56 protein-coding genes and 1 tRNA gene (2 of these 57 only partly in view) are annotated in these 56179 nt (G+C 65.5%); 34 read left to right on the plus strand and 23 right to left on the minus strand.

What is annotated here, in order from left to right:
- Window positions 1-37 (plus strand) — tRNA-Ser (locus PFY01_RS08115); it begins 55 nt to the left of the window's first position.
- Window positions 38-135: 98 nt separating this feature from the next.
- Here PFY01_RS08115 and PFY01_RS08120 read toward each other — a convergent pair.
- Window positions 136-861, minus strand: coding sequence for a fatty acid desaturase (locus PFY01_RS08120; RefSeq protein WP_271040916.1), 726 nt, complete (start codon window positions 859-861; stop codon window positions 136-138).
- Window positions 862-941: 80 nt separating this feature from the next.
- Between PFY01_RS08120 and crtY the strand changes: the two genes are divergently transcribed.
- From crtY to PFY01_RS08135, 3 genes are read left to right on the plus strand one after another with little or no spacing between them, the layout of a single operon-like run.
- Complete coding sequence (gene crtY / locus PFY01_RS08125) at window positions 942-2108, plus strand: lycopene beta-cyclase CrtY (protein WP_271040917.1); 1167 nt, start codon at window positions 942-944, stop codon at window positions 2106-2108.
- Window positions 2108-3589, plus strand: a complete 1482-nt coding sequence (locus tag PFY01_RS08130; RefSeq protein WP_271040918.1) for a phytoene desaturase — start codon at window positions 2108-2110, stop codon at window positions 3587-3589. The genes crtY and PFY01_RS08130 overlap by 1 nt, the downstream gene beginning before the upstream one ends.
- Window positions 3586-4518 (plus strand): phytoene/squalene synthase family protein, encoded by a 933-nt coding sequence (locus PFY01_RS08135; protein ID WP_271040919.1) that lies wholly within the window; start codon window positions 3586-3588, stop codon window positions 4516-4518. Before PFY01_RS08130 ends, PFY01_RS08135 begins: the two co-directional genes overlap by 4 nt.
- 3 nt (window positions 4519-4521) lie before the next feature.
- Here PFY01_RS08135 and PFY01_RS08140 read toward each other — a convergent pair whose 3' ends face one another.
- From PFY01_RS08140 to PFY01_RS08150, 3 genes are read right to left on the minus strand one after another with little or no spacing between them, the layout of a single operon-like run.
- Entirely contained in the window at window positions 4522-5589 is a 1068-nt protein-coding gene (locus tag PFY01_RS08140) for an ABC transporter permease (protein WP_271040920.1), read from the minus strand.
- Window positions 5586-6503, minus strand: coding sequence for an ABC transporter ATP-binding protein (locus PFY01_RS08145; RefSeq protein ID WP_271040921.1), 918 nt, complete (start codon window positions 6501-6503; stop codon window positions 5586-5588). Before PFY01_RS08145 ends, PFY01_RS08140 begins: the two co-directional genes overlap by 4 nt.
- Entirely contained in the window at window positions 6493-7389 is an 897-nt protein-coding gene (locus PFY01_RS08150; RefSeq protein WP_271040922.1) for a polyprenyl synthetase family protein, read from the minus strand. Before PFY01_RS08150 ends, PFY01_RS08145 begins: the two co-directional genes overlap by 11 nt.
- A 109-nt stretch (window positions 7390-7498) precedes the next feature.
- Here PFY01_RS08150 and fni point away from each other — a divergent pair, with 109 nt between their 5' ends.
- Window positions 7499-8542, plus strand: coding sequence for a type 2 isopentenyl-diphosphate Delta-isomerase (gene fni, locus PFY01_RS08155; protein ID WP_271040923.1), 1044 nt, complete (start codon window positions 7499-7501; stop codon window positions 8540-8542).
- Here the strand turns inward: fni and PFY01_RS08160 are convergent.
- Window positions 8509-8994 carry a sterol desaturase family protein gene (locus PFY01_RS08160; RefSeq protein ID WP_271040924.1) on the minus strand — a complete coding sequence of 162 codons (486 nt, stop codon included), beginning with the start codon at window positions 8992-8994 and terminating at the stop codon, window positions 8509-8511. The two genes, fni and PFY01_RS08160, sit on opposite strands and share 34 nt — an antisense overlap.
- A 77-nt stretch (window positions 8995-9071) precedes the next feature.
- On the opposite strand from PFY01_RS08160, the gene PFY01_RS08165 reads away from it, so the two are divergent.
- A complete protein-coding gene (locus PFY01_RS08165) occupies window positions 9072-9803 on the plus strand; it encodes a sterol desaturase family protein (protein WP_271040925.1) in 732 nt (243 codons plus the stop codon).
- A 35-nt stretch (window positions 9804-9838) separates the two neighbouring features.
- Here PFY01_RS08165 and PFY01_RS08170 read toward each other — a convergent pair whose 3' ends face one another.
- Both PFY01_RS08170 and PFY01_RS08175 read right to left on the minus strand, forming a co-directional pair.
- On the minus strand, window positions 9839-11170 hold the full coding sequence (locus PFY01_RS08170) for a sigma-54-dependent transcriptional regulator (protein WP_271040926.1): 1332 nt from the start codon (window positions 11168-11170) through the stop codon (window positions 9839-9841).
- Window positions 11170-12816, minus strand: coding sequence for an ATP-binding protein (locus PFY01_RS08175; RefSeq protein WP_420197010.1), 1647 nt, complete (start codon window positions 12814-12816; stop codon window positions 11170-11172). The genes PFY01_RS08170 and PFY01_RS08175 overlap by 1 nt, the downstream gene beginning before the upstream one ends.
- Window positions 12817-13241: 425 nt before the next feature.
- On the opposite strand from PFY01_RS08175, the gene PFY01_RS08180 reads away from it, so the two are divergent.
- The 3 genes from PFY01_RS08180 (at window position 13242) to PFY01_RS08190 (ending at window position 19095) form a co-directional block, all read left to right on the plus strand.
- Window positions 13242-14594, plus strand: coding sequence for a dicarboxylate/amino acid:cation symporter (locus PFY01_RS08180; RefSeq protein WP_370451865.1), 1353 nt, complete (start codon window positions 13242-13244; stop codon window positions 14592-14594).
- A gap of 62 nt (window positions 14595-14656) precedes the next feature.
- Window positions 14657-17728 carry a TonB-dependent receptor domain-containing protein gene (locus tag PFY01_RS08185; protein ID WP_271040929.1) on the plus strand — a complete coding sequence of 1024 codons (3072 nt, stop codon included), beginning with the start codon at window positions 14657-14659 and terminating at the stop codon, window positions 17726-17728.
- Between the two features lie 14 nt (window positions 17729-17742).
- Complete coding sequence (locus PFY01_RS08190; protein ID WP_271040930.1) at window positions 17743-19095, plus strand: hypothetical protein; 1353 nt, start codon at window positions 17743-17745, stop codon at window positions 19093-19095.
- Between the two features lie 92 nt (window positions 19096-19187).
- On the opposite strand, the gene PFY01_RS08195 is transcribed toward PFY01_RS08190, so the two are convergent.
- Complete coding sequence (locus PFY01_RS08195) at window positions 19188-20540, minus strand: MFS transporter (protein WP_271040931.1); 1353 nt, start codon at window positions 20538-20540, stop codon at window positions 19188-19190.
- A gap of 210 nt (window positions 20541-20750) precedes the next feature.
- On the opposite strand from PFY01_RS08195, the gene cyoA reads away from it, so the two are divergent.
- The 7 genes from cyoA to PFY01_RS08230 all read left to right on the plus strand — a co-directional run bounded on the left by cyoA (window position 20751) and on the right by PFY01_RS08230 (window position 27635).
- A complete protein-coding gene (gene cyoA, locus PFY01_RS08200; protein ID WP_066626715.1) occupies window positions 20751-21980 on the plus strand; it encodes a ubiquinol oxidase subunit II in 1230 nt (409 codons plus the stop codon).
- Between the two features lie 13 nt (window positions 21981-21993).
- Window positions 21994-23997 (plus strand): cytochrome o ubiquinol oxidase subunit I, encoded by a 2004-nt coding sequence (gene cyoB / locus PFY01_RS08205; RefSeq protein ID WP_271040932.1) that lies wholly within the window; start codon window positions 21994-21996, stop codon window positions 23995-23997.
- Between the two features lie 2 nt (window positions 23998-23999).
- Window positions 24000-24623 (plus strand): cytochrome o ubiquinol oxidase subunit III, encoded by a 624-nt coding sequence (gene cyoC, locus PFY01_RS08210; RefSeq protein ID WP_271040933.1) that lies wholly within the window; start codon window positions 24000-24002, stop codon window positions 24621-24623.
- Window positions 24620-25015 carry a cytochrome o ubiquinol oxidase subunit IV gene (gene cyoD / locus PFY01_RS08215; RefSeq protein ID WP_082465001.1) on the plus strand — a complete coding sequence of 132 codons (396 nt, stop codon included), beginning with the start codon at window positions 24620-24622 and terminating at the stop codon, window positions 25013-25015. Before cyoC ends, cyoD begins: the two co-directional genes overlap by 4 nt.
- A gap of 67 nt (window positions 25016-25082) precedes the next feature.
- Window positions 25083-25781, plus strand: a complete 699-nt coding sequence (locus tag PFY01_RS08220) for an SURF1 family protein (RefSeq protein WP_271040934.1) — start codon at window positions 25083-25085, stop codon at window positions 25779-25781.
- Window positions 25778-27109, plus strand: a complete 1332-nt coding sequence (locus PFY01_RS08225) for an ATP-binding protein (RefSeq protein WP_271040935.1) — start codon at window positions 25778-25780, stop codon at window positions 27107-27109. Before PFY01_RS08220 ends, PFY01_RS08225 begins: the two co-directional genes overlap by 4 nt.
- On the plus strand, window positions 27099-27635 hold the full coding sequence (locus tag PFY01_RS08230) for a response regulator transcription factor (RefSeq protein WP_174084988.1): 537 nt from the start codon (window positions 27099-27101) through the stop codon (window positions 27633-27635). Before PFY01_RS08225 ends, PFY01_RS08230 begins: the two co-directional genes overlap by 11 nt.
- On the opposite strand, the gene PFY01_RS08235 is transcribed toward PFY01_RS08230, so the two are convergent.
- Window positions 27632-28069, minus strand: a complete 438-nt coding sequence (locus PFY01_RS08235) for an HIT family protein (protein ID WP_039247356.1) — start codon at window positions 28067-28069, stop codon at window positions 27632-27634. The genes PFY01_RS08230 and PFY01_RS08235 overlap by 4 nt on opposite strands.
- Window positions 28070-28177: 108 nt before the next feature.
- On the opposite strand from PFY01_RS08235, the gene PFY01_RS08240 reads away from it, so the two are divergent.
- Window positions 28178-28537, plus strand: a complete 360-nt coding sequence (locus PFY01_RS08240; protein ID WP_174084989.1) for a phage holin family protein — start codon at window positions 28178-28180, stop codon at window positions 28535-28537.
- Between the two features lie 618 nt (window positions 28538-29155).
- Here PFY01_RS08240 and cobS read toward each other — a convergent pair.
- Window positions 29156-30160, minus strand: a complete 1005-nt coding sequence (gene cobS / locus PFY01_RS08245) for a cobaltochelatase subunit CobS (protein WP_271040936.1) — start codon at window positions 30158-30160, stop codon at window positions 29156-29158.
- Window positions 30161-30219: 59 nt separating this feature from the next.
- Window positions 30220-30648, minus strand: a complete 429-nt coding sequence (locus PFY01_RS08250) for an organic hydroperoxide resistance protein (protein WP_271040937.1) — start codon at window positions 30646-30648, stop codon at window positions 30220-30222.
- Between the two features lie 135 nt (window positions 30649-30783).
- On the opposite strand from PFY01_RS08250, the gene PFY01_RS08255 reads away from it, so the two are divergent.
- Both PFY01_RS08255 and prfB read left to right on the plus strand, forming a co-directional pair.
- Window positions 30784-33198 carry a penicillin-binding protein 1A gene (locus tag PFY01_RS08255; protein WP_333780210.1) on the plus strand — a complete coding sequence of 805 codons (2415 nt, stop codon included), beginning with the start codon at window positions 30784-30786 and terminating at the stop codon, window positions 33196-33198.
- 119 nt (window positions 33199-33317) lie between these two features.
- A protein-coding gene (gene prfB / locus PFY01_RS08260; protein WP_099052186.1) for a peptide chain release factor 2 occupies window positions 33318-34440 on the plus strand; the annotation gives its coding sequence in 2 pieces (ribosomal slippage) (window positions 33318-33386 and window positions 33388-34440; 1122 coding nt in all).
- A gap of 75 nt (window positions 34441-34515) precedes the next feature.
- Here the strand turns inward: prfB and PFY01_RS08265 are convergent.
- The 5 genes from PFY01_RS08265 to PFY01_RS08285 form a co-directional block, all read right to left on the minus strand.
- The gene (locus PFY01_RS08265) at window positions 34516-35061 is read right to left on the minus strand and encodes a bactofilin family protein (RefSeq protein WP_271040938.1); all 546 of its coding nucleotides are present in this window, start codon (window positions 35059-35061) and stop codon (window positions 34516-34518) included.
- A 114-nt stretch (window positions 35062-35175) separates the two neighbouring features.
- Window positions 35176-35637: a peroxiredoxin gene (locus tag PFY01_RS08270; RefSeq protein ID WP_271040939.1), complete on the minus strand. Its 462-nt coding sequence runs from the start codon at window positions 35635-35637 to the stop codon at window positions 35176-35178.
- Window positions 35627-35992 (minus strand): GIY-YIG nuclease family protein, encoded by a 366-nt coding sequence (locus PFY01_RS08275; protein WP_271040940.1) that lies wholly within the window; start codon window positions 35990-35992, stop codon window positions 35627-35629. The genes PFY01_RS08270 and PFY01_RS08275 overlap by 11 nt, the downstream gene beginning before the upstream one ends.
- 72 nt (window positions 35993-36064) lie before the next feature.
- On the minus strand, window positions 36065-37318 hold the full coding sequence (gene tyrS, locus PFY01_RS08280) for a tyrosine--tRNA ligase (protein WP_271040941.1): 1254 nt from the start codon (window positions 37316-37318) through the stop codon (window positions 36065-36067).
- 327 nt (window positions 37319-37645) lie between these two features.
- The gene (locus tag PFY01_RS08285) at window positions 37646-37861 is read right to left on the minus strand and encodes a DUF4287 domain-containing protein (RefSeq protein WP_271040942.1); all 216 of its coding nucleotides are present in this window, start codon (window positions 37859-37861) and stop codon (window positions 37646-37648) included.
- A gap of 101 nt (window positions 37862-37962) precedes the next feature.
- Here PFY01_RS08285 and PFY01_RS08290 point away from each other — a divergent pair, with 101 nt between their 5' ends.
- From PFY01_RS08290 to ahpF, 5 genes are all read left to right on the plus strand, one after another.
- Window positions 37963-38472 carry a DOMON-like domain-containing protein gene (locus PFY01_RS08290; RefSeq protein ID WP_271040943.1) on the plus strand — a complete coding sequence of 170 codons (510 nt, stop codon included), beginning with the start codon at window positions 37963-37965 and terminating at the stop codon, window positions 38470-38472.
- Window positions 38469-39671: a DUF1343 domain-containing protein gene (locus PFY01_RS08295; RefSeq protein ID WP_271040944.1), complete on the plus strand. Its 1203-nt coding sequence runs from the start codon at window positions 38469-38471 to the stop codon at window positions 39669-39671. Before PFY01_RS08290 ends, PFY01_RS08295 begins: the two co-directional genes overlap by 4 nt.
- 62 nt (window positions 39672-39733) lie before the next feature.
- On the plus strand, window positions 39734-40423 hold the full coding sequence (locus PFY01_RS08300) for a DUF6624 domain-containing protein (protein ID WP_271040945.1): 690 nt from the start codon (window positions 39734-39736) through the stop codon (window positions 40421-40423).
- Between the two features lie 98 nt (window positions 40424-40521).
- Window positions 40522-41085, plus strand: a complete 564-nt coding sequence (gene ahpC / locus PFY01_RS08305) for an alkyl hydroperoxide reductase subunit C (protein WP_017504020.1) — start codon at window positions 40522-40524, stop codon at window positions 41083-41085.
- Between the two features lie 142 nt (window positions 41086-41227).
- The gene (gene ahpF, locus PFY01_RS08310) at window positions 41228-42817 is read left to right on the plus strand and encodes an alkyl hydroperoxide reductase subunit F (RefSeq protein ID WP_271040946.1); all 1590 of its coding nucleotides are present in this window, start codon (window positions 41228-41230) and stop codon (window positions 42815-42817) included.
- A 4-nt stretch (window positions 42818-42821) separates the two neighbouring features.
- Here ahpF and PFY01_RS08315 read toward each other — a convergent pair whose 3' ends face one another.
- The 3 genes from PFY01_RS08315 to PFY01_RS08325 form a co-directional block, all read right to left on the minus strand.
- A complete protein-coding gene (locus tag PFY01_RS08315; RefSeq protein ID WP_271040947.1) occupies window positions 42822-43097 on the minus strand; it encodes a YdeI/OmpD-associated family protein in 276 nt (91 codons plus the stop codon).
- 20 nt (window positions 43098-43117) lie between these two features.
- Window positions 43118-43930, minus strand: coding sequence for a transporter (locus tag PFY01_RS08320; protein WP_271040948.1), 813 nt, complete (start codon window positions 43928-43930; stop codon window positions 43118-43120).
- A gap of 85 nt (window positions 43931-44015) precedes the next feature.
- Window positions 44016-44666, minus strand: coding sequence for an alpha/beta hydrolase (locus PFY01_RS08325; RefSeq protein ID WP_017504016.1), 651 nt, complete (start codon window positions 44664-44666; stop codon window positions 44016-44018).
- 158 nt (window positions 44667-44824) lie between these two features.
- On the opposite strand from PFY01_RS08325, the gene PFY01_RS08330 reads away from it, so the two are divergent.
- The 10 genes from PFY01_RS08330 to PFY01_RS08375 are packed head-to-tail and all read left to right on the plus strand — an operon-like array spanning window position 44825 to window position 52299.
- Window positions 44825-45304 (plus strand): Rrf2 family transcriptional regulator, encoded by a 480-nt coding sequence (locus PFY01_RS08330; RefSeq protein WP_055753471.1) that lies wholly within the window; start codon window positions 44825-44827, stop codon window positions 45302-45304.
- Window positions 45301-46440 carry a cysteine desulfurase family protein gene (locus tag PFY01_RS08335; RefSeq protein WP_271040949.1) on the plus strand — a complete coding sequence of 380 codons (1140 nt, stop codon included), beginning with the start codon at window positions 45301-45303 and terminating at the stop codon, window positions 46438-46440. The genes PFY01_RS08330 and PFY01_RS08335 overlap by 4 nt, the downstream gene beginning before the upstream one ends.
- Complete coding sequence (sufB, locus tag PFY01_RS08340) at window positions 46440-47906, plus strand: Fe-S cluster assembly protein SufB (protein ID WP_271040950.1); 1467 nt, start codon at window positions 46440-46442, stop codon at window positions 47904-47906. Before PFY01_RS08335 ends, sufB begins: the two co-directional genes overlap by 1 nt.
- On the plus strand, window positions 47903-48136 hold the full coding sequence (locus tag PFY01_RS08345) for a hypothetical protein (RefSeq protein WP_153922749.1): 234 nt from the start codon (window positions 47903-47905) through the stop codon (window positions 48134-48136). The genes sufB and PFY01_RS08345 overlap by 4 nt, the downstream gene beginning before the upstream one ends.
- Before the next feature lie 5 nt (window positions 48137-48141).
- Window positions 48142-48891 carry a Fe-S cluster assembly ATPase SufC gene (gene sufC / locus PFY01_RS08350; protein ID WP_271040951.1) on the plus strand — a complete coding sequence of 250 codons (750 nt, stop codon included), beginning with the start codon at window positions 48142-48144 and terminating at the stop codon, window positions 48889-48891.
- The gene (gene sufD, locus PFY01_RS08355; protein WP_271040952.1) at window positions 48888-49910 is read left to right on the plus strand and encodes a Fe-S cluster assembly protein SufD; all 1023 of its coding nucleotides are present in this window, start codon (window positions 48888-48890) and stop codon (window positions 49908-49910) included. Before sufC ends, sufD begins: the two co-directional genes overlap by 4 nt.
- The gene (locus tag PFY01_RS08360; protein ID WP_271040953.1) at window positions 49889-51127 is read left to right on the plus strand and encodes an aminotransferase class V-fold PLP-dependent enzyme; all 1239 of its coding nucleotides are present in this window, start codon (window positions 49889-49891) and stop codon (window positions 51125-51127) included. Before sufD ends, PFY01_RS08360 begins: the two co-directional genes overlap by 22 nt.
- 4 nt (window positions 51128-51131) lie before the next feature.
- A complete protein-coding gene (locus tag PFY01_RS08365) occupies window positions 51132-51521 on the plus strand; it encodes an SUF system Fe-S cluster assembly protein (RefSeq protein ID WP_017504008.1) in 390 nt (129 codons plus the stop codon).
- Between the two features lie 13 nt (window positions 51522-51534).
- Window positions 51535-51924, plus strand: coding sequence for a HesB/IscA family protein (locus PFY01_RS08370; RefSeq protein WP_055753478.1), 390 nt, complete (start codon window positions 51535-51537; stop codon window positions 51922-51924).
- A 15-nt stretch (window positions 51925-51939) separates the two neighbouring features.
- Window positions 51940-52299 (plus strand): TfoX/Sxy family protein, encoded by a 360-nt coding sequence (locus tag PFY01_RS08375; RefSeq protein ID WP_271040954.1) that lies wholly within the window; start codon window positions 51940-51942, stop codon window positions 52297-52299.
- Here PFY01_RS08375 and PFY01_RS08380 read toward each other — a convergent pair.
- The 4 genes from PFY01_RS08380 to PFY01_RS08395 form a co-directional block, all read right to left on the minus strand.
- Window positions 52292-53044, minus strand: coding sequence for a lysophospholipid acyltransferase family protein (locus PFY01_RS08380; protein ID WP_271040955.1), 753 nt, complete (start codon window positions 53042-53044; stop codon window positions 52292-52294). The two genes, PFY01_RS08375 and PFY01_RS08380, sit on opposite strands and share 8 nt — an antisense overlap.
- Before the next feature lie 37 nt (window positions 53045-53081).
- Window positions 53082-54131 carry a GGDEF domain-containing protein gene (locus tag PFY01_RS08385; protein WP_271040956.1) on the minus strand — a complete coding sequence of 350 codons (1050 nt, stop codon included), beginning with the start codon at window positions 54129-54131 and terminating at the stop codon, window positions 53082-53084.
- 110 nt (window positions 54132-54241) lie between these two features.
- Entirely contained in the window at window positions 54242-55807 is a 1566-nt protein-coding gene (locus PFY01_RS08390) for a DEAD/DEAH box helicase (protein WP_271040957.1), read from the minus strand.
- Between the two features lie 245 nt (window positions 55808-56052).
- Window positions 56053-56179, minus strand: the 3' end of a protein-coding gene (locus PFY01_RS08395) for a hypothetical protein (RefSeq protein WP_271040958.1). Its footprint extends 473 nt past the window's final position; the window shows 127 of its 600 coding nt (coding positions 474-600); its start codon lies beyond the right edge, outside the window; the stop codon is at window positions 56053-56055.

Here is a 56179-nt window from a genome sequence, read left to right on the forward strand (position 1 = left end):
AGGGGTACCGAGGGTTCGAATCCCTCCGTCTCCGCCATTCCTCTCAGAATATGGGCCGATCAGCAGACGCTCACGGTGCGGCGGGGCAGAGGCTTCGTGCGTTACGTCGCCGTTGAAAACGACCGCTGTGCACGCCTAGCTGAACAAACTCCACCAGGGTTTCCAGGGGGTCAGGTGGTGTTCGTGGTGGCGGCCGAAGTGGAAGCAGGTCAGCAACGACATGACCGGGCCGAAGGGGCTTGTGCGGGCGTTGTGGTGGTCGGGGAAGGCGTCGTCGGTATGCCTGTGAGGCAGCCAGGTGCCGAAGGTGAACAACTGTAGCGCCGAGAGCAGGGCGGGCGCGGCCCAAAAGACCAGAAGATTGGGCATGCGGGCGCCGAGGATCAGGACTGCGACGGCCACGAGCACCGTCAGGACGGCCAACTCGCGCCAGCCGAAATAGGTGCGGAAAAAACCGTAGAACCAGGGCAGGAAGGCGCGGGGGGCGTCGGCGTGAAAGTCGGGATCGTCCGCCGTGCCGGGCGCCGAGTGATGGGCGTGATGCGCCGTCTTCAACGGCGCAAACCGAAAACCGGCGTAGAGGGCCAGCGCCAAGCTGCCGATCGCCGTGTTCAGCCGTGGGCGTCCCGGGGCCAGCGAGCCGTGCATGGCGTCGTGGGCGACGATGAACAGGCCGACGGATAGCCAGGTCTGGACGGCGACGATCAGCGGAACGGTCAGGACGCTCCACATCGTCCAGCGATGAAAATAGACGCCGTAGATATGCAGGCTCAGCCAGGCCGCCGCGATCAGGCCAGCCAGCGTCAGGCCGATCAGGGCCTGGTTCGGGACGACCCGTGACATTGGCGTGACGGCGGACATGGCGCGACACTTAGCGCATCGCGGCCCGGTAAGCATCCTGTTCGCTTGCCGCATGCGTCGTCGCGTGCCACCTGTCTGGAATGCAGGTCGACGCCTCTGACACTTCCGCGCCGGACCTTTTGCTGGTCGGCGGCGGCCTGGCCAATGGCCTGCTGGCGCTGCGGCTGTCGCGCGTCCGTCCTGATCTGGACGTGCGAATCGTCGAGGCGGCGCAGACCCTGGGCGGGGTCCACACCTGGTCCTTCTTCGACAGCGACCTGACGCAGGCGCAGCGCGACTGGATCGCGCCCTTGGTGGTGCATCGCTGGCCGGGATACGGCGTCCGTTTTCCCCAGTTCGAACGCGCGCTGTCGACCCCCTATTGCAGCGTTACGGCCGAACGGTTCGCGGCGGTGGTCGAGGCGGCTTTGCCCGGAAAGGTCATGCTGGGTGCGCCGGTCGCCTCGGTGTCGCCGACCGAAGCGGTGCTGGCTGATGGACGGCGTCTGAGCGCCAAGGCGGTGATCGATGGGCGCGGGCCGACCGCGACGCCGGATCTGGCGCTGGGTTTCCAGAAGTTCGTCGGGCTAGAGGTGCGGCTGGCGGCGCCGCACGGTCTGACCACGCCCATCGTCATGGACGCCTGCGTCGATCAGGCCGGTGGCTATCGGTTTCTCTACACCCTGCCGTTCGATAATCGCACGCTGCTGATCGAGGATACGCGCTACACCGACGGCGATGCGCTGGATCGCGCGGCGTTCCGGCAGGGCGTGCTGCATTACGCCCACGCGCAGGGCTGGGAGATCGAGACGATCTTGCGCGAAGAGGACGGCGTCCTGCCCGTGGCGCTTGATGGGGACATCGGCGCGCATTTGTCGCGAATGGGGCCGACAGCGCTCAGCGGTCTGCGCGCCGGGTTGTTTCACCCGACCACCGGCTATTCGCTGCCTGACGCGGTGCGCCTGGCCGACCGGCTGGTGCGGGATTTCGAGCTGGCGACGGTCGCCGAAGACATCCGCCGCCATGCGCATGACGTATGGGCCGGACGAGGCTTCTATCGGTTGCTGAACCGGATGCTATTCCGTGCGGCCCGGCCCGATGAACGATACAAGGTGCTGGAGCGGTTCTATCGTCTGCCCCAGCCTTTGGTCGAACGCTTCTACGCCGCTGGATCCACACTCGCCGACAAGGCGCGGATCCTGAGCGGAAAACCCCCGGTGCCGATCGGCGCCGCACTGACCTGTATGGTCGAAAGAGGACGTGCGTGATGCGGGCTGCTGTAATCGGATCGGGCTTCGGAGGCTTGTCGCTGGCCATACGGCTGCAGTCGGCGGGCATTCAGACCACGGTGTTCGAGGCCCGCGATCTGGAGGGCGGCCGGGCCTATGTGTTCAAGGACAAGGGCTATACCTTCGACGCCGGTCCCACCGTCATCACCGACCCGTCGGCGCTGGAGGAACTGTTCAAGGCCAGCGGGCGCAAGCTGTCGGACTATGTCGAACTGCTGCCGGTCGCGCCCTTCTATCGGCTGTGCTGGGAAGACGGCGACGTCTTCGACTACGTCAACGATCAGGATGAGCTGGACCGCCAGATCGTGGCGCGCAATCCGGCCGACAAGGAAGGCTATCGCAAGTTCCTGGCCTATTCGCAGGACCTGCTGAAGGAAGGCTATCTGAAGCTGGGGGCTGTGCCATTCCTGGACTTCGCCAGCATGGTCAAGGCCGCGCCGGAGCTGATGCGGCTTCAGGCCTGGCGGTCGGTCTATGACAAGGTCGCCAGCTATATTCAGGACGAGCACCTGCGTCAGGCGTTCAGCTTCCACTCCCTGCTGGTCGGCGGCAATCCGTTCGCGACCTCGTCAATCTATGCGCTGATCCATGCGCTGGAGCGGCGCTGGGGCGTGTGGTTCCCGCGCGGTGGCACTGGCGCCCTGATCCAGGCCATGGTGCGTCTGCTCAAGGATCTGGGCGGGGAAGTTCGGCTGAACAGCCCGGTCGAGCGCATCACCATGGCGAACGGTCGTGCGACCGGCGTGGTGGTGAACGGCGAGACGTTGGCCTTCGACATGGTCGCCTCTAACGCCGACGTGGTTCACACCTATCAGCGCCTGTTGGGTCAGGAGCCGCGCGGTCAAAAGGAGGGCGCCAAGCTGGCGTCGCGGCGTCACTCCATGTCGCTGTTCGTCATCTATTTCGGCCTGAAACGCGTCCACCCGGAGGTGCGCCACCACACGGTGCTGTTCGGGCCGCGCTATCGCGAGCTGATCGCCGAAATCTTCAAGGGGCCGGACCTGCCCGACGATTTCTCGCTGTATCTGCATGCGCCGACGCGGACCGATCCGTCACTGGCCCCGGAAGGCTGCGATGCCTTCTATGTGCTGGCGCCCGTGCCTCACTTGGCCTCAGCGGACATCGACTGGGAGGTCGAGGGGCCGCGCTATCGTGACCGGATCCTGGCCTATCTGGAAGAACGCTACATCCCCGGCCTGACGGCCGATCTGGACACCTGCCGCATCTTCACGCCAGTCGATTTCCGCGACCAGCTAAACGCCCACCAGGGGTCGGCCTTCTCGCTGGAGCCGATCCTGACCCAGAGCGCCTGGTTCCGGGTGCATAACCGCGACGACCAGATCCCCAATCTGTATTTCGTGGGCGCCGGCACCCACCCCGGCGCGGGCGTGCCGGGCGTGGTCGGATCGGCCAAGGCCACCGCCGCCCTGATGATCGAGGACGCGAGGCAGCCGGCATGACCGACGCCGTCCTGGATCACAGCCGCCAGTCGATGGAGCAGGGGTCCAAGAGCTTCGCCGCCGCCGCGCGCCTGTTTCCGGCAGCGATCAGGGACGACGCCTGGATGCTGTATTCCTGGTGCCGGCACTGCGACGACGAGATCGACGGCCAGGTGCTGGGCCACGGCGCGGTCGGCATCGATCCGGTGCTGGCCGGCGAGAAGCTGGACGAACTGCGCCTTCGCACCGCCGCCGCCCTGGCCGGCGAGCCGCAGACGGACCCGGTCTTCACCGCCTTCCAGCGCGTCGCCATGCGTCATGGCATTCCAGCCGAAGAGGCGATGGACCTGTTGCAGGGGTTCGAGATGGACGTGGTCGGCCGGCGTTACGATACGCTGGAGGACACGCTGGACTATGCCTATCACGTCGCCGGCGTCGTCGGGGTGATGATGGCGCGGATCATGGGCGTGGACGATGCGCCGACCCTGCGACGCGCTCAGGACCTGGGGCTGGCGTTCCAGCTGACGAACATCGCTCGCGACGTGGTCGAGGACGCGAAGGGCGGGCGGGTCTATCTGCCCGGCGCCTGGCTGGACGAGGCGGGCGTGCCGCGCGATCAGGTCGATCAGCCCCAGCACCGCGCCGCTGTGGCCCGAACCGCGCAGCGTCTGGTGGCGGCGGCCGAGCCCTTTTACGCCTCGGCGCGGTGGGGTTTGCGCGATCTGAACCCGCGTTCGGCCTGGGCCATCGCCACGGCGCGCGGCGTCTATCGTTCGATCGGCCGCCATGTGTCGCGCGCCGGCGTGAGCGCCTGGGACGGACGGACGTCGGTCGACAAGGCGGGCAAGCTGATGCTGTTGGGCCGGGGCGGTCTGATCGCCCTGTGGTGCAAGACGCTGGATGCCTGGCGCGAGCCGCCGCCGCGCCCGGCGTTGTGGACGCACGTCTGACGATCAGCGAGCCGCGCGCCGCTGCTCCAACATCAGGGCGATCGCAAGGCCGCTTGCGCCCAGACTGGCCATGACCGCCCAGGCAGCGATGACGGTCGAGGTGAACTCGCCCCGCCAGATCACGGCCTGATAGGCCTCGATGGCCCAGGCGTGGGGCGTGATCCAGCCGAGATCGCGGAAGGCTTCGGGCATCAGAAAGCGCGGCGCCATCGATCCGCCCAGAGCGGCCAGAAGCAGCACGACGAAGGTCGTCAGCGGCTGGGCCTGCTCACGCGATCGACACGCCGACGTAAGAGCCAGGGCCAGGCCGGCGGCGCAGAAACCGACCGACAAGGCGGTGACCACAGCCGCCGCCATCTGCCAGGGCTCCAGGGCGGGCAGTTTGATCCAGGCCGCGACAAAGACCGCCGCCGACTGCATCACGCCGACCGCCGTCAGCCAGGCAGCCCGCCCGACAAGGATGGGCCCCAGGCCGCCGCACGCCAGCGCCAGGCGTGATTGGAGGCCGGATCGCCGCTCGTCCAACCCGCCCATGGCCCCGTGCATGGCGGCGAAGAAAACGAACATGACGCTGACCGCGCCCGCATAATAGGTCGCCTGCACATCACCCTGGGGCCCGATCTGCAGGGTCTGAACGCGCGGCGCGGGTCGTGCGACCTGCCCCGACAGGGCGGCGGCCATCGGTTCCAGCCGCGCTTGAAGCGCCGACGCCGCCACGTCCCGGCCGGCGGCGGAAACGATCACCAGTTTTGGCGGTCCCTGCGTCGAGGGACGAATCAGTATGCCGGCGTCAGCGCGACCGTCGATGACGGCGCGGTCGAAAGCCTCGAGATCTTCGACGATGCGAAGACGATCGCCCATGTCCTTTGACACCGCCTCGCGGATCGCTGCCGTCGCGGGCGTGCGCGACGCGTCGTGCAGCACGACGGTGGTGTCGATGTCGCCGCGCGCGCCCGCGCCGAAGATCGCTGCGAACAGCAGATAGACCAGGGGTGGCAACAGCAGGGTCAGAATCACGCCGGCGCGGTCGCGCCAAAACCCTTTCGCCCAGGCGCCCGCCACCGCCATCATGACGGCGTCTGCGACAGCTGTGCGACCAGGTCGTCCAAGCCGGGGCGTCGCACGGCGACCTCGCCATCCTCGCCATCGACCACGGCGGCAAGCATCTGGGCGATGGCCAACGCGTCATCGCAGAGCCGCCGCCACTCCAGCCCGTCCTCGGACGCGGTCAGCCCCGCCTGGGCGAACCATTGGGCGGCGGGGTCCGACGCGGGTCGGGTCAGGCGAATGCTGAGCAGCCGGGCTGAGCCGAAGGCGCGATGAAGCAGCGCGTTCGGCGCGCCTTCGGCCAGAACTCGCCCCTGCGCCAGGACACCGATCCGGTCGGCCGTATCGGCGACGAAGATGGCGTCATGGCTGATCAGCAGACAGCCGGCGCCCGCCTTTGCGGTTTCGCGCAGGGCTACGGACAGGACGCCGCGGGTCGACGCATCCACGCCTTCCGTCGGTTCGTCGGCGATCAGCAGCCGCGGTTGTCCGACCAGGGCGGCGCTGAGGTTGGCGCGCCGCTTCCAGCCGCCGGACAGGGTGCGCACCGGCTGGTCCGCGCGCGGGCCGCAGCCGGTCAGGTCGAGCGCGCGGTTCACGGCGGCGCCGCGATCACGCTTGGGCACGCCGCATAGCCGCGCCGTCACATCGACGTTCTCGCGCGGCGACAGGGCCGGAAACAGGGCGCTGTCCTGCGGCGCCAGCCCGATGCGTCCGCGTGGCCCGCCGCCTTCGCCCAGGACGACACGCCCGCGCCGAGCGGGCAGCAGACCCGAAGCGACGCGCGCCACCGTGGACTTGCCCGCGCCATTCGCCCCAAGCAGGGCATAGACTTCGCCCGCAGCAATGCTGAGGCTGAAGTCACGCAGCACGGGTCGGCCGTCGTAGCCCGCATCGATCCCGCTCAGCGACAGGGCCGGCGCGACGTCAGACCCCAAGTTCAGCCTGCTGGAATAGGTCCAGAACGTAGAGGGCCAAGGGGCTGTCATGGCCGACCGCCTCGACCGCCTTGGCCAAGGATTGCCGCACCGCCGCACGGGTCCGGCATTCGCCCCACAGATCGACGAAGGTGGTGGTGTCGTCGTCCTGACCCACATCCTTGCCGACCGCATCGACAGTCGAACAGACATCCAGCAGATCGTCGCAGAGCTGGAAGGCGAAGCCGATCGCCTCGCCGAAAATCGACAGCCGCGCCAGATCCTGCGCATCGCCGCCACCGAGCAGACCGCCGCCGCGCACGGTGGCGACAAACAGGGCGCCGGTTTTCAGATCGTTGATCTGGCGCAAGGCGGTTTCGTCGCGATCCCTCGCGTCGTCGCGCAGGTCGCGCATCTGACCCTCGGACAGACCATCAAAGCCGATCGCCTGCGTCAAAAGGTCCAGGGCCGCCAGACGCATTTCCGCCGGCGCAGGCGTCTGCAGCACCAGACGCGTCGCCTGGTTCAGCAGGGCCACGGCCGCCAGCACGGCAGTATCCTCCCCATGGCGACGGTGCAGGGTCGGCTGGCCCCGACGCAGCGAGGCGTCGTCCATGCACGGCAGATCGTCCAGAACCAGCGACGAGGCATGGACCATTTCCAGCGCGCAGGCGTAATCCAGGGCGTCTTCCGCCTCGCCGCCGACATGCGCCGCCGCCAGCATGGCCAGCACCGGCCGGACGCGTTTTCCCTGTCCCAGCAAGGCCTCGCGGGCCGCCGTGGACAGCAGGCCGTCGTGCGCCGGTGCGACCTCGGACAGACGCGCCTGAACCTGCAGGCGCAGATCGTCGGGGTCGCAGGATGCGCCCGCCAGAGGCGGTTGGCGCCGGATGCCGACGATGGCCATACAGATCTCCCATTGTCGTCGACGTCGCGTTGCGACCACGCGCCGAACCCTTATGATGCCATACGGCATCACGACCGCGTCGGATGCAACCCGCCAGGAGCCGTTTGCGATGTCCACTGACGCCGATGCCTTGATCCGGCGCAAGGACGAACACATCGACCACGTGCGGGCCGGGCGAGGCGTCAGCCAGACGACATCGGGTCTGGACGCCGTTCGTTTCGTTCACGACGCCCTGCCGGATCTCGATCACGACGCCATCGATCTAACGACGCGCTTTCTGGGGCGGCGGGTCGCCTTGCCGTTCCTGATCAGTTCGATGACCGGCGGGCCGTCGCGGGCCGAGGCGATCAATGCGCGGCTGGCTGAGGCGGCCCAGTCCCTGGGCGTGGTTCTGGCGGTCGGCTCGCAGCGTGTGGCGTTGGAGACCGACGGCGGTTTGGGTCTGGGGCTGGACCTGCGACGCCGGGCTCCGGATGCGATGATCCTGGCCAACCTGGGCGCCGTGCAGTTCGCCTTGGGTTATGGCGTCGATGAGGCGCGGCGGGCCATGGAGATGATCGGCGCCGACGCCCTGATCCTGCATCTCAATCCGTTGCAAGAAGGCGTTCAGCCCGAGGGCGATCGCGACTGGCGCGGCGTGGCGCGAGGCATCGAACGGGTCGCGGCGGCCTTCCCGGGGCGTCTGATCGTCAAGGAGACGGGCGCCGGCCTGTCGGGCGCGGTCGCGCGCCGTCTGGCGGACATGGGCGTCGCTGCGCTGGACGTCGCCGGAGCAGGCGGCACCAACTGGGGCCTGATCGAGGGCGCACGAGTGACGGGGGGGCGGGCGGAAGCGCTGGCTGCGCCCTTCGCCGGCTGGGGCGTGCCGACGGCGCGCAGCCTGGCAGACTGCGCCCAGGCCGCGCCGGACCTGGATCTGATCGGGTCGGGCGGCATCCGTGACGGACTGGATGCAGCGCGTGCGATCCGGCTGGGCGCCTGTCTGGTCGGTCAGGCGGCGGGCGTGCTCGAGGCGGCGCTGACCTCGACCGAGGCCGTGGTGGATCATCTGGATCTGATGGCGGCTCAGCTGAGACTGGCCTGTTTCTGCACCGGGTCGGCGGACCTTACCGCCCTGGCTCAGGCGCCGTTGCTGGAAGCGCCGCGTTTCTGAGACAGTTCGGCCTTCAGCGCGCGCGCCGAACGCACCCACAGGAAGCCGAACGATACGCAGCCCTCGCGTGTCCGCACCGCGTGATGCAGCCGGTGGGCCTGAATGCGCCGCGTCCAGAACCCCGAGCGCCCAACGATTCCCGTCGGAAAACGGCGATGCACCAGTCCGTCGTGGAAGAAGAAATAGATCAGTCCATAGGCCGTGACACCCAGGCCGATCGGCAGCGCCCAAGGCCACAGATGCAGGCCCAAGGCGACGAGGATGATGGCCGGGGCGGCGAACACCACGGCGAACAGGTCGTTCTTTTCCAGCACGTCGTCGTGCGGTTCATGATGGCTGCGGTGCCAGGTCCACAGCAGGCCGTGCATGACATAGCGATGCATCGCCCAGGCGAAGACCTCCATCCCCAGGAAGGTGGCGAGGAACAGCAGGATCATCGTCGGCCAGGGCATGACCCCATCATAGGCGCTTTACGGACCGCGCGTCACGACTTGACCCGGCTCGACGTTTCGCCGTCTGTGCGCCCATGTTGAAGGACCTGTTCGTCACCACCCTCGCGCTCAGCCTGATTATCGGCGTGCGCTATCTGCTGGTCGGCGTTGTGACCCATGGCTTGCTGTGGGGCGGGGCGGGACGGGGGCGTCAGTTGAACCACAGGCCGCCGGCGCCGAGACGCATCCGCGCCGAAGTCATCGCGTCCTTGATCGCGTGCCCGATCTACGCCTTGCCGGCCGCACTCGTCATAGAGCTCTGGAAGCGCGGCGGGACGGCGATCTACGACGATATCCATGCCTGGTCGCTGTGGTGGCTGCCCGCCAGCTTCATCGTCTACATGCTGGCCCACGACGCCTTTTACTATTGGGTCCACCGCGGACTGCACCATCCGCGCATCTTCCCCTGGGCCCATGCCGAGCATCATCGGTCGCGCGATCCCAGCGCCTTCGCCTCCTTCGCCTTCGATCCGGCCGAAGCGATCGCCACAGCCTGGTTCCTGCCGGCCCTGACCCTGTTTATCCCCATTCATTGGGGCGTAGCGCTGGCGCTGCTCACCCTAATGACCGCAACCGCCGTACTGAATCACGCAGGCCGAGAAATCTGGCCCGCGTCCTGGCTGAAAAGCGCCCCGCTACGCTGGATAATCACCGCCACCCACCACGACGCGCACCACAAACGCTTCAACGGCAACTACGGCCTGTATTTCCAGATGTGGGACCGATGGGCAGGTAGCGAGCTTTCTTCCGCTCGGAGGAGAAAGGCCTAGACGCCACCGCTTTGAACCAGGATTGTCGGGCGTTCTCAGCGGAAGTCAGCGGGCTTCAGGCCATGCCGCTGCAGCTTGTCGTACAGCGTCTTTCTCGGAACCTGCATTTCGGCCAGCACTGCGGATATGTCCCCACGATGGGACTGTAGCGCGTCGCGCAACAGTTCGGCTTCGAATCTGTTGACGCGGTCGGGAAGGCTCAAGCCTTCGTCGGGCGGGCGGGTCGTGTCGTCGAGCGACAAGGCGACGCGTTCGGCGAAATGCGCCAGTTCGCGGATGTTGCCGGGCCAGTCGGCCTCGACCAACAGGCGTCTTACGCTGTCGCTTATTGTGGGCGTATCAACGCCGTGGCGGTCCGCAGCGCGACGCAGGAAGTGGGCGAACAGCAGGGGAATGTCTTCTCGCCGTTCGCGCAGAGGCGGTACGCGGAGCCGCACGACGTTCAGACGGTAATAGAGGTCTTCGCGAAAAGCGCTCGCGCGGGCGGCCTCGCCCAGATCGATCTTTGACGAGGCCAGCACACGCAGATCTAAGGCGCGGGGCTCATTGGCTCCGATCGGATGGACCTCGCGTTCTTCCAGGACACGCAGAATCTTGACCTGGACGGCCAGAGGCATGCTCTCGACCTCGTCCAGAAACAGTGAGCCGTTGTGCGCCCGTTCAACGTGCCCGACCCGGCGGCGCAAGGCTCCGGCGAAGGCGCCGAGTTCATGACCAAACAATTCGCTCTCGATCAGCCCGTCGGGCAGGGCGCCGCAGTTGACGGCGACGAACGGCGCCAAGCGACGTCGACCACCGTTGTGAAGGGCGCGCGCAACGGCCTCCTTTCCTGTCCCGGTTTCACCTTCGATCAGCACGTCCATCCGGGCGTCGGCGATCTGAGCGATGGTGGCGCGGAGGGCGGTGATAGCGCGAGATGATCCCGCCAGGGGAAGTTCCTGTCCGCTTTCCGAGGCCATCGCCAGCAAGCGACGGTTTTCCAGGACCAGACCGCGTTTTTCCAGAGCGCGGTTCAAGCTGTCTTGAAGGCGCTCAAACGAAAAGGGCTTGGCGACGAAGTCGTAGGCGCCGTCCTTCATCGCTGCGACGGCGTCGGTGATGTCGCCATGGCCAGTGATCATGATGATCGGCAGGGCGGCGTCCAACGCTTGCAGGCGGCTGAGCAACTGGCGGCCATCAAGGCCGGGCATCCGCAGGTCGGTGATGACAACGCCCGGGAAATCGGCGTCAATCGCTCTCAATGCAGGTTCGGACCCCGGAAAAGGGCGGACGTCGTAACCTTCCAAGGTCAGGCGCTCGACCAAGGCATGGCGGAAATCGGCGTCGTCCTCGATCAGAGCGACGGCAGTGGGGCGAGCGAATTCCATCACGCGATCCTCAGCGTGGCGACAAAGGTCGCTCCGACGTCCTCGTCGACCAAGTCAAGCTCGCCGCCGAAACCGGCGATCAGATCTCGACAGATGACCAGACCCAAGCCGAGGCCATTTGCGCGTGTGGTGACAAAGGGCGTGAACAGTTGGGCGCGCACAGCGGGAGGGACGCCAGGACCATTGTCGGAAATGCTCAATCGAACACGGTTCTTATCGCGCGAGACTTTCAGCGTTAGTCGCGGCCGATCGCAGCCTTCCAGCGCTTCTGAGGCGTTCTTGACCAAGTTGACGATCACCTGTTCCAGACGAAAGCGGTCGGCGCGCACTGTGACGTCTGCGTCGCCTTCGCGGATCATTTCGACGCCGCCCTCGTCCAATCGGCCGCGCGTCAGCAGCAAGGCGCCGTAGATCGCGTCTTCCAGGCGGACGATGCCGATTTTGGGATCTGACTTTCTGGAAAAGACCCTTAGACCCTCGGTGATGGCGCCGATGCGCTGTGTCAGGTCGCTGATCCGCGCCAACGCGCCGCGCGCCTTGGCGGGGTCGTCGCGGTCAAGCAGAACGCCGGCGGTCTCTGCCTGTGTCTGGATAGCGGCGACGGGTTGATTGATCTCGTGCGCCACGCTGGCGACGATCTGCCCCAGGGCGGCGAGTTTGCTGGCTTGAACCAGTTCGTCACGCAGCAGTTCGCGTGCGGTCTCGGCTTGGCGGCGTTCCTCGATCTGGCGATTAAGGGCGGCATTGGCGTTACGAAGCTCGTGGGTGCGTTCGTCAATCAGCCTTTCCAATTCCATCCGCGCCTCTTCCTCGGCACGCGCGCGGACAAGGGCCTGTTGGCGACGACGCAGGAGCACGACGATCACGCCTGCCAGCAGGGTGACGATCAGGGCTGCAAGCGCCCGTGCGGTTGCGACGGCCGTTCCAATGGATCCGCGATCCGGCGACAGCAGGTGCAGGGTCCAGCCGGGCGTTTCCGTTGGGATCGCCGCATGCATCCAGCGTTGCTCACGGCCATCGACTGGAGCCTGGATCAGACCCGGTCGATCATTGGTGGGCGTTACGAAGGGGAGGGGACGCAAAGCCTCGGGTTGAAGCGTCTGATCGGTCAATGTCAGCCGCCGTCGACGTTCGTCCAGCGCTTCTGTGGTGCGGAAACGCCATGCGGACACGCTGGTGATCAGCACGACGCCGCCGGGATCGACAACATAGGCCGGCTCACCCGACGCGCGCCATTCGGCCTCGAGAGCGGCGAACTCGACCTTGACCACGACGACGCCCACGGCGGAGCCGCTCGACCCGTCAACGCGCCGCGCCAGATAGAGTCCGGGTCGGCCGGACACGGTGCCCAAGGCGAAGAATTCCGCCTGGCCCTGGTGCATGGCGTTGATGAAATAAGGGCGAAACCCGTAGTCGGCGCCGACGAAACTGGTCGGCAGGCGCCAGTTGCTGGCGGCGCGGGTCCGGCCGTTGGCGTCGATGATATAGATGGCGGCGGCCCGTGTCTGACGCGCCAAAGTCTCCAGTTTAAGGCTGACAGGATCGCCCTTGGCAGTCTGCGGGGCGCTCAGCAGGGCGGCGATGTCGGGATCGCTCGCCAACGCCAGGGGCAGGGAGCGGTGCTTCTCCAGTTCGCTGCGTAGCACGGCCGCATGCAGGGCGGCGGCCGCCTCTGTCTGCCGAGCCAGTTCAATACTAGCGTCACGCCGAGCGACCTCGCCCGCCCCGAAAGCCGCCAGGACGGCAGTCGCGAACCAAGCTCCCGCCGTTATCAGCCAACGGGAGCGCCAAGGTTTTCGAGCCGAGCCTATGACAGGTGAATGCTGCACCTTCCTAGTGTGCGGATAATCGCACGTAAGGGCCAGTCGCCTGGGTGAAAAACCGCACAGATATCTCGATAAACGCTCCCGCTTTCATAGAAAGTGCTTGGTTATCATAAAGATGGAGACGTTCGATCAAGCGCTTTCGCGATGATGGTTCTCGTTGGAAGCTCTATCCAACGGAGCGTGGCGAAGATCGCGCCCATCGAGGAGACTGCGGGATCACCCCCGCACATCAGGAGCCCTTCGTGATCTCAATACCGTCAGAGGCCGCGCCGGTCGTTCGCCGGCCGTTCTATCGTCACCTGTATTTCCAGGTGCTGATCGCTATCGCGCTCGGCGCTCTGATCGGTCACTTCTGGCCGACATTCGGCGAAAGCCTGAAGCCGCTGGGCGACGGATTCATCAAACTGGTGAAGATGGTCATCGCGCCAGTGATCTTCCTGACCATTGTGACCGGCATCGCGGGCATGCGTGATCTTGGAAGCGTCGGTCGCGTCGCCGCCAAGGCCTTCGCATACTTCCTGGTCTTCTCGACTCTGGCTCTGATCGTGGGCCTGATCATCGCCAATCTGGTGCGTCCGGGCCATGGTCTGAACATCGACCCGGCGACGTTGAACGCCGGCGCCGTCGAGCAGTATGCGGCGGCCGCGCACGAGAGCACGATCGTCGGCTTCCTGATGGGCGTCATTCCCGACACGCTGGTCAGCGCCTTCTCGACCGGCAACATCCTGCAGGTTCTGTTCGTGTCGATCCTGTTTGGCCTCGCCCTGGCGTTGGTGGGAGAGCGGGCCCAGCCTGTGGTCGATCTGTTTGAGACGCTCAGCCTTGCCGTGTTCAAGCTGGTCGCCATCGTGATGAAGGCCGCGCCCATCGGCGCCTTCGGAGCCTTCGCCTTTACGATCGGCGCCTACGGCATCGCATCGATCGCCAATCTGGCCGCCTTGATCGTGACCTTCTACGTCACCGCGATCATCTTCGTCGTGGGCGTGCTGGGGCTGGTGGGCGTCGCCAACGGCTTCAACATTCTCAAGCTGATCCGTTACCTCAAAGAAGAGCTTCTACTGGTGCTGGGCACTTCCAGTTCAGAAGCGGCCTTGCCCAGCCTGATCTCCAAGATGGAACGCGCGGGCGCCGCCAAGTCGGTCGTCGGCCTGGTCGTGCCGACCGGCTATTCGTTCAATCTGGACGGCACCAACATCTATATGACGATGGCTGCTCTGTTCATTGCTCAGGCGCTGAACATCGAACTCACCATCTGGCAGCAGATCACGCTTCTGCTGGTCGCCATGCTCAGCTCAAAAGGCGCAGCGGGCATCACGGGCGCGGGCTTCATCACCCTGGCGGCGACCCTGTCGGTCGTGCCGGATGTGCCAGTCGCAGGCATGGCGCTGATCCTGGGCATCGATCGCTTCATGAGCGAATGCCGGGCCCTGACCAACTTCATCGGCAACGCCGTGGCCACCATCGTCGTGGCCCGCTGGGAGAACGCGCTGGATCGCGACGCCCTGAAGGCCGCGCTCGACGGACATCCCTTGCCGGTGGCGGCGCTGCCTGACCCTGCGGCGGGGCCTGGAGACGATCTGGTTCTCGCCAAGGACTGACGGCGAGGACGACTTTTGAATGACGGGACCGACGACATAACGACGGCCCGGGAGGAGGAAACATGAAGATGCAATCCAAGTTCGCACTAATGGCGGGCGCGGCCTCGGCTGTACTGCTGATCTCGGCGGGAGCGGCTCTGGCTCAGGACGCCGCGCCTCAGTCCACGCCAGCGCAGGAGGCTGAGGCGGCGCAGGTCGAGGACATCGTCGTCGTCGGCTCCCAGATTCGCGGCGCCTCCACCACGGCGGCTCTGCCAGTGACCGTCGTCACGCAGGAAGAAATCATCGCGACCGGCGCCGTCAGCGGTGATGATCTGCTGCGGTCCATTCCCCAGATGGGCGATGTGCTGTTCTCCAGCGCCAACAATCCTCAAACCTCGAACGCAGCGCGAGGCGACGTCAACTCGGTCAATCTGCGCTCGCTGGGCGTGGGCAATACCCTGGTGCTCTTGAACGGACGTCGGATCGTTCAGCACCCCACCAGCCAAGGGACGTCAGACACCGGCACGGTGCCTGTGCTCAGCTACAATTCCAACGCCATTCCGGTCTCTGGATTGGAGCGGTTGGAAGTTCTGCTGGACGGCGCCGCCGCCATCTATGGCGCGGATGCGGTCGCGGGCGTGGTGAACACTGTGCTTCAGCAGGATTTCGATGGCTTGGAGATGAAGGCCCAGTACGGCGGCGCGGAGGGCACGCATCGCCGAGAATTCACCTTCGGTATGTTCGCAGGCAAGGATTTCGAGCGGGGCAATCTGTCGGGCTTCCTCGACTACACCAACCGCACCGCCCAGCAGGCCAGCGACGAACCCTATACCGCCTCTGACGACCGCCGCAGCCTGTTCGCCAACGTGCCGGGCTATGAGAATTCGACCGACACCGATGGGCGCTCTTCCTATACAGCCTGGGCCAACTTCCAGACACCATTCCAGGTCCGTCGGGGCACGACTGCTCTGACGACCGGCGCCGGCGCCTTCCACAATCAACCTTCCAGCTTCGGCTGCACCGCGCCGGTTGGGGGTGATGTTTGCCTGGCCAGCGGCAATATCAGCTACAGCGGCGCCGGCCGCGAGTTGCGCTATGACGGGGCGCGGGGCACGACCCAATCGCCGGATATCGAACGGTTGAACCTGTTCGTGTCGGGGCACTACGATCTCGACAACGGCGTCACGGCATTTGGCGAACTCGGCTATTACACGGCGTCGACCCAGAACATTCAGCCGCCGACCATCCTGCTGAACCCGCTGTGGATTCCAGCCAGCAACTACTGGAATCCGTTCGGTCCCGTCACCTTTGCCGACGGCACGCGCAATCCCAATCGTCTCGCTGGCCTGACAAACGTCCCCACAGCCGGGACGGCCGTTAAGCTGGTTCGGTATCGCTTCAACGATCTGGGCGCCCAGGTGGTGGATGTCGACAACTGGCAGTCCCGATTCCTGGGCGGCCTGCGGGGCGAATGGCGCGGCTTCGATTGGGAAACCGCGCTGCTGTATTCGGAAGCCGAGGCCACCGACAGCTCGAACGCCGTCAATCTGACCGCGCTTCAGGCCAATCTCGCCCTGTCGACGCCCGACGCCTACAATCCGTTCAGCGGCGGGTGTGTGAACGACACCAGCTTTGGCGACTGCACGCCCAGTTCTCAGGGCGCGATCGACGCCATCACGACCGACCTGACGCGGGTGTCCAAGACCACGCTGGCGCTGTGGGACTTCAAGGTCAGCCGTCCCGATGTCTTCACCCTGCCGGGCGGACCTGTCGGTGTGGCCCTGGGCGTCGAGGCGCGCCGTGAGACCCAGCGTGACGACCGCGACGCTGATCTGGACGGCACCAACGTCTTCCGCGACAGCGTGTCGGGCGAGATCAGCCAGTCCAACATCGCTGCGGTCAGTTCAAACCCCGATACCTACGGCAAGCGCGAGGTCTATTCGGCCTATGTCGAGTTTGCGGTGCCTGTCGTTTCGCCGGAGATGAACATCCCGCTTGTTCGCAGTCTCGATTTCCAACTGGCCGGTCGATACGAGCACTATTCCGACTTCGGCGATGTGGCTAAGCCCAAGATCGCCATGGCCTGGGATTTGGTCGAAGGCGTACGCGTCCGAGGCTCCTATTCCGAGGGTTTCCGCGCCCCGAACCTGGAACAGACCAACGCGGCGCAGTACGGGCGTCTGTCCACCAATAACGATTACATCCGCTGCGAGGCCGATTTGCGCCTGGGTCGGATCACCAACTTCAACCAATGTTCGCAACCCGCCAGCGCCTCGCTGCTGGTGTCGGGCAATCCCGAGCTTCAGCCCGAGGAAAGCACCAACCAGTCCATCGGCCTGGTGTTGCAGCCCTGGTTCATTCCCGAGCAGTTCGGCCGCTTCACCTTCACGCTGGACCGCTGGAAGATCGAGCAAGAGAAGATCGTCGGTCTGCTGGGCGCGCAGTCGAACGTCGTGCTGGACTACCTGAACATCCTGAACGGCACGCGGAACGACAACGTCAACCGGGCGGCGGTGACGGCCGACGACATCGCCTTCTTCCAGGGGAGCGGAATCACTCCCGTCGGACAGATCGTCTCGGTCAAAGACCAGTTCATCAACCTGCTGCCGCAGACGGTGGAGGGTCTCGACATCGGTCTTCAGTGGCGACTGCGCGGCACGCCCTGGGGCAACTTCCGCGCCAGCGTGAATGCGGCGCATCTGACGAAGTTTGACCGTTCTCCCGGCCCCTTGGTCGAGTCGCTGTTCGCGGCGCGTGAAGCCGGTCAGATCAACGCGAATACACCGCTGCCGATCTCTCAGACCCTGCTGGCTCGCAACGGCCGGCCGGAATGGCGGGTGACGGGTTCGTTCACCTGGTCGCAAGGGCCATGGCAGGTGGGCGCATTCACCCAATACAACAGCGCCGTCACCGAAACCGGCTTCCTCAGCGCCCAAGGCGATCCCTGGCAGGTCGATAGCCAGATCACTGGCAATCTGTATGGTCAGTATGAGTTCGGCGACAACGCCGGCTTTGCGTCCGGCACAACGGTTCGACTGGGTGCGCGCAACGTCACTGACGAGCAGCCGCCGTTGACTTCGTCGGGCTATCTGGGTGCGCTCTACAATCCCTACGGCCGCTACTGGTACGCCAACATCTCCAAGACGTTCTAAGAGAGAGAGGCGCGATGACCGATCGTATCGTTCGAACTCTGGCGGCGGTGGTCGCAGCCTGGGCCGGCATCGCGTCAATGACGCAGGCGCAAGAAACGGAGACGGCCGTCGCGGCGGCTATCGATCCTGCGCCCGCGCCAGCCGATTGCCCGGACTTCGTGCCGGAGCAGACGCGGTGCTGGTCGGGCAGGGCGGTTAAAGGCGGCTACTATTGGATCGCCGTGCCTCAGGACTGGAATGGCGCCCTGATCGTTCACGCGCATGGCGGGCCGCGCCTTAGCGCACCAGAACCGAACGATCCGCTGGAGGATATGGAGCGGTTCTCCATGACGGTGAAGGAAGGCTTCGCCTGGGCGGGCTCGACCTATCGCCGTGGCGGCTATGGCGTACGGATGGCGGCGGAAGACACGGACGATCTGCGCCAGATTTTCTGGAACGCCTTCGGCAAGCCACGTCGAACTCTGGTGCATGGCCAGTCCTGGGGCGGAAACGTCGCGGCCAAGACGGCTGAGCTCTACGCGCGCGATGCCGAGGGACAGGTGGTTTGGGACGGTGTGGTCCTGACCAACGGCGTAATCGGCGGCGGGACCCGCACCTACCGCTTTCGCGCCGATCTGAGAGCGGTGTATCAGTTCTACTGCAACAACCATCCGCTTCCGAACGAGCCCCGGTATCCGCTTTGGCAGGGGCTGCCGCTAGAAAGCGATCTGAACCGGGCGCAGTTGGCGGAGCGGGTCAAAACCTGCACGGGCGTGGGCCTGCCGCTTGCTGAGAGGTCGGCTGAGCAGAAGCGCAATTTGGCGGATATCCTGGCCGTGACGGGCGTGAACGAGGAACAGTTGGTTCCGCATTTGGCCTGGGCGACCTTCCTGTTCAGCGACATGGTTTTGCGTCGTCTTGATGGGCTGAACCCCTTCGATAACAGCCATACGGTCTATCAGGGTTCGCAAGACGACGAGGCGTTGAACGCTGGCGTTCAGCGTTTCGCGGCTGATCCGATGGGTGTGGCGCGCTTGGCCTACGACGCCGATCTCAGCGGTCTGATCGTGGCGCCCACGCTGACGATCCACGCCAAGAACGATGCGACGGCCTTTGTCTCCAACGACGCTCTTTACAGGGAGACGGTCGCCGCGGCGGGACGATCGGACCTATTGGTCCAGACGTTCACAGACGAGTCCGAACATAGCCGCCTGTCGCCGCCAGAGTACGTCGGTCTTTTCCAGGCGATGATGCGCTGGCTGGACAAGGGCGTGAAGCCGACGCCCGCTGACGTTGCCACGCTGTGTCAGGTGGCGGCTTCACGCTACGAGAACGGCTGTCATTTCGACACCACCTTCAAGCCGTCGACGGACAGCCGCCCCAACTGAAGCTGCCGCTGCATTTCACAACGATCTGCTCCAAACGCAACACGGCCCGCAGGCGACTGCGGGCCGTGTCTGTTTGTGCGTGAGCTGAAAGATCAAACCGTCTTGGCGCGGTCCTTGTCGGAGGAGCTGCGGGCCAGTTCACGGTTCAGCCACAGGGCCAAGAGGGTGCAGATGGCGCCCGACAGCAGATAGGCGCCGGCGGCGATCAGGCCGAACTGGCTGGAGATCCACAGGGCCGCCAGGGGTGCAAAGCCCGCGCCGAACAGCCAGGCCAGGTCCGAGGTCAGGGCCGAGGAGGTATAGCGGTTCGTCAGGCTGAAGCTGGAAGCCACGGGGCCAGAGGCCTGGCCGAACGACAGGCCGAGCAAGATGAAGCCGGAGATCATGAAGGTCAGCTCGCCGACCGGGCCGCCGTTCAGCAGTTGCGGCGCAAAGCCCGAGAAGGCGGCGATGCCGGCGGCGGTGATCGCCAGCAAGGTGCGGCGGCCGTAGCGGTCGGCCAGTATGCCCGAGGCCAGGATGGCCAGCAGGCCGAAGACGGCGCCCACCATCTCGATCAGCAGGAAGCGGACCGGCGTTTCCTTGGTGAACAGGAACACCCACGACAGCGGGAAGACGGTCACCATGTGGAACATGGCGAAGCTGGCCAGCGGCGCGAAGGCGCCGATGGCGATCTTCGGGCCTTCGTCGCGCAGGGCCTGGCTGATCGGCGTGGGCTGCAGTTCGCGCGTCTCGAACAGCTTCTGGAAGGCCGGCGTCACTACGATGCGCAGGCGCGCGAACAGGGCCACCACGTTGATGGCGAAGGCGACGAAGAACGGATAGCGCCAGCCCCAATCCAGGAAGTCAGGGGCCGACAGCGTGTTCAGGAAGAAGGCGAACAGGGCCGAGGCCACCAGCAGGCCGATGGGCGCGCCGAGTTGCGGGATCATGGCGTACCAGCCGCGCTTCTTCTCGGGCGCGTTCAGCGCGAGCAGCGAGGCCAGACCGTCCCAGGTGCCGCCCAGGGCGACGCCTTGGCCGATACGGGTGAGGGCCAGCAGCACCGGCGCCCACATGCCGATGCTCTCATATCCCGGGATGAAGGCCACCGACACGGTCGAGGTCCCCAGCAGCAGCAGGGCGGTCGTCAGCTTGGCGCCGCGCCCGAACTTGCGGTCGATGGCGATGAACAGGACGGTCCCCAGCGGCCGAGCCAGGAAAGCCAGGGCGAAGACGGCGAAGGAGAGCAGGGTGCCGCCCACCGCGCCCGCATAGGGGAAGATCAACTGCGGGAAAACGACCACCGAAGCGATGGCGTAAACAAAGAAGTCGAAAAACTCGGAAGTTCGGCCGATAATGACGCCGATGGCGATCTCGCCGGCGTCAACCTTGCCATGGCCCGTGTGAAGGGCGGCGGCGTCGCGTTCCAGCGACTCTGACGAAGGGGTCGTCGAGGCGGACATGGGCTTGGTCGCTCCGTGTGAGACTGAATTATCGGCCGTACGGCAGGTCGCCGCATTATGACCGGGCGCCCTTTGCGATGAAAGCGGCCTCGTGAGGATAGGACATATTGCCCAATGTCGTTCCTGATTGAAGCTGAGTATCCCGCCGCCTACGAACGCCAACCGTCGCGGCGCCTCCCCCTCGCCCGACGCTTTTCGATTGGATCCGCCTTGCGCCGTCTGCGCCTTCTTTTGCTCGCGCCCATCGTGGCCCTGCTGTCGGCCTGCAACCTGGTCGTCCTCAACCCTGCCGGCGACGTCGCGTCCCAGCAGGGCGATCTGCTGATGATCTCGACCCTGCTGATGCTGATCATCATCGTGCCGGTGATGGGTCTGATCGTCTTCTTCGCCTGGAAGTATCGGGCGTCGAACAAGGAGGCCGAGGCCGACTACCGTCCCGACTGGGACCACTCCACGTCGTTGGAGCTGGTCATCTGGGCCGCGCCGCTGATGATCATCATCTGCCTGGGGGCCCTGACCTGGGCCGGCACCCACCTGCTGGACCCCTATCGTCCAATCGACCGGATCAAGCCGGGCCAGGCCGTCGAGGAAAGCGTCGAGCCGTTGCAGGTCAATGTCGTCGCGCTCGACTGGAAGTGGATGTTCATTTACCCGCAGTACGGCGTCGCCACCGTCAATGAGCTGGCCGCGCCGGTTGACCGTCCGATCCGTTTCCACATCACCTCGTCCTCGGTGATGAACAGCTTCTACATCCCCGCCCTGGCCGGTCAGATCTACGCCATGCCGGGCATGGAGACGAAGCTTCACGCCGTCATCAACCGTCCGGGCGAATATGAAGGGTTCTCGGCCAACTATTCCGGCGACGGCTTCTCGCACATGCGCTTCGCCTTCCACGGTCTGGATCAGTCCGGGTTCGACCAATGGATCGCCGGCGTTCGCCAGGGCGGCCAGACGCTGGACCGCGATCGCTATCTGGAGCTGGAAAAGCCCAGCGAGAAGGTGCCGGTCATGCGCTTCGGCGCCGTGGATGGCGCGCTGTGGGACGCGATCCTCAATATGTGCGTCGAGCCGGGTAAGATGTGCATGGGCGAGATGATGGCCATCGACAAGCAGGGCGGCCTGTCCATGGCGTCCGTGCGCAACACCATGCCGCTGGTCTATGACAAATACGCCGGTCGCGGAAAATCGCCCGCCTACTTCGGCTCCAACGACAGCTACGTCATGACGATCTGCACCCCGCTGCAGGCCGAGGCGGCCGCCGCCGACCGCATGCGCCGCGCCGAGCTGGATACGGTCGCCGGACCGACCAGCCTGGAGCGCCTGACCGGGCAGGGGTTGTCGCCCGGTCAGACTCCGATGGCCTCGCTGACGACGCTGGCCCGCAATCCCTTCGCCACGGGGCCGGTTCCGACCGACGTCCGTTCCGCCCCCAACGCCTGAGCGAACACAGTCGATGAACGCTGATCAACTCATTCCGCTAATCTTCGGGCGCCTCACGCTTGAGGCTCTGCCGTTGCACGAGCCGATCCTGGTCGTGACCATGTCGGTCGTGCTGCTGGGCGGTCTCGCCCTGTTTGGCGCCCTGACCTATTTCAAGCTGTGGGGCTATCTCTGGAAGGAATGGTTCACCACCGTGGACCACAAGAAGATCGGGATCATGTACATGATCCTGGGTCTGATCATGTTCGTGCGCGGCTTCGCCGACGCCATAATGATGCGCCTGCAACAGGCGATGGCGTTCGGCGGGTCCGAGGGTTACCTGAACGCGCACCACTATGACCAGATCTTCACCGCCCACGGCGTGATCATGATCTTCTTCGTGGCCATGCCGCTGGTGACGGGCATCATGAACTATGTCGTGCCGCTGCAGATCGGCGCGCGCGACGTGTCCTTCCCCTTCCTGAACAACTTCAGCTTCTGGATGACCACGGCCGGCGCCATTATCGTCATGGCCTCGCTGTTCGTGGGCGAGTTCGCGCGCACCGGCTGGCTGGCCTATCCGCCGCTGTCGGGCATTGGTTACAGCCCCGGCGTCGGCGTCGACTACTATATATGGGCGTTGCAGATCGCGGGGGTCGGGACCACGCTGTCCGGCATCAACCTGATCGCGACGATCGTGAAGATGCGCGCGCCCGGCATGGGTATGATGAAGATGCCGGTCTTCACCTGGACCTCGCTGTGCACCAACGTGCTGATCGTGGCGTCCTTCCCGGTTCTGACCGCCGTCCTGGCCCTGCTGACGCTGGACCGTTACGTCGGCACCAACTTCTTCACGAACGACTTCGGCGGCAACCCGATGATGTACGTGAACCTGATCTGGATCTGGGGTCACCCCGAGGTCTACATCCTGATCCTGCCGCTGTTCGGCGTCTTCTCGGAGATCGCCTCGACCTTCTCGGGCAAGAAGCTGTTCGGCTACACCTCCATGGTCTACGCCACGGTCGTCATCACGATCCTGTCCTACTTGGTCTGGCTGCACCACTTCTTCACCATGGGCTCTGGCGCCTCGGTGAACAGCTTCTTCGGCATCACGACGATGATCATCTCGATCCCGACGGGCGCGAAGATCTTCAACTGGCTGTTCACGATGTACCGTGGGCGCATCCGGTTCGAGCTGCCGATGATGTGGTTGGTCGCCTTCATGCTGACCTTCGTGATCGGCGGGATGACGGGCGTGCTGCTGGCGGTGCCGCCGGCCGACTTCGTGCTGCACAACTCTCTCTTCCTGGTGGCCCACTTCCACAACGTCATCATCGGCGGCGTGCTGTTCGGCCTGTTCGCGGCGATCAACTTCTGGTGGCCCAAGGCCTTCGGCTTCAAGCTGGACAAGAAGTGGGGTCTGATCAGCTTCTGGTGCTGGGTGCCCGGCTTCTGGCTGGCCTTCCTGCCGCTGTATGTGCTGGGCCTGATGGGCGTGACGCGCCGGATGCGGGTGTTCGACGATCCGTCGCTGCAAATCTGGTTCGTCATCGCCGCCATCGGCGCCGGCGTCATCGCCTTGGGCATCGCGGCCATGTTCATCCAGTTCGCCGTGTCGATCATCAACCGCGACAAGCTGCGCGACACCACGGGCGACCCATGGGGCGGCCGCACGCTGGAGTGGGCGACCTCGTCGCCGCCGCCGGCCTACAACTTCGCCGCCACGCCGTACGTCCATGACGCCGACGCCTGGTGGGACATGAAGAAGCAGGGCTATCAGCGTCCGCTGAACGGCTACAAGGCGATCCACATGCCCTCGAACTCGGGGGCGGGGATCATCATCTCGGGCCTGTGCCTGGTGATGGGTCTGGCTTTGATCTGGTACATCTGGTGGCTGGCCGCCATCAGCTTCATCGGGGTGTTGGCCGTCTCGATCGGCCATACCTTCAACTACAAGCGCGACTATTACATCCCCGAGGATGAGGTCCGCGCGACAGAAGAGGCGCGCACCCGCGCCCTGGCCGGAACGGAGGCCTGATCATGAGCGCGACTGCGACCGAGATCGACCGGACCGTCTTCCACCTGGAAGAGGAGCCGCACCACGAGGAAGGCTCCAGCACCATGCTGGGCTTCTGGCTCTATCTGATGAGCGACTGCCTCATCTTTGCGATGCTGTTCGCCGTGTTCGGCGTGCTCGGCGGCAACTACGCCGCCGGGCCGGGGCCCAAGGAGCTGTTCGACCTGGAGCTGGTGGCAATCAACACCACCATGCTGCTGTTCTCGTCGATCACCTATGGCTTCGCCATGCTGGCGATGGATCGAAACAACCAGCGTCAGACGCTCGTTTGGCTGGCGATCACCGGCCTGTTCGGCCTGGCGTTCCTGGGGATCGAACTCTACGAGTTCGCGCACCTGATCCATGAGGGCGCGACGCCGCAACGCAGCGCCTTCCTGTCGGCCTTCTTCACCCTGGTGGGCACCCACGGCCTGCACGTCACCTTCGGCATCATCTGGCTGGTGACGCTGATGGTTCAGGTCAGCATGAAGGGCCTGATCCCCGCCAACAAACGCCGCCTGATGTGCCTGTCGATGTTCTGGCACTTCCTGGACGTCATCTGGATCGGCGTCTTCACCTTCGTCTATCTGCTGGGCATGCTGCGATGAGCGCCGACATGAACGACCATTCGCCGGAGTCTCACGAGACCGACCACCTGGGCCACGAGGGGCACAATCACGGCTCCTTCAAGAGCTACATGATCGGCTTCGTGCTGTCAGTGATCCTGACGGCCATCCCGTTCGCCCTGGTCATGACCGGCGTCCTGCCGACCCAGGCGACGGCCCTGATCGTCATGGGCTTCGCCGTGGTGCAGATCGTGGTCCACATGATCTACTTCCTGCACATGAACTCCAAGTCCGAGGGCGGCTGGATCATGCTGGCGCTGATTTTCACCATCATCGTGGTGGTCATCGCCTTGTCGGGTTCGCTGTGGGTCATGTACCACCTGAACACCAATATGATGCCCATGACGCACGACATGGCGCAGATGGGCGGCTGAGGTCGAGATCACGGACCCGTCCTCAGCCCCGGCCGCCGGCAAGGCCAGACGCTCGCGATCCTTCCGCATGGCGGTCGTGGTTGCGGGCCTGGCCTTGTTCGTCGGCTTTCTGGCGCTGGGCGGGTGGCAGGTTCAGCGACTGGCCTGGAAGACCAATCTGATCGCCCAGGTAGATGCGCGCGTTCACGCGGCCGCCGTTCCATCGCCTGGCCCGACCCAATGGGCCGGTGTGACGCGCGACAAGGATCAGTACCGCCGCGTTACGGTTCGCGGTCGATTTCTGCACGACAAGGAAACCCTGGTTCAGGCGGTGACCGACGCCGGCGGCGGCTTCTGGGTCATGACGCCTTTGGTTGCTGACCGGGGCTTTACCGTCCTGATCAATCGCGGCTTCGTGCCCGCTGGCCGACGCGATCCGGCCGTCCGCGCCGATGGTCAGGTCGAGGGGCCGCAGAGCGTGACGGGACTGCTCCGGATCACCGAGCCCAAGGGCGGCTTCCTGCGCGCCAATGATCCCGCCGGTGATCGCTGGCGGTCCCGCGACGTCGCGGCGATCGCTGCGCGGCGGGGCCTGACGACCGTCGCGCCCTATTTCATTGATGCGGACGCCAGTCCGAACCCGGGCGGATGGCCGCGCGGAGGACTGACGGTGATCCGGTTCGCCAACAGCCATCTCGTCTATGCCTTGACCTGGTTCGGCATGGCGCTGCTGACCTTGGTCGGTCTGTGGCTGTTCCTGCGCGACGGCAGGCGCAACAGGTCGTGACGACGACAACTGTACAAAGGCTGCTGGGCCTGGGGCTCAGAGGCGGGGTCGCGACCCACGGCGGCGCCAACCGACGCAACATGCTGCTGCTGATCCAGCTGCGCTGGCTGGCGGTCGCCGGGCAGGTGGCGACGATCCTGCTTGTCCAGTACGTGATGCGGATCCCGCTGCCGGTGCTGTGGTTGCTGGCGGCGCCGGCGGGTCTGGTGCTGGTCAATCTGGTCAGCGCGCCGTTGACCGTGCGCCGGCAGGAGGTCGAGGACCAGGCGCTGATGATCGCCCTGTTGGCGGATGTGGCGGCCCTGACCTGGCTGCTGTTCCTGACCGGAGGCGCGGCCAATCCATTCGTGGCGCTGTATCTTCTACAAGTCGTTCTTGGGGCCGTGCTGCTGGCGCCGGTCTACGCTTGGGCGCTGATCGCCATCACCAGCCTGTGTTTCGCCGGGCTGGGCCTGCATTCCCGCCCGCTGAACCTGCCGCCGGCGCGCGAGGACTCGCTGCTCAGCCTCTATCTTCAGGGCAGTCTGATCTGTTTCGTGCTGATGGCCGTGCTGCTGGTGCTGTTCGTCACCCGGATCAGCCAGAACCTGCGCGAGCGCGACGCCTCCATGGCCGCCCTGCGCCAGCAGACGGCCGAGCATGATCATATTGTCCGCATGGGCCTGCTGGCGTCGGGCGCAGCGCATGAGCTGGGAACGCCGCTGGCTTCGCTGTCGGTGATCCTCAGCGACTGGAAGCGTATGCCGGCCCTGACCCACGATGCCGATCTGGCACAGGACATGACGGTGATGCGGGCCGAGGTCGAACGCTGCAAGGCCATCGTCACCGGCATCCTGATGTCGGCCGGCGAGGCGAGGGGACAGGCGCCCGAGCGCACGACCTTGCGCGTCTTCGTCGCCGATGTGGTGGCCAGCTGGAGCGGCGACGGTGTGGCGGTGCAGATCCGCGACGAGCTGGCCCAGAACCCGTCGATCATCGCCGACCCGGCCCTGCGTCAAGTGCTGGGCGTGCTGTTCGACAATGCGGTCGAGGCCGGGGCGAGCCGCATCACCGTGACCACGACGCGCACGGACGAGGATTTCGGCATCGCGGTCCGCGACGACGGACCAGGCTTTCCGCCGGCGATCCTTCAGGCCTGGGGCAAGCCCTACAACTCCACCAAGCCCAGGCCCGGCGCGGGTCTCGGCCTCTTTCTGCTCATGAATGTGATCCGGTCGCTGGGCGGTCGGGTAGAAGCCTCCAATCCCCCGGCGGGCGGCGCAGAAGTGCGTCTGACCTTACCGCTTTCGGCCTTGGCTCCGACGGACGAGATCGCGCATGACCGATGACGCCAGATTGCTGCTGATCGTCGAGGACGACGAGTCGTTCTCGACCACCCTGCGACGCTCGTTCGAACGGCGTGGCTATACGGTCGTCAGCGCCGCAAGTCCCGACCAGATGACCGAGGTGCTGAGGACGCATCGCCCCGGCTATGCGGTCGTCGATCTGAAGCTGGGCGGCCATTCCGGCCTGACCTGCGTCGAGGCTCTTCACGCCTTCGACCCCGAGATGAACATCGTCGTCCTGACCGGCTTCGCCAGCATCGCCACGGCGGTGGAGGCGATCAAACTGGGCGCCCGGCACTATCTGGCCAAGCCCGCCAGCACCGATGACATCGAAACCGCGTTCGGCCGGGCGGACGGCGACGCCGAGACGCCGCTGGGTACACGCCCCACTTCGATCAAGACGCTGGAGTGGGAGCGGATTCACGAGACGCTGGTGGAGACCGACTTCAACATCTCCGAGGCGGCGCGGCGGTTGGGCATGCACCGCCGCACCCTGGCGAGGAAGCTGGAGAAGCGCCGCGTCACCTAGTCCAGTTCGGCCGCGATCCTGTCGGCCAGCGCCCGTAAGGTCGCCGTATCCGCCATCGGCGCATGGCCGTGACCCTTCATCTCGCGATCTGCCCAGCGCGGCACGATGTGGAAATGCAGATGGAAGACCGTCTGTCCGCCCGCCTCGCCGTTGAACTGCAGGATCGACAGGCCTTCAGGCTTCAGCGCTTTCTCGACCGCCTTGGCCGTGCGTTGCAGGGCGGCGGTCACGCGGGCCAGAACCTCCGGCTCGATCTCCAGCAGATTACGCGCCTGGGACTGTTTGGCGATGATCAGGACGTGGCCTTCCGATTGGGGAAACACGTCCATGAAGGCCAGGACGTGGTCGTCCTCCCACACCTTCACCGACGGAATGTCGCCGCGCAGGATCTTGGCGAAGATGTTGTTGGTGTCATAGGCGCCGTGCAGGCTCATGGGCGGTCTCCGTGCGGTTCGGACCTTCGATAGCAGCGCCGTCCGCGAAGGGGGAGCCTTCGTCCACCTCGTGCATTATGGTCACGCTTGAACGTAACGAGGGCCGTCATGATCCGTTTCATCATCCAGGCGCTGGTCACCATGGCGGGCCTTTGGCTGTCCGCCCAGATCGTGCCGGGCGTCGATTTCACCAGCACCGGATCGCTGATCGCGGCCGCCATCATTCTGGGCCTGGTCAACGCCTTTGTGCGGCCGATCCTGGTCGTGCTGACCTTCCCGATCACCGTGGTAACCCTGGGACTGTTCCTGCTGGTGGTGAACGCCGCAATGATCGGGCTGACCTCCATCTTCCTGGACGGCTTCCGCGTCGACGGTCTGTGGGCCGGCATCGGCGCCGCCATCGTGACCGGCGTCGTCAGCTGGATCGCCGGCGCCTTCATCGGCGGCGGCGAAGAAGCGCGGGGCTAACTTCTTCAAAAGCTTGACGAGGTGATGCGAACCCAAGAAGGCTCAACAGCTCAGTTTGGCCGGTCTGCGCTCGCTTCCCGACGCCTGCGGAAAAGCATATCTGTCGTCGCTCGGGCCCTTTGTTCGATAAGTCGCTGACGGTCGGGATCGGGGTGGGGCTCCTGCGTGGTCGCCCAGCGTGCTCCGGCCGGCGCCGCCAAATCACGGCATACGCTCAGCGCAAGGCCCCGCTGGTAGGCGTTTGCATTACGCTTTCGGCGATCGGCTTCCCCAGTGACACTGGCCGTTTCGACGGGCGTGAACGTATTTGACTTCCATTGCGCCGGCGGGACCGGCACGGGGCGACCGTTTTCGATGATCCGAATGGAGCTGGGCTCTTCCCAGATCGTGTAGGCCGCGAATGGCTCGATCGTGTCCGCGTACCGCACAAGACCACAAATAACCCGTCCGCCGTTTCGAACGTCACGAGCAGTGTGCTCGAGGATGACTGCGGAAGGTCGCTTTTCGAAGACTGTCTGAAGGATGGCCTCGTCCGATGGTCGGGGCGGACGAGCGGTCTCCGTAGCCGAAGCCTGGCCAGCCATGATCACGATAGACATCGCCGCCAGAAACATAGGCTTATCCCACCTTCACCCGCGTCGCCGCCTCGGGCAGATCCTCGCCGAAGGCGCGCTGGTAGAACTCAGCGATGGTCGGGCGTTCCAGCTCGTCGCACTTGTTCAGGAAGGTCAGGCGGAAGCTGAGGCCCAGGTCATCGTTGAAGATCTGGGCGTTCTGGGCCCAGGTGATGACGGTGCGGGGCGACATGACGGTCGAGATGTCGCCGTTCATGAAGGCGTTGCGGGTCATGTCGGCGACGCGGACCATGGCGGCGATGCGGCGGCGGCCCTCGGCGTCCTTCCACTCGGGAACCTTGGCGGCGACGATCTCGGCTTCCACGTCGTGATCGAGATAGTTCAGCGTGGTGACGATGTTCCAGCGATCCAGCTGGGCCTGATTGATCTGCTGCGCGCCGTGATACAGGCCCGTGGTGTCGCCCAGGCCGATGGTGTTGGTCGTGGCGAACAGGCGGAAATAGCGGTGCGGGCGGATGACGCGGTTCTGGTCCAGCAGGGTCAGGCGACCCTGGGCCTCCAGCACGCGCTGGATCACGAACATCACGTCGGGCCGGCCGGCGTCGTATTCGTCGAAGACCAGGGCGATGGGGCGTTGCAGCGACCAGGGCAGGATGCCCTCGCGGAACTCGGTGATCTGCTTGCTGTCCTTCAGGACGATGGCGTCCTTGCCGATCAGGTCGATCCGGCTGACGTGGCTGTCCAGGTTCACGCGAACCAGCGGCCAGTTCAGGCGGGCGGCGACCTGTTCGATGTGGGTAGATTTGCCGGTGCCGTGATAGCCCTGAATCATCACGCGGCGGTCGAAGGCGAAGCCGGCGCAGATGGCGATCGTCGTCTGGGGATCGAAGCGATAGGCCTCGTCGATCTCGGGCACATGGCTGTCGCGCTCGTCGAAGGCGGGCACGGTCATGTCGCTGTCCACGCCGAAGGCTTCGCGCAGGGTCACGCGGCGATGCGGTTCGAGCGTCAGCAGGGGATCGGGGGAGGCGTCGAGCGGGGAGGTCATGGACCTCATCTAGAGGCGCCGCGCGCGCGGCTCAACACGCGCGCGGCCCTCGGCGTCGGTTATTTCGCGCTCAGGCGAACATCGACGTTGTTGCGAGTGGCGTTGGAGTAGGGGCAGACCTGGTGCGCCTTCTCGATCAGGTCGTCGATGACGGCCTGCTCTAGGCCGTGGTCGGTCACGGTCAGGTCGACATCCAGGTTGAAGCCTTCACCCTTGGTGTTCTTGCCGAAACCGACGCCGGCGGTGACCTTGGTGTCGGGGCCCACGGGCGTGCCGGCCTTGCCGCTGACCAGACGCAGGGCGCCGAGGTAGCAGGCGGCGTATCCGGTGGCGAAGAGCTGCTCGGGGTTGGTGCCGTCGCCGCCCTTGCCGCCCATCTCGGTCGGCGTCGACAGTTTGACGTCGATCTTGCCGTCGTCGGTGGCCGAACGACCGTCTTCGCGGCCTCCGCCCGATGCCGTCGATTGGGCGCGATACAGAACTTCCATGGCAGGCTCCTTGGGTTGGGATGCTTGAGATGGGAGCTTAACGGCGGACGGGAAGGGGGCGTTGCATCGCGGCTCTAGCCATCGACCGGCGACGCGGGCTAAAGCACCTGCTGGGGCGCGTCGTCGGAGTACGCAGTGAAGATTGCCGAACGCTGGTTCGTGTGGGCGGGCATGGTTCTGCTGGGCGGCATCGCCCTGGCGGGGTTGGTCGTCGCCGTCTATGCGGCGTGGCTGTTCCACGACCTGCCCGATGCGTCGGAGCTAGCGGATTATCGCCCGCCGACCGCGACGCGCGTCTATGCCGGTGACGGCACCCTGATCGGCGAGTTTTCGGACGAGCGCCGGATCTATGTCTCCTACGACCAGATTCCCCAGCCGGTGATCCACGCCTTCCTGGCGGCTGAAGATCGCAACTTCTTCCAGCATGGCGGCATCGACGTGGGCGGCATCGGCCGCGCGTCGCTGAAGAACGTCTTCAATCTGGCGTCGGGACGCCGGCTGGAAGGCGGTTCGACCATCACCCAGCAGGTGGCCAAGAACGTCCTGCTGACCAACGAATCCAGCCTGAACCGCAAGCTGAAGGAAGCCATCCTGGCCAATCGCCTGGAGGCGACCCTATCCAAGGAGCAGATCCTCGAGCTGTATCTGAACGAGATATTCCTGGGCTATCGCTCGTTCGGCATAGCGTCGGCGGCCTACAACTATTTCGGCAAATCGCTGGCGCAGCTGACGCCCGACGAAGCCGCCTTCCTGGCGTCCCTGCCCAAGGGGCCGAACAACTATCACCCCAAGCGTCACCCCGGCGCGGCCAAGGGCCGTCGTGACTGGGTGCTGGGCGAGATGGAGCAGAGCGGCTGGCTGACGCCTGAACAGCTGGTCGAGGCACGCGCCAAGCCTCTGATCACGCGCGATGCGCCGCAACGGTCGGATTACAAGGACGCCGACTTCTTCGTCGAAGAAGCGCGCCGCCAGGCCGCCGCCAACCCCCAGTTCGGCGAGCAGCTGCGCGCTGGCGGCTTCTATATGCGCACGACCCTGGACCCGACGCTGCAGACGGCGGCGCGCCGGGCTCTGATGCAGGGGCTTGAGAACTACGACCGTCGTCACGGCTGGCGCGGCGGGTGGGGCACGACCGATTTCGCCGACGGCTGGCAGGCGGTCGCGCTGAAAGAACAGGCGCCGCCCGAGCGTCGCAGCTGGCAGGCCGCAGCCATCGAAAGCGTCAGCGGCAACACGGTGCGCATCCGCACGGCCCGCGACGACAAGTCCGGCACGCTGCTGGCTTCGGACGCGGCCTGGGCCAACGCCAACCGCCAGCTGAAGCGCGGCGAACTGATCTTCGTGGAGCCCCAGGGCGGGCAGTTCGCCCTGAAGCAGGTGCCGCGCGTCAACGGGGCGCTGGTGGCCATCGAGCCGCAGTCCGGCCGCGTGCTGGCGATGGTCGGCGGCTATTCCTATGCGCTGTCCAGCTTCAACCGGGCGACTCAGGCGCGCCGCCAACCGGGTTCAGCGTTCAAACCCTTCGTCTATGCGACGGCGCTGGAGGGCGACTTCACTCCCGCCTCGATCGTGCTGGATGCGCCGATCAGCTTTGCCGGCGGTCCCAACGGCACGCGCTGGACGCCCGAGAACTACAGCCGCCAATACTATGGCCCTCAGACGCTGCGTCGCGGGCTGGAGCTGTCGCGCAACGTCATGACGGTACGGCTGGCACAGTCGGTCGGCATGAAGAAGATTGTGGAGCAGGCGGATCGCATGGGGCTGCCCGGCATGACGCCGAACCTGTCGGTCTCGCTGGGCGCCGGCGAGGTCACGCCTCTGGATATCACGGCCGCTTATTCCGCCTTCGCGAACGGCGGTCGGCGGGTGACGCCCTATCTGATCGACTATGTTCAGGACCGTGACGGCGAGACCATCTTCCGCGCCGACAACCGCAGCTGCCGCGAATGCGGACGGGGCTTCTCGGGCCAGGAGTCGCCGCGCCTGCAGCAGCGCGGAACCCAGGTCATCGACCCGATCACCGCCTATCAGATGAGCTCCATGCTGGAAGGCGTGGTCCAACGCGGCACCGCCGCCAGCGCGCGCGGCCTGGGGCCCTGGGTCGCGGGCAAGACCGGCACGACCAACGAATATCGCTCGGCCTGGTTCGTGGGCTTCACCACCGACATCGTGGTCGGCGTGTTCATCGGCTTCGACGACAACCGCTCGCTGGGATCCGGTGAAGCCGGCGCCTCGGCCGCCGTGCCGGTCTTCACGGAGTTCATGCAGACGGCCTTGAAGGAAAGGCCGGCTCGCCCGTTCGTGCGGCCCAAGAACGCCATATTCCGGACCGTCAACGGCATCGAGGAGGCCTTCCGCCCCGGCACCGAACGCCAGGCCCCGCCGCCGCGCCCGACCGGTCCGGCCCAGCCCGTCGGACCGCAGAACTACTACGAGGTGATCCGCCGCGAGCAGGAGGCCGCCAGCGGCGCGCCCGCCTCGTCGCCGGCGCCCACCGCGCCACCGCCGCCCAAGAAGGCGCCGGCCGAGGACTTGAGCGGATTGTACTGAAGCTCTAGGTAGGCCTTTCGAACGGCGCGTCCTCGTGGCGCGCCGTTTTCCATTAATCCTGCCCTATTGCGCGACCTGCGGGCCGCGCTGCTTGAGGGCGTTGTGTCGCGGAGATTGCGATGAGACCGGATGTCGAGGCCATGAAGGCCGACATCGAGCAGAGCGTCGCTCTGCTCAGGAGGCGTCTTTGACTGGGATGTCGCTCTAAGAAAGCTCGATGAGCTGAATGCGCGCGTCGAGGATCCGACGCTGTGGGACAAGCCCGACGAGGCCCAGGCCGTCAGCCGCGAACGCTCGCAGCTGGAAGGCAAGATCAACACCGTCAAGGCGATGGAGCAGGACCTCGAAGACGGGGTGATGCTGGCCGAGATGGCGGACGAGGAGGGCGACGAGGGCGCGCTGGAAGACGCTCGCGCGTCGCTGCGCGGCATCAAGGAACGCGCCGCCCGCGCCGAGCTGGAAGCTTTGCTGTCCGGCGAGGCTGACGGCAACGACGCCTATCTGGAAGTGAACTCCGGCGCGGGCGGCACCGAGTCGAACGACTGGGCCGGCATGCTGCTGCGCATGTACTCTCGCTGGGCCAAGGCGCACGGCTATGAGGTCACGATCGAAGCGCACGAAGAGGGCGAGCAGGCGGGGGTCAAGTCGGCCACCATCCTGATCGAGGGGCCCAACGCCTATGGCTGGCTGAAGTCGGAATCGGGCGTGCACCGCCTGGTCCGCATCAGCCCCTATGACGCGGCGGCCAAGCGCCACACCAGCTTCGCCTCCATCGGGGTGTCGCCGGTCGTGGACGACGCGATCGAAATCGACATCAACCCCTCGGACGTCCGCACCGACACCTATCGCGCCTCGGGCGCGGGCGGTCAGCACATCAACAAGACCGACTCGGCTGTGCGCCTGACCCACACCCCGACCAACACCGTCGTGGCCTGCCAGGCCGGCCGGTCGCAGCACCAGAACCGCGAGATGGCATGGAAGATGCTGCGCGCGCGCCTGTACGAGCTGGAACTGCAGAAGCGTGAGGCGGCGGCTCAGGCGCTGGCCGACGCCAAGACCGACATCGGGTGGGGTCACCAGATCCGCTCCTATGTCCTGCAGCCCTATCAGATGGTGAAGGACCTGCGGACCGAGGTTGAGACCTCGGACACCCAGGGGGTGCTGGACGGCGACCTGGACGCCTTCATGGGCGCGGCCCTGGCCCAGCGGGTCGGCGAGACCCGCGGATCGAGCGTGGACTGACGGAAAAGGGCGGCTCCGATGAGCCGCCCTTTTTGTTTGGGCTGCCGGTTTTGCGGCCGTTCAGATTCGACGCGGTCAGGCGGCGGTCTTGTCCGCCTTGTCAGCCTTCGGCGCGGGGGCTTCCAGCATGGCGGCGCCGGGGGTGTCGCGCTTGGCCTGGTTACAGCGGCCCTGGAACCAAGCGCCCTGGTCGATGGCGAGCTGTTCCTGCGTGATGTCGCCCTCGACGCGGGCGGTAGCGTGAAGCTTGACCTGTTTGGCGACGATGGCGCCGGAGACGCGGCCGCGCACGTCAAGCACGTCGGCATGGACCGTGCCCTCGACCGAGCCGCCTTCGCCGATCACGACGCGCGAGACGCGAACGTCGCCCTTCAGGGAGCCGTCGACCTGAAGCTCGCCGGCGCCGGAGATGTTGCCTTCGTATTTCACGCCGGCCGAGAGTGTCGAGAGGTTGCTGGACCGGGCCGCTGGACGGGCCGGTTCAGGCGCGCGCGGCGCAGGCGTTGTCGCGGGCAGGGACGGCGTGGTCGCTGTCGTCGGCGTGGGCGTGGTCGGTTCGGGCGCCGGGGGGATGCCCAGGCCGTTCGATCCGCTGTCGTAGGATTTGCTCTTGGTGAACATGGTGCGCTCCGCATCTGCCAGCCAAGGCCGGCCAAGCCCCTATTAGCCCCGACGCCCACTAGGCCGTGGAGGAGGGGCCAAGGTCAAGCATCGCTTCCGAACGGCGCTCGCTGATCACAGGGCCCTGGCGGCCTCCAGCACGGCGGCGGCGTGGTCGGCGACCTTCACATTGCGCCAGGCCTTGGCGACGTGGCCCTCGGCGTCGATCAGGAAGGTGGCCCGCTCGACGCCCATATATTCGCGGCCATAAAGCTTCTTCTGCACCCAGACGCCCCAAGCCTCGCAGGCGGCGCCGTCCTCGTCGGAGGCGAGGGTGACGGCGAGATCGTATTTGGCCTTGAACTTGTCGTGCTTCTTCACCGTGTCCTTGGACACGCCGATGACCGGAACGCCCAGCGCAGCGAAGTCGGGCGCCAGGGCGGTGAAGTCCTGGGCCTCGCGCGTGCAGCCGGTCGTGTCGTCCTTGGGGTAGAAATAGATGACGGCGGGCTTGCCCTTTAGGGCGTCGAGGGCGACGCGGCCGCCGCCGTCCGTGGGCAGGTCGAGGGCGGGCGCGGGCTGGCGTTCATTGATCATTGGGTGTCTCACTCATTCCGCTCATCCCCGCGAAGGCGGGGACCCAGTCCTTGGCGTCCTTCAGGCCGCCAAGGCGAAAGTCATCATACAGATCGAGCCAGTTCGAATTTTCCTTTTCGATCATCTGAAGCTTCCAGTCTCGGTTCCATTTCTTGATCTGCCGTTCCCGGCGGAATGCGGCCTCACGCGTTTCGTGAACTTCGAACCAGACCAGCAGATCCACGTCATACTTGGCGGTAAAGCCGGCGAAGGTCTTGTTCCTGTGCTGCGCGACACGCTGGATCAGGTCATCGGTCGAACCTGTATAGAGTGTTCCATTTCGGCGGCTTGCGACGATGTAGGTGAAGAAAGCCATGCTTTAACATCGTCTGGGTCCCCGCTTTCGCGGGGATGAGCGGAAGTAGGAAATCTGGCGGGATTGAGAGAGTTAGACGGGCCTCACCAGAACGATCTTTTTCTTGCCCGCCGCCAGTTTGATGACGCCGTCCTTGAGGTCGGCCTCGGTCAGCAGTTGGGCGCCGTCGGACACTGCGGCGTCGTTGAGGCGCAGGCCGCCGCCTTGGGCCAGGCGACGGGCCTCGCCGTTGGAGGCCGTCAGGCCAGCCTTTGTCACGACGGCGGCGATCATGGCGCCGTAAACCTCGGCCGACGGCAGTTCGACGGTCGGCAGGTCAGCGGACAACTGACCCATTTCAAAGTTGCTTTCGGCGGCGGCGCGCGCCTTTGCGGCCTCGTCCGCGCCATGCAGGAGCGTGGTCGCGGCGTCGGCGAGGGCCTTCTTGGCCTCGTTGATGGCGGCGCCCTCAAGGGCCTCGTATTCCGCGATCTGCTCCAGGCTCAGGTCGGTGAACAGGCGCATGAAGCGGCCGACGTCGGCGTCCTCGGCGTTACGCCAGAACTGCCAGTAGTCGTAGGGGCTGAGTTGTTCGGCGTTCAGCCAGATGGCGCCCTGAGCGGTCTTGCCCATCTTACCGCCCGATGCCGTGGTCAGCAGCGGCGTGGTCAGGCCGAAGGCGGCCTTCTGATCCACGCGGCGCACCAGATCCACGCCCGAAGTGATGTTGCCCCACTGGTCCGAGCCGCCCATTTGCAGGGTGACCTTGTGGCTGCGATTGAGCTCCAGGAAGTCCACCGACTGCATCAGCATGTAGTTGAACTCAAGGAAGGTCATCGGCTGTTCGCGCTCAAGGCGCAGCTTGACTGAATCGAAGCTCAGCATCCGGTTGACGGTGAAGTGGGTGCCGAAATCCCGCAGGAACTGGATGTAGCCGTAGCCGGACAGCCAGTCGTCGTTATTGACCATGACCGCATCGGTCGGTCCGTCGCCGAACGTCAGGAACTTGGCGAAGACCGTCTTGATGGTGTCGATGTTGGACTGGATTGTCTCTTCGGTCAGTTGCGGACGCGACGTATCCTTGCCGGTGGGGTCGCCGACCTTGGTCGTGCCGCCGCCCATCAGGACGATGGGCTTGCCGCCCGCTTGCTGAAGCCGGCGCAACATCATGATCTGGATCAGGCTGCCGACGTGCAGTGACGGTGCAGTGGCGTCGAAACCGATATAGCCCGGCACCACGCCCGCAGCGGCCGCCTCGTCCAATTCGACGGGGTGGGTGATCTGATGGATGTAGCCGCGCGCCTGAAGCGTGCGCAGGAAGTCGGATTTGAAGGCGTGTTCGGTCATGGTGAGGCTGGGTTAGCAGGGATGACGAGGGTCGTCTTCCTTTAGTCGAGGCGGCGTCGGCTGTTCAGACGGTGAGGATGAAAAACACCGTCTAAAGTGTCTAATTCGTCTAATCTCGGTCGGCGCGAAATTGCACTGCACCGCGAAAGCGCGTGCAAAATGCAAGATGGTGCAGTTCAGGCGGAGCGGCTTTGGGCATGGCTCGCCCATTGTACGACCGTTTTGCAGAGTGACAGGGTAAGCGCTGCTGCTTCGTGTCAAAGCCTTGTTTTGTCAGGGTATATCTGGCGAAAATACTAAGGTTAGTGTGACTTTTGAGCGTGGCCGCTACTTCAATCCGTCCTGCGCCAACGTGTAGGCGACCACGGCGTTGGCGTGGCCGTGGCCCATGCCGTGCGCGTCCTTGAGAATGGAGACCAACTCCATGTGCCGGGCGGGATAGCCGTCGCGCACAATCTGCTGCCAATAGGAAATAGGATGGCCGTAGGTCTTCTCGATTGAGGGGAAGTATGACGCCGGACCCTTCACGGGATTGTCGGGCATGAGGTTCTCCGTTTCCAGAACCGATACTATCGCAACGCGCGGTGAGCGTCATGGCGATGCATGAGCGTTGACCGTGCGCGTTGCTTCGATACGAAGGCTCTATGCGTCTGCCTCTGATCCCGCACCCGACATCCAGCCCGGCCGGGCTGACGCTGGAGGTCGAGGCGCGGCGAGCCGGGCGGGTGTTGAGCCTGGAGTATGTGCTGGCCGGACCGGTGGATGGGGTGTGGCGGCCGGAGACGGCGGCGCGGGTGCGGACGGATGGGCTGTGGCAGGCAACCTGTTTCGAGGCGTTCGTTCGCACCGAGGCGGGCGGCTATGTCGAATACAATCTGTCGCCGTCGGGGGCGTGGGCGGCCTATCGATTCGACGGCTATCGCGAGGGGATGCGGGATCTGGAGATGCCCGCGCCGTTCATCGTGACGCGGTCGGCGCCCGGACAGTTCGTGCTGACGGCGGACGTGACGTTGCCGGAGGATGCCGTTGGGGCGGCGGGGTTGGCGGCGGTGATCCGGGGCGTGGACGGGGCGATCGGCTATTGGGCGCTGGCGCATCCTTCGGATAAGCCCGACTTTCATCATCCCGACTCGTTCGCGCTGGACCTGACATGAACTTCGGCCTCGACCGCCTTTTGTCCGACGACGCCCTGAGGGCGCAGCTGAAGGGACGGCGCGTGGCCTTGCTGGCGCATCCGGCGTCGGTGACCAAGGATCTGACCCACGCGGTGGACGCCCTGGCCGCCTGTCCCGAAATCCGGCTGACCGCCGCCTTTGGCCCGCAGCACGGGATGAAGGGCGATCTGCAGGACAATATGATGGAGAGCCCGGACTATCGCGATCCGGTGCACGGCTTGCCCGTCTTCAGCCTGTACGGCGAGGTGCGGCGGCCGCGCGACGAATGGATGGCCGAGTTCGACGTGCTGCTGGTCGATCTGCAGGACCTGGGCTGCCGAATCTACACCTATGTGACGACCCTTCTGTACGTGCTGGAGGCGGCGGCGAAACACGGCAAGTCGGTCTGGGTGCTGGACCGGCCCAATCCGGCGGGACGGCCGGTCGAGGGGATGACGCTGAAGCCCGGCTGGGAAAGCTTCGTCGGGGCCGGGCCGATGCCGATGCGGCACGGGATGACGATGGGCGAATTGGGCCTGTGGTTCATCGACCAGTTCAAGCTGGATGTGGATTATCGGGTGGTGGAGATGCAGGGCTGGGCGCCCGAGGCGGGGCCGGGCTTCGGCTGGCCGCTGCTGGACCGGTCATGGGTCAATCCCAGCCCGAATGCGCCGAACCTGTCGATGGCGCGCGCCTATGCGGGCACGGTGATGCTGGAAGGCGCGACCCTGTCGGAAGGGCGGGGGACGACACGGCCGCTGGAGCTGTTCGGGGCGCCGGATATCGACGCGCGGGCGGTGATCGCGGAGATGCAGGCGCTGGCGCCGCAATGGTTGGGCGGCTGCGTCTTGCGCGACATGTGGTTCGAGCCGACCTTCCACAAGCACGTCGGAAAGCTGTGCAGCGGGGTGCAGATCCACGTCGATCACCCCGGCTACGACCATGCTTCCTTCAGGCCGTGGCGGGTTCAGGCCCTGGGCTTCAAGGCGATCCGGCGGCTGTATCCCGACTACGACCTGTGGCGGGATTTTCCGTACGAATATGCGTTCGGCAAACTGCCCATCGACGTGATCAACGGGGGGCCGGGCCTGCGGGAATGGGTGGACGACGCAGGCGCGACGCCGGGTGAACTGGATGCCGCGACGCAGCCGGACGAGGCGGCGTGGGAGGAGGCCCGGAGACCGTTCCTGCGGTATTGAAACCCGCCTAAACTTCGCCATGAAGGCGGCATCGCCTCGCGGCTCGATCGTGGAGGGGCGTCATGATTGGATTGATCCTTGCGGCCGCGCTGTTGTCGCAGCAGCCAGCCGGCCTGAGTGCCGAGGCGAGAGCGCTTGTTGTGTCGGTCGCTGAGGCGATCGCAGCCGAAAAGGCGCGGCAGGCCGCCTTGCCGCCACCAACGACAGATCGCGAGCGACTCGAACGCATGGGCGCGCTGGATCAGGTCGGCAGGCGCGCGTTTACGGTGCTGGATTTCAGCGCCCTGCCTGCCGACGAGCGACAAACCGCCGAGACCTTGGCGTGGGCGGACATCAACGCGGTGGACAAGGCCTTGCTGGACGAGCTTTTGACAATGGTTCCGGCGGAAGGATGGTTCAAAAAGTCAGTCTATGGCGAGCGTGCAGCCGGCGCCGCCTTCCTGATCATTCAGCATTCCGATTTAGAAAAGTGGCGACGGTTCGTTCCTGTTCTGGAGGCGCTGGTCGCGCAGGGCGAAGTCGAGGGTCAGAGCTATGGTCTGATGTACGACAGGCTGGCGATAAACGAGGGCCGCCCGCAGCGTTACGGTACGCAGATGACCTGCAAGAATGGGCGCTGGGTAGTCGACACGCTGGAGGATCCCGAGCGCGTCGAACAATGGCGTCGTGAGATGAAATTCCCTTGGACGCTGGCGGGATACGAGGCGCGGTTCCGAGACTATCCGCCTTGCACCCAGCAATCGCAGCCATAACCAAAATCTATTGCGCATCTGCAAATAAGTGATTGGGCTTATTTGGTGCGGTGCGGTAGGGAGAGCGCCTCCCAACCACCTTGCATTGGATTTTGCGCATGGCCCTCATCAACACGACCATCAAACCCTTTACGGCCGAAGCCTATAAGGGCGGCAAATTCCTGACGGTCACGGACGCCGACGTCGCGGGCAAGTGGGCGATCTTCTTCTTCTATCCGGCTGACTTCACCTTCGTGTGCCCGACCGAACTGGAAGACCTGGCCGATCACTATGCCGAGTTCCAGAAGCTGGGCGTCGAGATCTATTCGGTGTCGACCGACACCCACTTCTCGCACAAGGCCTGGCACGACTCGTCGCCGGCGATCGGCAAGATCGAATACACGATGCTGGGCGACCCGTCGGGCCTGGTGACCAACAACTTCGACGCCATGCGTCCGGGCGTGGGCCTGGCCGACCGCGCGACCTTCCTGGTCGATCCGGACGGCGTGATCCAGTTCACCGAGACGACGTCGGAAGGCATCGGCCGCAACGCCGCTGAACTGCTGCGCAAGGTCAAGGCCGCCCAGTATGTGCGCTCGCACCCGGGTGAAGTCTGCCCGGCCAAGTGGGAAGAAGGCGAAGCCACCCTGGCCCCGTCGCTCGACCTCGTCGGCAAGATCTAAGACTGACTACGCCTATCGGGTCCGGCCTTCGGGTCGGACCCACCCGGCCGCCTCCCAAATGCGGGACGCGGACCTTATCCCGCAGGCCTCGCCGGGATCGGCTCGAAGGCGGCGCGTTACCCTGAAATTCGAGGAGCATCCGATGCTAGACGCCAATCTGAAATCCCAGCTCGAAGCCTACCTCAAGAACATCGTCCATCCCGTCGAACTGGTCGCCTCGCTGGGCGCGGGGCCCAAGTCGATTGAGCTGAAGACCCTGCTGGAGGAGATCGTCTCGGTCTCGCACGGCAAGGTGGAGATGGGCCGCGACTATGACGACGAGCGCCAGCCCAGCTTCTTGATCCGCAGGAAGGGTACGGATATCGGCGTTCGGTTCGCGGGCATCCCGCTGGGTCACGAGTTCACCTCGCTGGTGCTGGCCCTGCTGCACGTCGGCGGCCATCCGTCCAAGGCGGCGCAGGAGGTGATCCAGCAGGTCAGGGACCTGGACGGCGACTATGTGTTCGAGACCTATTTCTCGCTGTCGTGTCAGAACTGCCCGGACGTGGTGCAGGCGCTGAACCTGATGAGCGTGATCAATCCGCGCATCAAACACGTCGCCATCGAGGGCGGCCTGTTCAAGGACGAGGTCGAGCAACGCAAGATCATGGCCGTGCCGACGGTCTTCCTGAACGGCGAACTGTTCGGTCAGGGCCGGATGGAGCTGGAGCAGATCGTCGCCAAGCTGGATTCCGGCGCCGAAGCCCGCGCGGCCGAGCGTCTGAAGTCGAAGGATCCGTTCGAGGTTCTGGTGGTCGGCGGCGGGCCGGCCGGGGCGGCGGCCGCCATCTATACGGCGCGCAAGGGCATTCGCACGGGCGTCGTCGCCGAACGCTTCGGCGGACAGGTGCTGGATACGATGGCGATCGAGAACTTCGTCTCGGTGCCCTACACCGAGGGGCCCAAGCTGGCGGCCCATCTGGAGCAACACGTCCGCGAGTACGAAGTGGACCTGATGAACCTGCAGAAGGCGGCCAAGCTGATCCCGGCCAAGGTTCCAGGCGGCCTGCACGAGGTGGTGCTGGAGAACGGCGCATCGCTGAAATCGCGGACCATCATCCTGTCGACCGGCGCGCGCTGGCGCCAGATGAACGTGCCGGGCGAGGAGCAGTACAAGAACAAGGGCGTGGCCTATTGCCCGCACTGCGACGGGCCACTGTTCAAGGGCAAGCGGGTGGCGGTGATCGGCGGCGGTAACTCCGGCGTCGAGGCGGCCATCGACCTGGCGGGCATCGTGGCCCATGTGACCCTGATCGAATACGACAGCGAGCTGCGGGCCGATGCGGTGCTGCAGCGCAAGCTGGCGACCCTGCCGAACGTGCGGATCGTGACCTCGGCCCTGACGACCCAGGTGCATGGCGACGGCGAGAAGGTGACGGGTCTGTCCTACAAGGACCGCAACTCCGACGCCCATCACGACGTCGATCTGGAAGGCATCTTCGTGCAGATCGGGCTGGTCCCGAACACCGAGTGGCTGCACGGCGCGGTGGGCCTGACCCCGCGCGGCGAGATCGAGGTGGATCACCGCGGCGAGACCTCGCAGCCGGGCATCTTTGCGGCGGGCGACGCGACGACCGTGCCCTACAAGCAGATCGTCATCGCCATGGGCGAGGGGTCAAAGGCGGGTCTGTCGGCCTTCGACTACATGATCCGCACCGAACCCGCGAAAGAGGCGGTGGTCGAACCGGCGTGATCGCCTAACGGTGAGGGCAGCCGGGCCAGCAGCAGGGGCGGCGCTTGCCGTCGGTCAAGCTCGCCCGGCCCCAATCCAGCCGTTTGCGCCGGGTGTCCGCCTTCTTGGCGGACTCGATCCAGCAGATCCATTCGTTGCGGGCCAGGGGCGTGATGTCGCGCCAGGTCGCCAGGGCGTCGGGCGCGGCGACCAAAATCTCGCGCAGGTCGTCCGGCAGTTCGTGAACCACGCCGCCCGGGATGTCGGTCGCATCGGCCATGCCCATTTGTCGCAGCGACAAGCCTTGTCGGCAACGGCGCTTTAGAAGCGTCGTGCGAGACCGACGCCGAACTCCACATCCGGGCTGTCGTCGTTCAGGCCGAAGTTGAGGCCGAAATCCAGCTGGGCGTCGGGCAGGGCCGGGGGCGACCAGACGGCGGTCAGGTCGAAGGTGGATGGCGTGGTCGGGGCGACGGGATCATCGTCGCGGCTGATCCAGACCTCGGCGCCCAAGTCCCATTGGCCGAAGCCGCGTCCGACGCCGGCGACCATCGTATAGGCGCCGTGGCGGCCGTCGCCGTCCGCATCCGAGACCCAGCCGATCTCGGGCGACAGGCTCAGGGTCCAGTCGTCGTTCAGCGGGATGGAGACCGGCAAGATGACGCCGCCCTCAAAACCGTCGGCGCGAATATCGCGCGCACCCGTCGGCGCAGTGATGAAGCCGGAAATCGCAACGGACAGGCCCGAACCGTCAGGGTTATTCAGCGAGTGGCGCAGGCCGATACTGAGATCGCCGACGCCCTTAGCCGTCTCACGGTCGCCGGTCGCGCGGTCGAGGATCCGTTCGCGGTTCCAGGTCGCGAGCCCGAGCTGAAGCTCGGTCAGGCCGGTCAGGCCATAGCGCACGAACAGGTCGCCGGCGTCCCAAGTGTCGGTCCGTGTCGTGCCGTCCGTCTGACGCGCGCCGTCGAACAGGCCGAGTTCGACCTGCCAGCGGCCCTTGTCGAGGATGCAGGTCGGCGTGCCCTTGCCGGGGCGATCGGCGCAGAATTCGCGCTCTGGCGCGGACTGAGCCGCCACCGCCGTGGGCGAGGCCAGGCAGGCGATCAAGGCGATCAGAAGAGGCTGGCGCATGGCGGATCTCGCAGCGATGTCTCGCCCGATCATGCCGCCCGCGCCTTAATCAGCCGTGACGCCGAGCAGAATAACAAGCCGGATGTCAGGCCGGCTTTTCTTCCAGACGCTTGTCCAGATAGGCGCCGACGCGGGTTTCGACCGCGCTCATGTGGTCCTGCCAGAAGTGGCTGGCGCCCTCTTCCAGTTCGTAGTCGATGATGATGCCCTTTTGGGTGCGCAGCTTGTTGACCACGCGCTCGACCTCGACCGGCGGTACGATGGTGTCGGCCGTGCCGTGCAGGAACAGGCCGGACGCCGGGCAGGGCGCCAGGAAGCTGAAGTCATACATGTTCGACGGCGGCGAGACCGAGATGAAGCCGTCCGTCTCGGGGCGACGCATCAGAAGCTGCATGCCGATGTAGGCGCCGAACTGATAGCCAGCGACCCAGGTCTGGCTGGCGCCGGGATTATTGGCCTGGAGCCAGTCGAGGGCGGTGGCCGCGTCGGCCAGCTCGCCGATGCCCGAATCGAACTCGCCCTGCGACTTGCCGACGCCGCGCGAGTTGTAGCGCAGGGTCGCAAAGCCGCGCTGCTGGAACAGCTGATGCAGGGTGACCGCGACCGGGTTGTTCATATGCCCGCCCGCCTTGGGGTGCGGGTGCAGGATCAGCGCGATCGGGGCGTTCGGGCGCTTGCCCGGGGAATAGCGGCCTTCGATGCGACCGGAGGCGCCGGGCAGGATGACTTCAGGCATAGGGGCTCTGGAATCCGTTCAACTGTCATTTCGCGAGTGCGTAATACTTGACCGCAGAGGTGGGACTTTCTAAGTCCCTCCGCAAGCGCGCCGCCTTTGCGAAGGCGCGGGTTCTAGCACAGGAGCCCCGAAAAGCGCGCAATATTTGAAGGTGCGAAATGCGTCTGTCGACCAAAGGACGATACGCCGTGATGGCGATGGCCGATCTGGCGAAGAACGGACGCGGCGAGAGCGGTGAAATCCGGGCGGTTTCGCTGGCCGAGATCGCCGCACGCCAGGAGATTTCGCTGAGCTATCTGGAGCAGTTGTTCGCCCGATTGAGGAAGAGCGAACTGGTCAAGAGCGTGCGCGGACCGGGCGGCGGATACCGTCTGGCCAAGGCGGCGCACGAGACGGTGGTCGCCGAGATCGTGCTGGCGGTGGATGAACCGATCCGGGCGACGCGGTGCGTGGCGCATGGCTCGCCGAAGGGCTGCATGCTGGCCGGCGAGCGCTGCATCACCCACAATCTTTGGGAAGACCTGGGCGACGAGATCCATCGCTATCTGGCGGGCGTGTCGCTGGAGGATGTGGTGATGAACCGCACGGGCCAGCGTCGGCGCAACGTCGAGCCCTCTGCCGTGGGGGTCGCGGCATGACCGGCGTCTATCTGGACTACAACGCCTCGGGCCTGGTGCGGCCGGAAGTGCTGGAGATCATGGCCAGGGCCCTGGCCGACAACGGCAATCCCTCGGCGGTCCATGCGGCTGGCCGGCGGGCGCGAGCGCGGGTCGAGACCGCGCGGGCGCAGGTCGCGGATCTGGTCGGGGCCGATCCGACGGCGGTGGTGTTCAATTCGGGCGGCACCGAAGCCAATGCTCAGGGCATCGCCAGCGCCCTGGCGGCCGGGTGCGAACGGTTGATCGTGTCGGCGACCGAGCATCCTTGCGTGGCCGAAGCGGCCGCGAATGCGGGCGTAGCCGTAGAGGTGCTGCCGGTCGATGCGAACGGGGTGGTCGATCTGGACTGGCTGGCGCAGGCGCTGCGCCATCCGGGCCGGTCCGTGGTCGCCATCCATCATGCGAACAACGAAAGCGGCGTCATTCAGCCGATCGCCGAGGCGGCGGCTCTGGTGCGGGCGGCGGGCGGCTGGCTGCACGTCGATGCGATCCAGTCGGCGGGCAAGGTCGCGGTCGATATGCGCGCGCTGGATGCGGACACCCTGACCCTGTCGGCGCACAAGCTGGGCGGGGCGCAGGGCGTGGGCGCCCTGATCTTCAAGGCAGGTCTGTCGGGCGTACGGATCCTGCACGGCGCGGGGCAGGAGCGGGGCCTGCGCGCCGGGACCGAGAACGTCCCGGGCATCGCCGGGTTCGGCGTCGCGGCCGATTGCGCGGCGCGGGATCTGGAGATGATGGCCTCGCACGTCGCCTGGCGCGATGCGGCCGAGGCGAAGGTCAAGGCCGCGGGGGCGACCATCATCGGCGGCGACGTGGCGCGTCTGCCCAACACCCTGTTCATGGCCGTCGAAGGCTGGGACAGTCCGCAGCAGCTGATCACCCTGGACCTGACGGGCGTCATGGTGTCGGCCGGCTCGGCCTGTTCATCGGGCAAGGTGAAGCCGTCCAAGACCATCAGCGCCATGGGGCTGAACAGCCTTGCGACCGGGGGCGTTCGCGTGTCCGGCGGCTGGGGCACGGTCGAGAGCGACTGGGCAAGGTTCGCCGACGCCTGGGTCGCCGCCTACAACAAGCACAAGACGCGCGCCGCCGAGCGCGTGAGAGAGGTCGCCTGATGGCCGCCGTCAAGGAAACCATCGACGCCGTCGCCGCGCTGGAGAAGTACGAGCACGGCTTCACGTCCGATATCGAGACGGAATATGCGCCCAAGGGGCTGAGCGCCGAGATCGTGCGCTTCATTTCCGAAAAGAAGGGCGAGCCGGAGTGGATGCTGGAATGGCGTCTGGCCGCCTATGAGCGCTGGCTGGCGATGGAGGAGCCGACCTGGGCGGCGGTCCGTTACGAGCCCGTTGATTACCAGGACCTGTTCTACTATGCGGCGCCCAAGGCGAAGGAGGGGCCCAAGTCGCTGGACGAGGTCGATCCCGAGATCCTGGAAATCTACAAGAAGCTGGGCATCCCGCTGAAAGAGCAGGAGGTGCTGGCCGGGGTTCAGGGCGCGCCCAAGGTCGCCGTTGACGCCGTGTTCGACAGCGTGTCGGTGGTCACGACCTTCAAGGAAGAACTGGCAAAGGTCGGCGTGATTTTCATGCCGATTTCCGAGGCCTTGCGCGAATATCCTGATCTGGTGCGGCAATACCTGGGGTCGGTGGTGCCGGTCTCGGACAATTATTTCGCAGCGCTGAACAGCGCGGTCTTTTCGGACGGGTCGTTCGTCTACATCCCGCCGGGCGTGAAATGTCCGATGGAGCTGTCGACCTATTTCCGCATCAACGCCAGCCAGACAGGCCAGTTCGAGCGGACCCTGATCATCGCCGACAAGGGGGCTTATGTTTCCTATCTGGAAGGCTGCACCGCGCCGATGCGCGACGAGAACCAGCTGCATGCGGCCGTGGTCGAAATCGTCGCGCTGGACGACGCCGAGGTGAAATATTCGACGGTCCAGAACTGGTATCCGGGCGACGCCGAGGGCAAGGGCGGCATCTACAACTTCGTGACAAAGCGCGCCGACTGCCGGGGTGATCGGTCCAAGGTGTCGTGGACACAGGTCGAGACCGGCTCGGCCGTCACCTGGAAATATCCGTCCTGCGTCCTGAAGGGCGAAGAAAGCTCCGGCGAGTTCTATTCCATCGCCATCACCAACGGACATCAGCAGGCCGACACCGGCACCAAGATGATCCACCTGGGCAAGAATTCGAAGTCGCGGATCATCGCCAAGGCGGTGTCGGCGGGACGGTCGGATTCGACCTATCGCGGTCTGGTCTCGGTGCATCCGAAGGCGACGGGCGTTCGCAACTTCACCCAGTGCGACAGCCTGCTGATCGGCAAGGAGTGCGGCTCGCACACCATCCCCTATATCGAGGCGCGCAACGGCTCGGCCCAACTGGAGCACGAGGCGACGACGACGCGCCTGTCCGACGACCAGATGTTCTACGCCCAACAACGCGGGCTTTCGCAGGAGGAGGCGGTGGCCCTTCTGGTCAACGGCTTCGTCCGCGACGTGATGCAGAAGCTGCCGATGGAGTTCGCCGTCGAGGCGCAGAAGCTGGTGGCGATCAGCCTTGAGGGGAGCGTGGGGTGACCAGCTTCCACCAGCGCTTTTTCAATCGTCGGCTAACCGGCTTTTACTCCAAGGGACCGAAGGCGCGTCGTTTTGGTTTTATAGGCCTCGGCGTTTTCCTTACTCTTGGCGCAACCGGCCTCGCCTTGCTTTTCAATGGGCAAAAGACCCTCGGCCAGATCATCCTCGGCGCATTGGCCATTTTGATCATCGCTTACAACGGCTTTGTGTCCACTCGTTCGGACCTGTGAGAACCATGCTTTCCATCAACGACCTCCACGTCTCCGTTGGCGACAAGCCGATCCTCAAGGGGCTGACGCTCGACGTTCCGGCCGGCGAGGTGCACGCCATCATGGGGCCGAACGGGGCCGGCAAGTCGACGCTGGGCTATGCCCTGTCGGGACGGCCGGGCTATGAGGCGACGGAAGGATCTGTCGAATGGGCGGGCGAGGACATGCTGGCGCTGGACCCGGCCGAACGGGCGGCCAAGGGCGTCTTCCTGTCGTTCCAGTATCCGATCGAAATCCCCGGCGTGCCGGCCCTGACCTTCGTGCGGACGGCGCTGAATGCGCAAAAGCGCGCGCGGGGCGAGGAGGAGGTGGCGGCGCCCGCTTTCCTGAAGCTGGTTCGCGAGGCGTCCAAGGCGCTGAAGATGGACTTCGACATGCTGAAGCGGCCGCTGAACGTCGGCTTCTCCGGCGGCGAGAAGAAGCGGATGGAAATCCTGCAGATGGCTCTGCTGGAGCCGTCGCTGCTGATCCTGGACGAGACCGATTCCGGCCTGGACATCGACGCCCTGCGCATCGTGTCGGAGGGGGTCAACGCGCTGCGTCGTCCCGACCGCGCCATGCTGGTCATCACCCACTATCAGCGCCTGCTCGACTATATCAAACCGGACCGGGTGCATGTGCTGGCCGGGGGTCGGATCGTGGCGTCGGGCGGGCCGGAATTGGCGCTGGAGCTGGAGGCGGAAGGGTACGATAAGTATCTGCCGCAAGCTGCATGAGCGCGGTCTTCGCCCTCGACCTGACCGACGCCGAAACCTATCCGTCGCGACGGACGGAGGCGTGGAAATACAGCGACCTGAAGCGCTATCTTCGCGCCGCGCCGGAGCCGTCCGGCACGGCCGAGGTCGGGCCGCCGGGACCGTTTTATGATCTGGGCGGGGAGGCGATCGTCTTCGCCAACGGGCGCGCCGTGGGCGTGACCGACTTCATCGCCTCGGGCGAGCGGACGCTGCGGCTGCGCTATGTGTCGGACGCCGTCGGCACGGGCCACACGGCCAGCGCGCGGGTGTCGGCGCGCGCCGGCGCCAAGCTGCTGCTGCTGGAAACGCACGAGGGCGCGGGCTCGGCCTACGTCGCGCACAATACGCTGGAACTGGACGTGGCGGCCGGGGCCGAGGTGACGCGCGTCGTCCTGGTCGAGGAGCCGGAAGACGCCATCTCCATCGCCGAGGCCCATGTGAAGGTCGAGGCGGGCGGCATCTATCGCCAGACTATCGTCACGACCGGCGCCAAGCTGCAGCGGATCGAGACGCGCATCACCCACTATGCGCAGGGCGCGAATGTGCAGGCCGACGGCCTGTATCTGCTGAACGGATCGCGCCATACTGACCTGACCAGCGTGGTGCGCCACGTCGAGCATGACGGCGCGACCTCGCAACTGATCAAGGGCGTGGCCCGCGATACGGCGCGCGGCGTCTTCCAGGGCAAGATCGTGGTCGAGCGCGGCGCCGACGGCACCGATGCGCGGATGGGCCATCACGCCCTGATCGCCAGCGAGCGGGCCGAGATCGACGCCAAACCAGAACTGATCATCTACGCCGACGACGTGCAGTGCGCGCACGGCAACACCGTGGGGACGCTGGACGAGAGCGCCCTGTTCTACATGCAGCAGCGCGGGATTCCGGCCGACGAAGCCCGCGCCCTGCTGACCCAGGCCTTCCTGATCGAGGTCATCGACCGGATCGAGCATGAGGGCGCGAGAGAGGTGGCGCGGGAATGGCTGACGGCGCGGTTGTGAACACCTTCGATCCCTTTGCCGTGCGGGCGCAGTTCCCGATCCTGTCGCGTCAGGTGAACGGCAAGCCGCTGGTCTATCTGGACAATGCGGCCTCGGCGCAGAAGCCGCGCGCGGTGATCGACGCACTGGTGGCGACGATGGAGGGCGGCTACGCCAACGTCCACCGGGGCCTGCACACCCTGTCGAACGAGGCGACCGAAGCCTTCGAAAAGGCGCGCGAGATCGTCGCCCGCTTCCTGAACGCCGAAAGCGCCGAACAGGTGGTCTGGACCAAGGGCGGGACCGAGGCGATCAATCTGGTCGCCAACGGGCTTGGGCTGTCGATCGAGCCGGGCGACGAGATCATCGTCTCGGAGATGGAGCATCATTCCAACATCGTGCCCTGGCATCTGCTACGTGAACGGCGCGGGGCGGTGATCAAGTGGATCCCGGTCAAGGACGACGGCTCGCTGGACATGGCGACCTATGCCGACCTGCTGGGGCCCAGGACGCGGATGGTGGCGGTCACCCACATGTCCAACGTGCTGGGAACCATCAATCCGGTCGCCGAGATCAGCCGCCTGGCCCATGCGGCGGGGGCGCAGGTGCTGATCGACGGGTGCCAGGGGGCGGTCCATGCGACGCCGGACGTTCAAGCCATCGGCTGCGACTTCTACGTCCTGACCGGGCACAAGCTGTTTGCGCCCACCGGCATCGGCGCCCTGTACGGCAAGGCCGAGGCGCTGGAGGCGCTGCCGCCCTATCAGGGCGGGGGCGAGATGATCGAGACGGTCGAGCAGGACCGCGTGACCTATGCCCGGCCGCCTCACCGGTTCGAGGCGGGGACGCCCCCGATCCTGGAGGCCATCGGCCTGGGCGCGGCCTTGGAATGGCTGGCGCAATACGATCGGGCGGCCGTACAGGCGCATGAGCATGCCCTTTATCAGCACGCTGTTGACCGACTTCAGGGTCAGACCTGGCTGCGGATTCTGGGCGAGGCCGAAGGCAAGGGCGCGATCCTGACCTTCGCCGTCGAGGGCGCGCACGCACATGATGTCGCCCAGATCATGGACCGTTACGGAGTCGCGGTGCGCGCGGGTCTGCACTGCGCCGAGCCGCTGGCGAAAAGAATGGGGGTGACGTCGAGCACCCGCGCCTCCTTCGCCCTATATAACACCGTGGAGGATGCCGACGCCTTCGTGGATGCGCTGATCAAGGCGCGGAACTTCTTCGTGTAAGCCGATGACAGATCAACCGATTCAAGACAGCGACGCCTTCAAGGACGCTTGGGACGAACCTCAGAAAAGCGCCCTGTCGCAGGCCGAGCTGGACACCCTGACCGATCAGCTGATCGAGGCGCTGAAGTCTGTCTATGACCCGGAAATCCCGGTCGACATCTATGAGCTGGGCCTGATCTACCGCGTGGACGTGAACGATGACCGCGATGTGGTGGTGGACATGACGCTGACGGCGCCGGGCTGTCCGGTCGCCGGCGAAATGCCGGGCTGGGTGGAGACGGCGGTGGAAAAGGTCGAGGGCGTGCGCAGCGCCAAGGCCAATCTGGTGTTTGATCCGCCGTGGGACGCTTCCAAGATGAGCGACGAGGCCAAGCTGGCCCTGAACATGTTCTGATGGATATGTTCTGATGACCGAGCTTCAAGCCACATCGCGTCCGCGCCGCCCGCGCCCCAAAGCCGTCACCCTGACGGACGCGGCCGCCGAACGGGTGCGTGAGATCCTGGACAATGCCGAGAACGATCACATCGGCCTGAGGATCGGCGTCAAGAACGGTGGGTGCGCCGGGCAGGAGTACACCTTCGCTTATGCCGACGAGATCGGGCCCATGGACGAGGTGGTCGAGGACAAGGGCGTCACCATTCTGATCGAGCCTCGGGCCGTGCTGTTCCTGATCGGCACCGAGATCGACTATGAGACGACGCGCCTGGCGTCCAAGTTCGTGTTCAACAATCCGAACCAGACCGACGCCTGCGGCTGCGGCGAGAGCGTGACCATCGTGCCGGTCGCCGCCGACTGAGAGGGGTCCGGTCTGATGGCTTATGACGCGGACTTCGGCGAATGGGTTCGCGAGCATTTCCACGCGCTCGGCCGCCTGGAGATCAAGCGCATGTTCGGCGGGGCGGGGGTCTATGCCGCTGGCGTCATGTTCGCCCTGCTGGACGACGGCGTGGTCTGGCTGAAGGGCGACGAAGCGCTGGGCGCGGCCTTCGTCGAGGCCGGCTCGCGTCAGTTCACCTATCCGACCAAGGACGGCCGCACGATGAGCATGGGCTACTGGACCCTGCCTGAAACGGCTCTCGATGACCCCGACGAAGCCGTCGCCTGGGCGAGGCGGTCGCTGGACGTGGCGGTGAGGAAGGCGTCGGGGAAGAAGCCGAAGCCCGTTACTTAGTCGGTGTGTCGATCAGCACGGCTGGCGTCACGGGTTGACCCTTGGCCTGGGCGACGAGTTCGGCGGTGCGGGTCTCGATGACGGCTTCGAGGCGAGCCAGGAATTCCTCTTTGGGCAGGCCGACGGGGATCGGGTCGAGGAAATCCAGCGTCGCTGTGCCGGGGTGTTTTTCGTACTTTTCCTCTGGCCAGAAGAGGCCGAGGTTGGTGGCGAGCGGCACGACCGGCACGTCGAAGTCGCGGTACATGTGCCAGACGCCGGAGCGGTATTTGAACTTCTTGCCGACGGGCGCGAGATGGCCCTCGGGATAGATCAGGATCTTGCGGTTTTCGGCGCGGGCCTCCGCGGCGCGCATGGCCAGGGCCTTGCGGGCTTCGTGGCCGCCGCAGGAGTTGACAACGATGGCGCCCAGTTTCTTCAGCACGCCGCCCAGCAGGGGAAACTTTTCCAGGTGGTCGCCGGTGACGAAGGCGATGTCGTCGAACTGATCGTAGGTCGCAAAGCCGTCGCCCCAGCTTTGATGTTTGGAGGCAATGATGAAGGCGCCCGGGGGCAGTCGATCCTTGCCGTGAACGTTCAGCTTGATGCCGGCGAAGATCGACATGGCCTGGACCATGCGTTTCACATAGCGACGGATGACCCAACTGGCCGGGCCGCGCCCGGGCGCCAGCGCGGCGAAGGCGGCGGTCAGCCCATAGCCGATCGACAGGATCCAGTAGGCGACATTGAAGGCGAAGCTGCGCATGGGACGACTATGGCAGAAAGCTTGGCCTTGTCAGACCCTAAGCCGCCTTTTCGAGCGATGACGCCGGCGTGACGCAGTTTCGGCCCGCGCGTTTGGATTCGTACAGGGCGGCGTCCGCGCGTTCCAGCAGGCTGGCGGCGGTTTCGCCCTTTCGACGCTGGGCGAAGCCGGCAGAGACCGTGACTGAGCCCAGGTCGTCGTTGGTCGAGCGACGGCGCAGCGCGCGTGAAGCTACGTCGTTGCGGATGCTCTCCAGCGCCGCCATCACGACGCCGGCGCCTTCACCAGGGAAGATGATGGCGAACTCTTCGCCGCCGAACCGGGCGGCGAATCGGGTCTTGCCGCAGATGTTGGACAGGACGGTGGAGACATAGCGCAGGACCTGGTCGCCGGTCTGGTGGCCCCAGGTGTCGTTGAACCGTTTGAAATGGTCGATGTCCAGGATGGCCAGGCTGAGCGGCGCGCCATCATCCTCGGCGCAGGCGGCCTCAAGCCGTTCATCAAAGGCCTTGCGGTTGGCCAGATTGGTCAGCGCGTCGGTCATGGCGTCGCGGCGCACCTGTTCCAGGTTTTCGCGCAGGCGGATGACTTCCTTGTTGGACTTTTCCAGACGCTTTTCAAGGATCGCCGTTTCACGTCGTACGCGGTTGGTTGCGGTCGACAGGCCGCCGACCAGATCCTTCAGCGAGGACGGATCATCGACGGTTTCCATGCACTGCGAGGCGTCGGCGAGGGTCTCGCCATAGTCGTGCTGGGTCTTGTGCGCCATAGCGATGGCGCTGGCGACGCTGGCCAATTCGCGGTCCAGCACGGCGCCGACGTCGCGGATCTGATCCGGCAGGCGACCGCGCGGCAGGAACTCGGCGGCCAGCATTTCGGACGTCTTGTCAGTGATAACGGCGGACTGCGCCAGCAGACGGCGGATTTCCTGGGCCAGGGGGCCGTCGGGATCGCTGATGTAGTGCAGCCAAAGCTCGAAGTTCAGCGGCGTGGGCCACACGCCGGCCTTTTCCATTTCGCCGATGACGTTGCGCGCCAAATCATAGGCTTGAGGAGCTCTCAGCGCCGTCTCGACCTTTTTCGACATTCTTGTTCCCCTGGGCCCCTGTTCTGGAGCTGTGTCGGGGCGCATACTACGGGATGTTCCGTAATGCAGGGTAAACGACGCGGCGTTTCACCGCGCCGTTGTGTACGAGTTCAGGCGCGGATGACGACGGGCCGGCGCAGGAAGGCGGGGATGTCGTCGCCGAAGCCACGCACGCCCTGGCGCTGAGTATCGCTCTTGTCGGCCTTGCGGTCACCGCGGCGATCGGATTGCAGCAACTGCGGTTCACGGTCTGCACGGTCGGGGCGCGCGGCGTGAGCGGTCTCAACAGGCTCGACGATCGGCTGCGCATCGATTGCGGCGGCGACGGGAGCCGCAACTTCGACCCGCGTCTCGGGGCGGGCCTTGCGGCGGCTGCGGCTGCGGGGCGCCTCGGCCTCCTGAGACGATGGCGCGGCGGTGACGGGGGCGATGTCGACAGGCTCGGAGGATGGCGTGGGCGCCGTGCTGGTGCGCGACCGGCTGCGACCGCGTTCGCCCGAGCGTTTGTCGTCGCGGCGCGGGCCGTCTTTAATGGCGGCGAAGTCGATGCCTTCAAGAACCAGCTCTTCCGGATCCTTCTTGATCAGCTTCAGCACCTTATCCAGCGACTTGTCGTCGGCCGGGGTCACGATCATGAAGGCCTGGCCCAGCTTGCCGGCGCGGCCGGTGCGGCCGATGCGGTGGACGTAGTCGTCGGCGTGGTGCGAGACGTCGTAGTTGAAGACGTGGCTGACGTCGGGGATATCCAGGCCGCGCGCGGCGACATCCGAGGCGACCAAAATCTTCAGCGCGCCCGAGCGGAAATCCGCCAGGGTCTTCATCCGGTGCGACTGATCCAGGTCGCCGTGGATCGGGGCAGCGTCGAAGCCGTGGGCCTTAAGCGACTTGGCGACGATATCGACTTCGGATTTGCGATTGCAGAAGACGATGCCGTTGCGCACGTCCTCCCGACCGACCAGGGCGCGCAGAGCGGTCCGCTTGGCCTTGGGGTCCGAGGTCGGGATGCGGACGATGTACTGGGTGATGGTGTCGGCGGTCATCGCCGGACGCGAGGCCTCGATCCGGGTCGGATCCTTGAGGAAGGCGGTCGTCAGGCGCGTGATCTCCGGCGGCATGGTCGCCGAGAAGAACAGGGTCTGGCGGCGCGGCGGCGTCAGTTTGAAAATGCGCTCGATGTCGGGGATGAAGCCCATGTCCAGCATCCGGTCGGCCTCGTCGACGACCATGATCTCGACGCCAGTCAGCAGCATCTTGCCGCGTTCGAACAGGTCGAGCAGGCGGCCGGGCGTGGCGATCAGGACGTCGACGCCCTTGTTCAGCGCCGCAACCTGGTCGCCCATGGAGACGCCTCCGATCAGCAGGACCCAGCTGAGCTTGGTGCCCTTGGCGTATTTGGCGAAGCTCTCGGCGACCTGGTCGGCCAGTTCGCGGGTCGGCGCCAGGACAATGGCGCGCGGCATACGGGCGCGGGCGCGGCCGGTGGACAGGCGATCGACCAGGGGCAGGGTGAAGGCGGCGGTCTTGCCGGTGCCGGTCTGGGCGATGCCCAGAACATCACGTCCGGCGAGGGCGACGGGGATCGCCTGTTCCTGAATGGGCGTGGCGGTCGTGTAGCCGGTGTCGGCGACGGCCTGAAGGGTCGTGGGCGAAAGGCCCAGTTGGGAAAATTCGGTCATGAATCCTTGGGAGAGAAAGCGTCTGCGTGCATAGCAGCGACGGAACCGCCCCTCTTTGGGCGAGCGGGCGGCGCGGATCGCAGACCTGTCCCGAGGCTGGGGCGCATATAGAAGCCCCTGCGCAGAAGTCAAGTATTCCTGGTTTTTCGCTCAGCCGGCCGCAGGCCGTAAATCGCAGCCTGCAAACGAAAATCGCCGGACGGGCGAGCCGTCCGGCGATCTGCTGGATCAGAGAGGAAGTGCGATCAGCGCTTGCCGAAGATCATATCTCCCAGTTTGGCTAAGAAGCCCTTTTCCTCGGGCTTGGCGGCGGGCGCCGGCTTGGGTGCTTCGACCGGCTTGGGAGCCTGAGCCTGCGTAGGGGCGGACGCC

This window comes from Brevundimonas vesicularis (genome assembly GCF_027886425.1).
GTDB classification, from domain to species: Bacteria; Pseudomonadota; Alphaproteobacteria; order Caulobacterales; family Caulobacteraceae; genus Brevundimonas; species Brevundimonas vesicularis_C.

Bases quoted from the DNA above. Each gene is read 5' to 3' on its own strand.
- PFY01_RS08320 (WP_271040948.1), bottom strand. From the start codon at position 43,930: ATGCGCCAGCCTCTTCTGATCGCCTTGATCGCCTGCCTGGCCTCGCCC.
- ahpC (WP_017504020.1), top strand. From the start codon at position 40,522: ATGGCCCTCATCAACACGACCATCAAACCCTTTACGGCCGAAGCCTAT.
- PFY01_RS08285 (WP_271040942.1), bottom strand. From the start codon at position 37,861: ATGCCCGACAATCCCGTGAAGGGTCCGGCGTCATACTTCCCCTCAATC.
- PFY01_RS08250 (WP_271040937.1), bottom strand. From the start codon at position 30,648: ATGGAAGTTCTGTATCGCGCCCAATCGACGGCATCGGGCGGAGGCCGC.
- PFY01_RS08295 (WP_271040944.1), top strand. From the start codon at position 38,469: ATGAACTTCGGCCTCGACCGCCTTTTGTCCGACGACGCCCTGAGGGCG.
- sufB (WP_271040950.1), top strand. From the start codon at position 46,440: ATGGCCGCCGTCAAGGAAACCATCGACGCCGTCGCCGCGCTGGAGAAG.
- PFY01_RS08370 (WP_055753478.1), top strand. From the start codon at position 51,535: ATGACCGAGCTTCAAGCCACATCGCGTCCGCGCCGCCCGCGCCCCAAA.
- cyoD (WP_082465001.1), top strand. From the start codon at position 24,620: ATGAGCGCCGACATGAACGACCATTCGCCGGAGTCTCACGAGACCGAC.
- PFY01_RS08290 (WP_271040943.1), top strand. From the start codon at position 37,963: ATGCGTCTGCCTCTGATCCCGCACCCGACATCCAGCCCGGCCGGGCTG.
- PFY01_RS08190 (WP_271040930.1), top strand. From the start codon at position 17,743: ATGACCGATCGTATCGTTCGAACTCTGGCGGCGGTGGTCGCAGCCTGG.
- PFY01_RS08335 (WP_271040949.1), top strand. From the start codon at position 45,301: ATGACCGGCGTCTATCTGGACTACAACGCCTCGGGCCTGGTGCGGCCG.
- PFY01_RS08270 (WP_271040939.1), bottom strand. From the start codon at position 35,637: ATGATCAATGAACGCCAGCCCGCGCCCGCCCTCGACCTGCCCACGGAC.
- PFY01_RS08275 (WP_271040940.1), bottom strand. From the start codon at position 35,992: ATGGCTTTCTTCACCTACATCGTCGCAAGCCGCCGAAATGGAACACTC.
- PFY01_RS08365 (WP_017504008.1), top strand. From the start codon at position 51,132: ATGACAGATCAACCGATTCAAGACAGCGACGCCTTCAAGGACGCTTGG.
- PFY01_RS08265 (WP_271040938.1), bottom strand. From the start codon at position 35,061: ATGTTCACCAAGAGCAAATCCTACGACAGCGGATCGAACGGCCTGGGC.
- cyoB (WP_271040932.1), top strand. From the start codon at position 21,994: ATGAACGCTGATCAACTCATTCCGCTAATCTTCGGGCGCCTCACGCTT.
- PFY01_RS08300 (WP_271040945.1), top strand. From the start codon at position 39,734: ATGATTGGATTGATCCTTGCGGCCGCGCTGTTGTCGCAGCAGCCAGCC.
- PFY01_RS08220 (WP_271040934.1), top strand. From the start codon at position 25,083: ATGGCGGTCGTGGTTGCGGGCCTGGCCTTGTTCGTCGGCTTTCTGGCG.
- tyrS (WP_271040941.1), bottom strand. From the start codon at position 37,318: ATGACCGAACACGCCTTCAAATCCGACTTCCTGCGCACGCTTCAGGCG.
- PFY01_RS08195 (WP_271040931.1), bottom strand. From the start codon at position 20,540: ATGTCCGCCTCGACGACCCCTTCGTCAGAGTCGCTGGAACGCGACGCC.
- PFY01_RS08170 (WP_271040926.1), bottom strand. From the start codon at position 11,170: ATGGAATTCGCTCGCCCCACTGCCGTCGCTCTGATCGAGGACGACGCC.
- PFY01_RS08385 (WP_271040956.1), bottom strand. From the start codon at position 54,131: ATGTCGAAAAAGGTCGAGACGGCGCTGAGAGCTCCTCAAGCCTATGAT.
- sufD (WP_271040952.1), top strand. From the start codon at position 48,888: ATGAGCGCGGTCTTCGCCCTCGACCTGACCGACGCCGAAACCTATCCG.
- sufC (WP_271040951.1), top strand. From the start codon at position 48,142: ATGCTTTCCATCAACGACCTCCACGTCTCCGTTGGCGACAAGCCGATC.
- PFY01_RS08325 (WP_017504016.1), bottom strand. From the start codon at position 44,666: ATGCCTGAAGTCATCCTGCCCGGCGCCTCCGGTCGCATCGAAGGCCGC.
- PFY01_RS08330 (WP_055753471.1), top strand. From the start codon at position 44,825: ATGCGTCTGTCGACCAAAGGACGATACGCCGTGATGGCGATGGCCGAT.
- ahpF (WP_271040946.1), top strand. From the start codon at position 41,228: ATGCTAGACGCCAATCTGAAATCCCAGCTCGAAGCCTACCTCAAGAAC.
- PFY01_RS08120 (WP_271040916.1), bottom strand. From the start codon at position 861: ATGTCCGCCGTCACGCCAATGTCACGGGTCGTCCCGAACCAGGCCCTG.
- cobS (WP_271040936.1), bottom strand. From the start codon at position 30,160: ATGACCTCCCCGCTCGACGCCTCCCCCGATCCCCTGCTGACGCTCGAA.
- PFY01_RS08235 (WP_039247356.1), bottom strand. From the start codon at position 28,069: ATGAGCCTGCACGGCGCCTATGACACCAACAACATCTTCGCCAAGATC.
- PFY01_RS08390 (WP_271040957.1), bottom strand. From the start codon at position 55,807: ATGACCGAATTTTCCCAACTGGGCCTTTCGCCCACGACCCTTCAGGCC.
- PFY01_RS08230 (WP_174084988.1), top strand. From the start codon at position 27,099: ATGACCGATGACGCCAGATTGCTGCTGATCGTCGAGGACGACGAGTCG.
- PFY01_RS08130 (WP_271040918.1), top strand. From the start codon at position 2,108: ATGCGGGCTGCTGTAATCGGATCGGGCTTCGGAGGCTTGTCGCTGGCC.
- PFY01_RS08360 (WP_271040953.1), top strand. From the start codon at position 49,889: ATGGCTGACGGCGCGGTTGTGAACACCTTCGATCCCTTTGCCGTGCGG.
- cyoC (WP_271040933.1), top strand. From the start codon at position 24,000: ATGAGCGCGACTGCGACCGAGATCGACCGGACCGTCTTCCACCTGGAA.
- PFY01_RS08160 (WP_271040924.1), bottom strand. From the start codon at position 8,994: ATGCCCTGGCCGACGATGATCCTGCTGTTCCTCGCCACCTTCCTGGGG.
- PFY01_RS08135 (WP_271040919.1), top strand. From the start codon at position 3,586: ATGACCGACGCCGTCCTGGATCACAGCCGCCAGTCGATGGAGCAGGGG.
- PFY01_RS08380 (WP_271040955.1), bottom strand. From the start codon at position 53,044: ATGCGCAGCTTCGCCTTCAATGTCGCCTACTGGATCCTGTCGATCGGC.
- PFY01_RS08150 (WP_271040922.1), bottom strand. From the start codon at position 7,389: ATGGCCATCGTCGGCATCCGGCGCCAACCGCCTCTGGCGGGCGCATCC.
- PFY01_RS08140 (WP_271040920.1), bottom strand. From the start codon at position 5,589: ATGATGGCGGTGGCGGGCGCCTGGGCGAAAGGGTTTTGGCGCGACCGC.
- PFY01_RS08240 (WP_174084989.1), top strand. From the start codon at position 28,178: ATGATCCGTTTCATCATCCAGGCGCTGGTCACCATGGCGGGCCTTTGG.
- PFY01_RS08185 (WP_271040929.1), top strand. From the start codon at position 14,657: ATGAAGATGCAATCCAAGTTCGCACTAATGGCGGGCGCGGCCTCGGCT.
- fni (WP_271040923.1), top strand. From the start codon at position 7,499: ATGTCCACTGACGCCGATGCCTTGATCCGGCGCAAGGACGAACACATC.
- PFY01_RS08375 (WP_271040954.1), top strand. From the start codon at position 51,940: ATGGCTTATGACGCGGACTTCGGCGAATGGGTTCGCGAGCATTTCCAC.
- crtY (WP_271040917.1), top strand. From the start codon at position 942: ATGCAGGTCGACGCCTCTGACACTTCCGCGCCGGACCTTTTGCTGGTC.